A 57,671-nucleotide genomic window follows, 5' to 3' on the forward strand; every position below is an offset into this window, starting at 1 on the left:
CACCGAGAGGTGAGCGGCCGCTGTTGTGGTCGAAACAGAGGTCAGGACGATGCGGCGGCGGTCGACATGACCCGCAGCGCGGAGATGAGTCCGTCGATGAGATTGCCCTGCCGGATGCTGGTGATGGCAGCGGTGACGCCGAGCTGGGCAACCCGATCGTTGACGCGATCGGCGACCGCCACACCGGAGACCACCACGACATCGTGGGTGTTGGGTGACACCGCGATCAGTGACCCGTGAGCGGGTTCGGGGGCGCGCAGCAGTACCGCGCGGGCGTCCGCGACCGCGTCGGCGCCGAGATCGCCGATGAACACCGAGAACCGCACCTCGGCGCGCTCGCTGGCGTCCTTGAGGGCGTCGTCGAGGCCGATCAGTTCATCACGGGTGAACGGCGGCGTCGTGGGGGCGTCACCCGGGTATCGGGTCGCCGAGACACGTCCGCTGTTGGTGATGACGGTGCCCACGGGGAGGGCACTGGTCGAGACGAGATCCTGCTCGTGGCGTCCGTGGACGAGTTCACCATTTGCCACTTGCCGACGCTCCTTCCACATCGGTCGCTTCCACATGGTGGGCGAGCGCCATCGGTTCGATATCGGTTGCGCTGAACAGCAGCGGCTGGTGATCCCATTGCTGGTCGAGGGTGTAGTTCTGCACCTTCGGGTACTTCACGCCACCCGAGAACACCATCGCGACGATGCACAGGATCACGAACACGATAGTGATGATCGTGACGGGCACTCCGAGCGGGACGATCAGGCTTTCCATGTCACCCTTTCGAACGGTTTGTCGGGCCGACCACATGACGCCGACCCGACGGTCGGCGTGACACAGGTCGTGTGATCAATCTAGCCGACGGCAACGACATGCGGGCGGCGACCCCTACAGCGCGTCGTAGACCGGCGCGAGCCCGCGGAATCGGGCCTCAGGCCGCACCCGCATCGATGTATTGCGCCCATGCCGGATCGATCTCCTTGACCGTCGCGAGCAGCCGCCAATGGCGTCCCTTCGGTGCGGTCGGCGTGATTCGCAACGCCCAGCCGAGTTCGCTGAGCAGCCGATCGGCCTTGTGGTGATTACAGCTCGCGCAGCACGCGACGCAGTTCTCCCAGCTGTGCCCGCCGCCGCGGCTGCGCGGCACGATGTGATCGATGGTGGTCGCCTTGGCCGAGCAATATCCGCAGCGGAAACGGTCGCGGTGCATGAGCGCCGCGCGGGTCAACGGGATCACCGCGCGATAGGGCACCTTGACGAAGGTCCGCAACCGGATGACGGTCGGGATCGGCACCGCGAGGTCTGCCGAGTGCACGGCCATGCCGGCGGCGTCGGCGTGCACCACATCGGCGCGTTCCCGCAGGACCAGGACGATGGCGCGGCGAAGTGAAATGGCGGTGAGGGGCTCGTAGGTCGCGTTGAGCAACAGCACTCGTCGTCGACCCCAGAGGGATGCGGGACGTACGGGCGGATCGGGGGAATCGAGACGTCCACCGGGCACCGAACTGAGCCCGTGATGGCGCGACTGCCCGCCGCTGTGCGCCTTCGCAGCTTTCCTCACCGTCATACGCGTCTCCCGCCTGCACCGACGAGGTCAAGTGCATCACGGAACACCGACGATTGCACGACAATTCTGCGTGTCCGCGCAGGTCGACTGAGTGAACACCGTGTGACGCGACAGTCACCACGCGTGCGATGTTGAGCGATCGGCAAACGGTGGCGACAATGGGGAGCGTGAGCACCGAACTGCCCCGGACCCAACGCACCTTCTACGAAGAAGTCGGCGGTGCGGACACATTTCACACGCTCACCGCGCGGTTCTACGAGGAGGTCGCCGCCGACGACGTGCTGCGCCCGCTGTACCCGGAGGCCGACCTCGGACCCGCCGAACGTCGCCTGCGGATGTTCCTCGAGCAGTACTGGGGCGGTCCCCGCACCTACTCCGAAGAGCGCGGGCACCCGCGACTCCGGATGCGGCATCACCCCTTCAAGATCGGGCCGATCGAGCGGGACGCCTGGCTACGCTGCATGCACACCGCCATCGCCTCCATCGACGCCGACACCCTCGACGACGCGCATCGCAAGGCGCTGGTCGACTACATGGAGATGGCCGCCCAATCCATGGTGAACTCCCCGTTCTGATCGTCGGCGTGTCGCCCGATGGCACGCGATGCCACCTGTAGTTCTCACAGAAAACACAGGTAGGGCACAATGACGACGGTGAGCGACGAGACATCGAATGTTGTCCCCGCCGAACCGGATCCAGACAGCCCGTCTGACGAGGCAGTGACCGACGCCGAGCAGCACGAGCAGGACGTTTCCCCAGCGTCGGACGGGGCCGATAGCGCAGACACCGACGAGGCCGAGGTTGCCGTCGACGACGAACCGGTTGCTGTCGACGACGAACCGGTTGCCGTCGACGAAGGATCCACCCCGATCCCTGAGGAGCGAGGCGCCAGCCGAGCCACGAAGGGCGACGCAACCGAAGAACCCGACGAACCACCCGTGGTCCCGGCGTCGACCGAAACCCAACTCGACCCCACCGACACCGAGTGGTGGAAGAACGCGATCTTCTATCAGATCTATCCGCGGGCCTTCTCCGACCTCAACGGCGACGGCGTCGGCGACCTCGCCGGCGTGATCGACAAGCTCGGCTATCTCGAGCTGCTCGGCGTCGACGCGATCTGGCTGAGTCCGATCATGCGCTCCCCCATGGCCGATCACGGCTATGACGTGTCCGACCCGCGCGACATCGACCCGCTCTTCGGCGATCTCGCGCTGTTCGACACGCTGATGACCGAGGCCCACGACCGCGACATCCGCGTGACGATGGACCTCGTCCCCAACCACACCAGCGACCAGCACCGCTGGTTCGTCGAGGCGTTGGCCGCCGAACCGGGCAGCCCCGAACGTGCCCGCTACATCTTCCGCGACGGGGTCGGCGAGAACGGCGACGAACCACCCAACAACTGGCACAGCGTGTTCGGCGGCCCCGCCTGGACGCGGGTCACCGAGGCCGACGGCTCCCCGGGGCAGTGGTATCTGCACATCTTCGCCGCCGAGCAGCCGGACCTGAACTGGGAGAACCCGGAGGTCTTCGACGATCTCGAGACCACGCTGCGGTTCTGGCTCGACCGCGGTGTCGACGGTTTCCGGATCGACGTCGCGCACGGCATGGCCAAGCCCGAGGATCTGCCGGACATGGACCTCGAGAACGTCGGACTGTTGACCAACAGCGACGACGACCCGCGGTTCAACAACTATGCGGTGCACGAGATCCACCGCAAGATCCGCACGGTCATGGACGACTACCCGGGCGCGGCCAACGTCGGCGAGATCTGGGTCGAGGACAACGAACGCTTCGCCGAGTACCTGCGGCCCGACGAACTGCATCTCGGGTTCAATTTCCGGCTGGCCAAGACCCCGTTCGAGCCCGCCGAGATCCGTAGCGCGATCGAGAATTCACTGGCATCGGTGCTGTCGGTCGCCGGCACTCCCACATGGACGCTGTCCAATCACGACGTGGACCGCGAGGTGAGCCGGTACGGGCACGTCGACGGCAGCGACGAGATCGATATCGACCTCGGTATCCACCGCGCCCGTGCCATGCTGCTCGTCGAACTCGCCCTGCCCGGCTCCATCTTCATCTACAACGGTGCCGAGTTGGGTCTGCCCAACGCGGAACTGCCCGACGACGCGCTGCAGGATCCGGTGTGGGAACGCTCCGGACATACCGAGCGCGGCCGCGACGGCTGCCGGGTTCCGTTGCCGTGGGAGGGAACCGAGCCGCCGTACGGCTTCACCACCGCTTCCGACACGTGGCTGCCGATGCCCGACACGTGGGCCCGGTTCACCGTCGAAGCACAGCTCGAGGACCTCGACTCGACTCTCTCGCTCTACCGCGAGGCCATCGAATTGCGGTATCAACGGCCAGAATTCGCCGGTGACACGGTGGAATGGTATGGGGCGCCGGAAGGTTGCCTGGCATTCCGCCGATCGGCGGGACACCTGGTGTGCGCACTCAACACGAGCGACGTCCCGGTGGCACTGCCGCCGGGCGAGGTCCTGTTGTCGAGCTACCCGCTCATCGACGGGCAACTGCCCCCGAACTCGGCGGCCTGGCTGGTCTGATCCACCTCGATCTGATCCGTCACGGCCGGGGTCACACGGGGATCATGGCGATGCGCTCGCGACGCTGGTAGACCGAGCCGTACCGGGCGTCGATCCGAATCCACGTCGGCGACACCCGGATTCGGACCGGTTCGGTCTCGGCGATCAGCTCTGTCGACGATGTCTCGGTGATCTCGTGACCGTCGGCATCCCGGATGAATCCCATTGCGGTGAGCGCGAACAACGCGCGCATCGTGACCGCGGCCCGGACCTGCTCGTCGTCGGAGGACACCGCGAGCACATCCTGGTCCAGCAGACCGGTTGCAGGTCCATGCGCACTGCCCTCGGTGCGCGCGAGATGCGCTCCGCCGCGCGACAATTCGACGACAGTCCGGGCGGGAACGTCGTCGACGTGGGCGAATCCGGTGCTCGGCGGCAGCGCGCCGCGCCAGGCGCTGTCGAAGGAGAAACCGGGGTCGACGGCGGTATCCGGTTCAGCGCTCGACAGCACGCTGCGCAGCGCGGTCGCGTCGCAGACGAGATCGTCGGGCGCCACCGCACCGAATACCGAACGTCCGGCGAGGACGTCGAATCCGGTGTTCACCCAGAGTCCGAGGAGCCCATCGGGGCGCGCCTTGATGCGGACCACTGCGGTGGAGTCGCCGCGCAGCGCGCGCCCGAGGAAGGCAATGGCATCCGACCGATCGCCCGGCCCTGCGACGGTGACATGCCGTTCGGGAGCGGTCATCGGCCGGCGGGCGCGATGTGCACCGGTAATCCGTTGAGCACCACCGTGCCCGAGAGCGGATCGAGCACCGAGCCGTCATTGAGTTGATTGACGTTCACGCCGGGATGCTCGGCGGCGACGGTCAGCCGCGTGCCGTCGACGTCGTGGCCCCAACCGTGCGGCAGCGAGGCGACACCGGGCCGGATGTCGGCGGTCACCTCGATCGGCACGATCACCTCCCCCGCCGGACCTTTGACGATGGCGAGGTCGTCGAGGCCCAGTCGGGCGGCGTCGTCGGGGTGGATCTGCAGTGTGCAGCGGTTGGTGCCGCCGGACAGGGCGTTGAGGTTGTGCATCCAGCTGTTGTTGGAGCGCAGGTGCCGTCGCCCGATGAGGACCAGATCCGCAGGGCCCCGATCTAGCGAGGCACGCAACCGGTCGACGTCGGCGATGAGGTCGTCGGCCGCGAGTTCGACTGTGCCCGAGGCAGTTCGGAGCACCCCCGGGAGGCGGGGTTGCATCGGGCCGAGGTCGATGCCGTGCGGTGCGGCGAGCAGACGTGCGAGGGTCAATCCGTCGGGCTTGGCGCCGAACGCATCCCCGTATGGTCCGACCCGCAGCATCATGTCGAGGCGTCGTTCGTAGCCGGGGCCGTCGGCGAGCATACCGGTCAGTTCGTCGACGTCGCGTCCGGCGATCGGTGAGCGCGGGTCGGACACCTCCTTGGCCAGGGTCATGCTGATCACCTGGTCGTCGACCAGCGCGGGATCGGCGTGCACCCCGAATCCGTAGATGGCCAGGATGATTCGGGAGAGAATGGTCGCCTCGTCGGGACGGCCGTCACCGGCGAAGACCGGCGGCGAGTACCGGGCGGTGGCGTGCACGGCGAGTTTGTCGAGCGCGAAGTCGTGGTGCGGCGCCTGCGACGGCGGAGGCGGTGGCAGGATCACGTCGGCGTGCCGAGTGGTCTCGTTGAGATACGGGTCGACGCTGAGCATGAAGTCGAGGCCGTCGAGCGCGGCGGCGAGGCGGTGTCCGTCCGGCGCGGAGAGCACCGGGTTGCCGGCGACGGTGATCAGCGCCCGGATCTGCCCGTCCCCCGGTGTGTCGATCTCCTCGGCCAGCGCAACCGCCGGCAGTTCGGCGGCCGCCTCGGGGTAGCCCGACACCCGGCTACGCCACCGTCCGGTACGAAAACCCTTGCCCGGCCGGGCACCACGCGGTGCCTCGGAGGTCGCCGACAGCGGGAACATCACGCCGCCGGGCCGGTCCAGATTTCCGGAGAGGATGTTGATGGCGTCGATCAGCCAGCTACCGAGGGTGCCGAATTCGACTGTGGTGGTGCCCATTCGGCCGTACACGGCGGCCGATGGCGCCTCGGCGATGGCGTGCGCGAGATCACGGATCTGTCCGGGATCCAGATCACAGTGAGCGGCAACAACTTCCGGTGCGAAGTCCGCTGCGAGCCGGCGGAGTTCGTCGACGCCGGAGACGAACGCGCCGATGCCGCCGAGGTCGGGTGCGACGAGATCGTCGGCGAACAGCACGTTGACGATGGCGAACAGCAGTGCGGCGTCGCTACCCGGGCGCGGCGCGAGGTGGACGTCGGCGAGTTTCGCGGTGCGGGTGCGCGCGGGATCGATGACGGTCAGTCGGCCCCCGCGTTTGCGGAGCGCGGCCAGTTTCCCCGGGAAGTCCGCGGCCGTCGCCAGACTGCCGTTGGACACAACGGGATTGGCGCCGATGATGACCAGGTGGTCGGTGCGGTCGAGGTCGGGGACGGTGAACGTCGCGGCGTGACCGTACAGGTATCCCTGGGCCACCTGCTTGGGCATCTGGTCCAGGGTGCTGGCACTGAAGACGTTCTTGGTGCCGAGTGCGCGGGCCACCAGCGGGCCGTAGAGTGCGCCCGCGACGGTGTGCGCGTTCGGGTTGCCGAGGTAGAGCCCCACCGACGGCCCGCCGTACTCGTCGATCACGCCGCGTAGTCGTTGTTCGACGATGTCGAAGGCCTCGGCCCAGTCGACCTCGACGAGTCGGCCGTCGCGTCGCACGAGTGGTGCGGTCAACCGGTCCGGGTCGTTGTCGAGTTCGGGCAGGCTCGCGCCCTTCGGACACAGGTAGCCGTGGCTGAATACGTCGTCGTGATCGCCGCGCGCCGAGAGCACGCGGCCCCTCTCATCGTCGACCTGCAGGGTGAGTCCGCAGGTCGCCTCGCACAGTGGACAGATTCGCAGCGCGGTCCGGGCCATGGTTCACCATAGCCCGCCGCGACCGGTCAGCGGATCACGCTGCGCAACTGCCGTGCCGCCACCGACAGTGTGGCCAGGTCGAGCGTGCCCGATTCCTCGATCTCGGCGAGGGTCGACCGCACCCGCGACAGGCGCGACGCATGCGAGAACTCCCACTCCTCGATCTTCTCCGCCGGCGACTCCTCGGGCTCCCCCACCTCGAGCACCTTGAGCGTCAGTGCCCGCAGAGCGCCCTGCATGTCGTCACGAAGGGCCAAGCGCGCCAGCGCGTGCCAGCGATCGCCGTACTCCAGGTTGGACACCGCGGTGAGTAGTTCCTCGATCCCGAAATGCTCCATCACCCCGAAGTAGAGTTCGCCGACCTCCACCGGATCACGATCGGCGATCTCGGCGGCGTCGATGATGTCGAGCAGGCAGAAACGGTGCAGACTCACTGCGGCGTCGTGCGCGAGATCCTGCGGCACCCCGGCCTCCCGGAAGCGCCGCGTGCGAAGCTGGACATCACGTGCCGAACTCGCCCCGAACCAGCTGTCGATGAGTGCGGTCAGGGTTTTGGCCCGGTCGCGGTAGCGGGTGATCTCCGCGGCCATCGCGAGCGGTTGCGGCCGAAACGCGAGCAGCCAGCGCGAGGCCCGGAAGAGCAGTCGCCGCGAGTACATCATCATCTCGTCGACGGCGGCCACGTCCGCGGGTGCGTCTTGGATGCGGGCGAACAGGTCATCCATACCGAAGACGGCACTGGCCACCACGTAGGCGCGGACGCCCTCCTCGGTCGACGCGCTCGCCCCCTCCCCCAACCGGAACAGGTGGGTGGTGCCTGCCTTGTCGATGACATCGTTGACCAGCGTGGTGGTGACGATCTCCCGACGCAGGCGATGCGACCGGATACCGGTCACGAACCGCTCCCGCAACGGGATCGGGAAGTAGCCCGCAAGGCGGTCATCGAAGACCTCGTTGTCGGGCAGGTCGGTGGCGAGCAGTTCGGATTTACTCGCCAGCTTCACGTGCGCCATCAGGGTTGCCAGTTCCGGCGACGTCAGACCGCGGTGGAGCTCACCGTGGATTCGCTTGTGCAGCTGCGCGGGTTCGGGCAACGCCTCCAACCGCAGATCCACCCCGTGGTGGCGCGCCAGGTCGGCGAGCATGCGGGCATGAACGTCCACCCGCAACGTCGAATACTGTCGGCAGAAGCCCAATTCGGCATTCTGCGCGATGTTGTCGGTGAGCACCAGATCCGCGACTTCGTCGGTCATCGACTCCAGCAACGGATTACGGTCGGCTGCGGGGAGTTCACCACCCGAGACGGCCGAGTCGAGCAGGATCTTGATGTTCACCTCGTGATCCGAGCAGTCCACGCCGGCGGAGTTGTCCATGGCGTCGGTGTTGACGCGGCCACCGGCGAGATCGAACTCGATACGGCCGCGCTGGGTCACACCCAGATTGCCGCCCTCCCCGATCACCTTGGCCCGCACCTGGTTTCCGTCGACCCGGATGGCGTCATTGGCCTTGTCCCCGACGTCGGCATCGGACTCGGTCGACGCCTTCACATAGGTACCGATGCCGCCGTTCCACAGCAGGTCGACCGGTGCGAGCAACACCGCCCGGATCAGCTCGGGCGGCGAGAGTGCCGTCACGTCGTCGGCGAGCCCGAGGGCGGTGCGCATGTCGGCGCTGACCGGGATCGACTTCTGGTCGCGCGGCCACACCCCACCGCCGGCGCTGATCAGACCGGTATCGTAATCGGCCCACGACGAGCGCGGCAGTGCGAACAGTCGCGCGCGTTCGGCAAAAGAGGTGGCCGCGACGGGATTCGGGTCGATGAACACGTGCCGGTGATCGAAGACTGCCACCAGCCGGATGTGTTCGGAGAGCAGCATGCCGTTGCCGAAGACGTCACCGCTCATGTCGCCGACACCGACGACGGTGAAGTCCTCGGTCTGCGTATCGACGCCCATCTCCCGGAAGTGTCGTTTCACCGATTCCCACGCACCGCGGGCGGTGATACCCATCTCCTTGTGGTCATAGCCGGCCGAACCGCCCGAGGCGAACGCGTCGCCGAGCCAGAATCCATACTGTGCGGCAACGTCATTGGCGATGTCTGAGAAGGCAGCGGTGCCCTTGTCGGCGGCCACCACCAGGTACGGGTCGTCGCCGTCGCGACGCACCACCGAACGGGCCGGGATCACGCTACCGAGTTGCCGGTCGATGTTGTCGGTGACGTCGAGCAGTCCGGCGATGAACCGTCGATAGCAAGCGACGCCGGCGAGTCGCTGGGCGTCGCGGTCGGCGCCCGGATCACCGGTGACCGGCGGCGGCCGCTTGACGATGAAGCCACCCTTCGCCCCGAGCGGCACGATGACCGCGTTCTTCACCGCCTGCGCCTTCACCAGTCCGAGGATCTCGGTGCGGAAGTCCTCCCTCCGGTCCGACCAGCGCAGGCCGCCCCGGGCAACCATGCCGAATCGCAGGTGCACGCCCTCGACCTCCGGGGAGTACACAAAGATCTCGTGCAGCGGTTTGGGTTGCGGCGCTTGCGGAATCTCGCGGGGCCGCAGTTTGAAGGACATCACCGGCCGGTGTCCGGACTCGTCGGACACGTAGTAGTTGGTGCGGGAGGTCGCGGTCAGTACCGCGACGAACGCCGACAGGATGCGGTCGGCGTCGAGATTGATGACCGCACCGAGAGCCTCGCGCAGACGATCGAGCACCGCCGAACGACGGGCCTCGTCGGCGGTGTCGGGGTCGAAGGAGGCGGCGAACAGGTCGACGAGACCGCGGGTGACCGCGGGGTGCTCTCCCAGCACGGACGCGACATGGCTTGTGGTGTAGGAGAATCCGCACTGCCGCAGGTATCGGCCATAGGCCCGCAGCATCGCTGCCGACCGCCAATGCAGACCGCAACGCAGGACGAGTTCGTTGAAGGCGTCGACCTCGGCGTTGCGCCGCCACACCTGCCGGAAGGCGTCGGTGAACCGCTGTTCGAGGTCGGCGAGCGAATCGGGCGCCACCGACATGCCCGGCGCCAGCGTCACCCCGAACTCGTATGCCCAACAGGACAATCCGTCCGGCCTGACCAGATTGAAGGGATGCTCGTCGAGGACGTCGAGGCCGAGGCTGTGCAGCACCGGCAGCACATCGGTGAGGGTCGCCGAGTCACCGCCGAGATAGAGGGTGAAGACCCACCGGGCCCCGGCGAGATCGTCGGCTCCTTCGACGCCGTCGCCCTCGTCGACGAATCGGCTCAAGGCGACCGTCACCCCGCCGGGTTCGAGTCCGGCCACGTGGATCAGGTCGTCGAGCGCCGCCCGCGGCGATCGCAGATCCTTGTACTCCTCCGACAGCGCCGGCAGCATCCGGAGCAACGTGTCCAGTCCCCCGGCGGGCCACACCTCGACGATCTGCTCCGGCGTCATCTCCATCGCCGACGCCCGACCGAGTGCACGCACCCGTTCGTCCCAACTGCGGATCGCCTCGGACAGGGCGGTCTGCATCGCCTCGTGTCGCGGGCTGCCGGTGTCGAGGGACCCGAGCGAGCGGACGGTGTCGGTGTCCACCCGCATCAGTACCTGCAGCAGCGCCAACGGCATCTCACTGACCCGGGCGGTGTACTCCAGGTCGGATCCGCCGAGCAGTCGCAGCAACTCCGACTGCAGGGTCAGTCGTGAATGCGTGGTGTAGCGATCGCGCGGCAGATAAACCAGCGCCGAGGCCATCCGGCCGTCCGGGTTGGCGCGAACGAACAGTCGCAGCGAGCGGGTCGCGACCGCGTCGAGCATCTCCTCCACCCGCCGGCCCAGTTCCTCGTCGGTGGCGGCGAACATCTCGACGAGCGGATAGTTCTGCAGCAACTCGAGCATCGACTGGCCCGCGTACGAGTCGTCGTCCACACCGGCCAGTCCCAGAACCGACCCCACCTTGTGGCGCAGCACCGGGACGTCGAGCACCGTCTGATGCAGGCCGGAGGACGTGAACGACCCGAGGAATCGGTACTCGCCGTCGGGTGCACCCTCCGCGTTGAAGGCGGGCACCTGCAGCAGGCACGGGAAGTTCGATCGCTGAATCCCGGTCTCGAGGAACACCCGGGACACCCGCGGCAGCATCGGCTGCCCGGTGACCGACGGGAAGTCCGAAGGCACGGCGCCGGTGCGCCACAGCCCGAACCGCTCGTCAGCGGTACCGTCGGCGGTCACGTGGACATAGCCGAGCGGCACGAAATGATTGCCCGCGAACCACTCGAGCAATCGTCCGTACTCGATGCTGTCGGCCGGACTGATCCCGGTTGCGGCAGTCGCCGGAATGGCGGCACAGTGCGACGCCAAGCCCGTCATTCGATCACGCATCGCGGCCACGTCGGCCTCGACATCGGCGACTCGGCCGATGACCTCGGCGATGTCGGCGCGCAATGAGTCCAGATCCACGTCGGGCTGATGCGAGAGAGCGGTGACGAAGATCCACGACTCCACCGCGGTGGCCTCGTCGTCGCCGAAGTCGGCCAGCGTGCCATCGTCGGACCGGATCACCGGCAGCACCGGATGATCCATGCTGGTCACCGACAGATCGTGGGCCTCAACCGTGGCCAGGACCGCCTCCACCAGGTGCGGCATATCGTCGTTGACCGCGATGACCTCGATCCCACCGGAGCGGGTGGCGAGCACATCGACCAACCGCGCACCCGGATCCCGACGGTGCGCCACCTCCAGGTGTCGTCGCACACGGGCCAGATCGTCGGGGTCGAGTTCACCCGGGTCTGCCGGCTCCGCGTCACCCCCGGTGCTCGACGACGAACTGAAGTAGCGCGCAATCGCTTGCGGTAGAAGCGATGTCGAGTTCGACAACCGTATTCACCCCATCGGCAACGACGTTAGTGAGAGCCGGGACCTCCGGCCGTTCCTACGGCCGATACTAGTTCCTGGCACCATCGCACGAGTGAATGATGACGGGAAACCCGGCGAACTCGTCGACATCCCCGGCGGACGCTTTGTGATGGGCTCGGACCGGTTCTATGCCGAGGAACGCCCCGCCCACGAACGACAGATCGCAGGCTTCGCAATCGAGGCGCATCCGGTGACCAACGCCGCCTACCGGGAGTTCGTCGAGGCGACGGGGTATGTGACCGTCGCCGAACAGGAGATCGATCCGGCCGACTTCCCGGACGCCGAGCCGGCCGAGTTGGTGCCCGGCGCGCTGGTCTTCACTCCGACGTCCGGCCCGGTCGACCTCGCCGATTGGCGCGGGTGGTGGCGGTGGCAGCCGGGCGCGTCGTGGCGCCATCCGCTCGGACCCGACTCGGGCATCGACGACCGTCTCGATCACCCGGTGGTGCAGATCGCCTACGCCGACGCCGTCGCCTACGCCGAGTGGGCGCACCGCCGTCTGCCGACCGAAGCCGAATGGGAGTACGCCGCGCGTGGCGGTGTCGATGGTGCCGACTATGCGTGGGGCGCGGAACTGCACCCGGAGGGGCAGGTCATGGCCAACACCTGGATCGGCGAGTTCCCCTATCGGTCGCTGGGGTGGAGCGGTACGTCACCGGTCGGCAGCTACCCGGCCAACGGATGGGGGTTGGTCGACATGATCGGCAACGTCTGGGAGCGGACGTCGGACGTCTACACACCACGACATGTGCCGCCGGAGTTGAGCACGGTGACTCCCGACGGACGTCGGGATCTGTTGGCGCCGACCACTTCCCCACAGGTCAGTCGCGTGACGAAGGGTGGATCACACCTGTGCTCGCCGCAGTACTGCCGCCGCTACCGACCCGCTGCGAGGTCGCCGCAGTCCGACGACTCGGCGACCTCGCACCTCGGGTTCCGCTGCGCCCGTTGAGATTTGACCTCAACGAGGGCCGGACACCTCAGTCGCGGGTGAGCTTGCGGTGGGTCACCCGGTGCGGGCGAGCAGCATCGGCACCGAGGCGCTCGATCTTGTTGGCCTCGTAGGCCTCGAAGTTGCCCTCGAACCAGAACCACTGCCCCTCTTCGACATTGCCTTCCCACGCGAGGATGTGGGTACAGGTGCGGTCGAGGAACCAACGGTCGTGACTGATGACCACGGCGCAGCCGGGGAACTGCTCGAGTGCGTTCTCCAATGAGCTGAGGGTTTCGACGTCGAGGTCGTTGGTCGGCTCGTCGAGCAGGATCAGGTTGCCGCCCTCCTTAAGGGTCAGCGCGAGATTCAGACGGTTGCGCTCACCACCGGAGAGCACCTCGGAACGCTTCTGCTGATCCGGCCCCTTGAAGCCGAAGGCGCTGACGTAGGCCCGTGACGGCATCTCGTTCTGGCCGACCTCGATGTAGTCCAGGCCGTCGGAGACGACCTCCCATACCGACTTCTTGGGGTCGATGTCGGCGCGGTTCTGGTCGACGTAGCTGAGCTTGACCGTTTCGCCGACCTTCACATCGCCCGAATCGGGTGCCTCGAGGCCGACGATGGTCTTGAACAGCGTCGTCTTACCGACACCGTTCGGACCGATGACGCCGACGATGCCGTTGCGCGGCAGCGTGAACGAGAGGTCCTTGATCAGTACCCGACCCTCGAAGCCCTTGTCGAGGTGGGAGACCTCGACCACCACGTCGCCGAGGCGCGGCGGCGTCGGGATCTGGATCTCCTCGAAGTCGAGCTTGCGGGTCTTCTCGGCCTCGGCCGCCATCTCCTCGTAGCGCGCGAGGCGGGCCTTGTTCTTGGTCTGGCGGGCCTTGGCACCCGACCGGACCCAGGCGAGTTCTTCCTTGAGCCGCTTTTGCAGCTTCTGGTCCTTCTTGCCCTGGACCTCGAGCCGCTCGGCCTTCTTCTCCAGGTAGGTCGAGTAGTTGCCCTCGTAGGGAATCAGCTTGCCGCGGTCGACCTCGCAGATCCATTCCGCGACGTGATCGAGGAAGTAGCGGTCGTGGGTGACGGCCAGGACGGCACCCGGGTAGCTCGCGAGGAACTGCTCGAGCCACAACACGCTCTCGGCGTCGAGGTGGTTGGTCGGTTCGTCGAGCAGCAGCAGATCCGGCTTGGACAGCAGCAGCTTGCAGAGCGCCACACGGCGTCGCTCACCTCCGGAGAGGTGGGTGACCGGGGAATCTCCGGGCGGGCAGCGCAGGGCATCCATCGCCTGCTCGAGCTGCGAGTCCATGTCCCACGCGTCGGCGTGGTCGAGGTCCTCCTGCAGCTTGCCCATCTCCTCCATGAGCTCATCGGAGTAGTCGGTGGCCATCTGCTCGGCGATCTGGTTGAAGCGGTCGAGCTTCTCCTTGATCTCGCCCATGCCCTCTTCGACGTTCTCCTTGACCGTCTTCTCCTCGTTGAGCGGCGGCTCCTGCAGCAGGATGCCGACGGTCGCATCGGGATCGAGGAAGGCCTCGCCGTTGGACGGCTGGTCGATGCCGGCCATGATCTTGAGGATCGACGATTTACCGGCACCGTTCGGTCCGACGACGCCGATCTTGGCGCCGGGGAAGAACGACATGGTGACGTCGTCGAGGATGACCTTGTCGCCGTGCGCCTTGCGCACCTTCTTCATCGTGTATATAAATTCGCCAGCCACGCTTTAGCCTCTCTACCTGCAATATTGTCATCGTGTTCGCTGGTGGATCACCCATCCCCATCTGGTGAGGATTCTCGCCATCGACAGGGCGGTGGGCCACCTGAGCGTTTCGTCGCCAACCACTCTATCGACGCCCACCAGCGCGCACAGTCGTCAGGTCAATCGGTTCCTTACGTGGCGCAAGTACTCGACGGCCCGCGCCACCGCAACCGCACGATCGTCGGTGTACGTGTCGGGCCAGTCGATGTCGGATTGCAGACGCGCGAGGACCTCCCCCACATCGACCAACGGCACGGCGACAAGCGACGTCACAAACTCGAGATCCTTCGGCCGACCGGCGATCATCTTCGAAACACAAAGATCGACGGGGTCCAGGCAATGGCCGATCTCCCCATAAGTGGCGCCGTCGGGAAAACGCACGAGACGGCCAGTCCAGCCAACGGGCAGGGTCACCGTCCTCGGGCTGATGCCCTCGACATAGAAACCATTGGCCAGATGAAATTCGCTTTGCTCACCGAGGTAGGCGTCGATCCGAACCCGTTTCTCGGTGTCCTCGATGCCCAGCTCCACGGCGCTGGTCGGTGCCGCATCCATCTCTCGGGAACGAGTCGCCTCGTCCGGTAACAGACTCTCGTCAAAGCTCGCGAGAATCGCTTGCGACCCGAAAACGACTACCGAGGATTCCTGCACGACGTGACAGGCAGCAGCGATGCCGCGTGCGAGTTGGTCCCTGTTCACGCAGCTACAAGGACTGCTCTACGGCGACAGCGTCCTGCAACACAGACATGCGTTCATCCGGGGATAGGAGCATGGGTAGCGGCGACAGATTACGCATCTCACCCTCGATGTCGCCGTCGCCCGACACCATCATGTCGATGCGATCCAGATCGTTACCGCTGAGGAGCGAACGCCATATCTCGACGTACTCGTGATTGAGACCGGCCACCTGAGTGCCAGTCCATTCGAGATGTTCACGGAGTTCAGGGGTGTCGACTCGCAGGCCGTTTCGACGAATCTTCCGCATCACACGATCGTGCATGATCTGCTGCCGCAGGTACTTGTTGCTACGCATGCTCGACACCCTCCTTCCCAGATCTCTAACGCTAACACGGTCATCGACCCGATTTGCTAGCTATAACCGCAGGTCACATCCATTTTGTGCCTAGGCATTCAGTTCAATGAACGCATTCCGGACCTATCATCGTCGTATGCCTGTCGACCAGAGCGCGCTCGACGACATCATCGACGAGCTCTACGGTGCGCCGCCGGCCGAGTTCGTCGCCCGGCGCACCGAGTTCGTGAAAGCGGCCCGCGCTGATGGCAATCGCAGGCTCGCGCAGTCCGTTTCGAAATTGCGGCGGCCCACGCAGGTCGCCTCGGCCGTCAACCTCTGGGCACGCACCCAACCCGACGAGATCGAGGCCCTCACCGATCTCGCGCAGCAACTGACCGATGCCCAACGCAAGTCGGCAGCCGACCGCCTACGCGCCCTGTCCGCGCGCCGACAGGAACTGGTCGCCACCGCGACGTCCGCCGTCGCGGTGACCGCCGCCGATGCCGGCGCACGACTGTCCGACAACGCGCTCCGCGAGGTCGGCCAGACGCTGCGCGCCGCTCTTGCCGACGAGCAGGTGCTCGACGACGTCCGCCGCGGACGGCTGACCACTTCGGCCGAGTACAGCGGATTCGGGCCCAGCGGGTTGTTCGTCGTGCCCGACATCGACACCACGCCACCGGTCCCCGACCCCGACCCCGCACTGTCCGACGACGATGCGGCACAACGTCGAGCGGAGTTGCTCGCCGAAGCGCGTGACTTGTTGTCGGCGACCACCGCCGCCGAGGCCGAGGCCCGCGCGACCGAACAGCACCGTGCCGCCGCGGCCGCCGACCTCACTCGCCAGGTCGGCGATCTCGAAACACAGCTCGACGAGCTGCGTGCCGAACTGACCCGCCGCGAAGACGAGTTGCGCTTCGCGCGCCGTCAGGCCGAGGTCGCCGAACGTGACCACGAGCAGTCCCGCACCGCACTCGACGACGCCCAGCGACAGGTGACCCGGGCCCGCCACGTCGTCGACTCACTGAGCGACGAGGCGACCCCGTAGCGGCGACACGGCAAACCCCGTATCGCCGCCCCGGATCGGGTTACGCCGCCGCGGGTCGGGCCGCGACCTCCTCGACCGCCACCACTGCCGTGGCGCCAGGTTCCTCATATCGGGCAACGCACCGACTGAGATCCAATCCGACTGCGACCGCAGTCATTTCGAGATCGGACCGCTTCTCCCCGTCATTCGTCACATACTCGTTCGTTTTGATCTGGCCGTGCGCAATGATCGGGCGCCCCTTCGCGATCGCCACCCCGACGCCGGCGAGTAGGCGGCGCCAGCAACTCACGGTGAGATACAGGGTCGGGCCGTCGGTCCACTCCTGGGAGCGTTTGTCCAGCCGGCGGGAGTTGCACGCCACGCGGAAGGAGATCACCTCCTCGCCGGTCGTGGTCTGTCGGCGACGAGGCTCGCTCACGACGCTGCCGATCACAGTTGTGTACGTCTCAAACATGCTCCACTCCTTGGGTTCTCCCAGCGCCACCGATTGTCGTGGCTGGAGTCAGCATCGACCAGAAACCGGTCGGAAAACGTCCACCGAGGCGATCTGTGGATAACTCGGCGTTTCAGTGGCGCTTGTTGAGATCCTTGAGCATCTCGTTGTAACTCGAGAGATCGGCGTCATGGTCACGCACGGCTCGACGGTCGTAGCGGCGCGCCTGTTTCTCGTCCTGCCGCCGCCACTGCACCAACAGCGCCAGCATGACCACGACGAGCGGTATTTCGCCTGCCGCCCAAGCGATTCCGCCTCCGGTTCGCTGGTCGTCGAACAGGCTGTAGTTCCACGGCAGTTGCAGCCCCCGGTAGTACGACTCGGCGATGATCGCGCTCGTCATCATCAACGCCACGCCGAAGAAGGCGTGGAACGGCAAAGAGCCCCAGACGATTCCGAGTTTGGCCACCGGGGACACCTGTCGTGGTGCGGGGTCGATGCCGATCACGATCCAGTAGAACAGGTAGCCGCTGACCAGGAAGTGCAGGTTCATGACGATGTGCGCCGCGTGATACGGCACCACCGTCTCGAAGAGCCCACCGAGGTAGAGGGCATAGAAACTGCCGACGAACAGGATCGCGGCGACGACCGGCTGGGTCAGGAACCGCGAGAGCGGACTGTGGATCGCCGACTGGATCCACTCACGCGGACCCGGCGGATTGTGTCGCCCGGCCGGAGGCAACGCGCGCAACGCGAGGGTCACCGGGCCGCCGAGAACCAGCAGGACCGGGATCATCATCGACATCATCATGTGGGCGATCATGTGGATGCTGAACATGGCCGGCGAGTAGCGGCCGATGCCCGACGACGTCGCGAACAGCAGCAGTGCACAGCCGAGAATCCAGGCCACGGTGCGTCCGACGGGCCAGTCGTCGCCGCGTCTCCGCAGTCGCACGACGCCCCGCAGATAGACGACGGCGAGGATGATCGCGAGCGTGCCGAACAGCAGGTCGAAACGCCAGTCGAACAGGATGCGGCCCAGGGTCGGCGGCCCGTCGATGCGGTAACCGATCTGGCTTTCCGCGGCGCTCAGATCGGCGCTCTCGGTCGGCGGCGGGGGTGTCCGGGAGAGTCCGACCGCCAGACCGAAGGTCACCGCGAACACCAGCGATTCGATGAGCGCGAACCGCACGAACACCGATCGTCCGGCAGGCTCGGTCTCGAGTCGCTCGATGGTGACCCGACGATGCCAGGCGCCCAAGGTGCCGAGCACGATGAGGGCGATCAGTTTGGCGAGGACCACCCTGCCGTACGCGGTGGAGACGAGTTCGTCCAGCGGGACCCGGATGAGCGCGTTGATGACGCCGCTGATGCCGACGACGACGATGCACCAGAACGCGACCCGGGAGAAGCGACGCACGGCGAGTACTCGCCAGCGCCCGTCGGCAAGCGCATAGGTGACGACCGCGAACAGGCCACCCATCCACACCGTCGCGCCCAGGATATGCAGGATGAGACTGTTGGTGGCCAGGTCGTGGTTGCCGCCCACCGAGGAGTGCCCGGCCAACGCCGGCGGCATCAGACTGAGGACGACGAGGTACAGGGCCAGGAACGTCCAGCCCCATCGCATCACGATGCGGGCGCAGGCAGCTGCGGCGACCGCAAAGATCGCCGTCCACATCCATGTCCGCGCGTCCGCGACCTGTGAATAGGCGTTGATGAGGTTGGTCGGTTTGATCGATTCCGACAACGGTTGACCGCTGACGTTCGAGATCGACAACGGGATGAGCAAGGCCGCGCACACCGCCCACACCAGTGACGCGGTCGCCGCGATCCGGATTGCCCGAAATCCACCCACGTCGAGGAATCCGTCCTCCTGCGGGGGCACGAAGAACGCGGCAAAGATCGTCGATCCGATGGCGATGGCCGCGGAGACCTCGCCGATCGCGGTGACCGTCGGAAGTCCGTAGGTGGTCAGCAATCCCGGGTCTGGCACGCCGGCCAACTGCAACGCACTCGATGCGGTGGCCACGGTCACCAGGATCGCGACGATGGCGGCGAGCCAGGTCAGCGCCCACGAGAGGCCGGCCACGACGCCGGGTTGCTCGCGCATCGCGTCCCGTCGTGTCTCCTCCGGGGCTGTCGGCGAAGCGCTGGTCATGCACCCACTGTAGGGCGTGTCTCTCATTGCTTCTGCGAGGGATTGGCGGAGCCGATTGGTTCCTGGCAAGGCGGAGGAGGGAGCGATAGCGGCAGCTATCGTGACCGACGACAACGCAGCCAGGGAGCAATCGGGCCGCCAAGACCCGCAAAGGGCAATGAGAGACACGCCCTGTGACGGGATATACTCGCCCACGCTGCCGCCCCGAGCGGCATCAGCCTCCGTAGCTCAGGTGGATAGAGCAAGGGCCTTCTAATCCCTAGGTCGCAGGTTCGAGTCCTGCCGGGGGCACATAGTGAGCACTGATCGAGATGAGGTCGCGTGCGACCTCATCTCGAAAGAGCGACCTCAGCTGACGTCGATGTTCCGAGATGACGTCGCATGCGACCTCAATCCGACCTCACCGTCGGGGTCCGCGGCGTTCAGCGGAACGCGCTCACCCCTTCTCCACCCCGCCGGTCCCCCGCCACCCGCCGATGATCCGCATCGAGTGATAGATGATCAGCGCGGCCGCGGCACCGAGCGCGATGCCACCGAAGTTGAGGTCGCCGATGACCCACGTGAAGTTGGCGATCCCGATGACCAATGGGATCGCCGCGGTGAATTGGTTGATGGCCCTGCCGAAGTCGACCCGATTGCTCACCCAGATGTGCACACCGAGGACACCGACGAGGCCGTAGAGTGCGGTCGTGACACCGCCCAGCACGCCGGCCGGCACTGCAGCGATGACCGCACCGACCTTCGGCGAGAGGCCGAGCAGAATCGCGGTGACGCCCGCGATCCAGTACGCCGCGGTCGAGTACACCTTCGTCGCCGCCATCACCCCGATGTTCTCGGCATACGTCGTCGTGGCCGATCCGCCTCCACTGCCGGCGAGCACGGTCGCCACGCCGTCGGCGAACAACGCCCGGCCGATCCGACGGTCGTAGTTGACCCCGGTCATGGTGGCCACCGACTTCACGTGGCCGATGTTCTCGACCAGCAGCACCAGCACCACCGGCAGGAACATCGGAATGACCGACAAATGGAACGACGGCGCCTGGAACTCGGGGAACCCGATCCACGCGGCGTCGCCGATGCCGCTGGTGTCCACCTTGTCGAAGGCCAGCGAGATCAGATACCCGAGGATGACGCTGAGGAAAATCGCCAACCGACCCAGCAGTCCGCGGAACAGCACCACCGAGGCCACCAGCAGCACCAGCACGATGGTGGCGATGACCGGGTCCTTCTCGTAGTTGTCCTTCGCCGACGGCGCCAGGTTCAGTCCGATCAGCGCGACGATCGTTCCGGTCACCACCGGCGGCAGCAGAATGTCGATCCATCCCACCCCGGCGAAGTGCACGATCGCACCGATCACGATGAGCAGCGCGCCGACCACCACGATCCCGCCCAGCGCAGACGCCTGCCCGTGTGACGCGGTGGCCGCGGCTACCGGCGCGATGATCGCGAAACTCGATCCGAGGTAGCTGGGCAAGCGGTTTCGGGTGATCAGCAGAAAGAGCAGGGTGCCGATACCCGAGAACAACAGCGTCGTCGACGGCGGAAATCCGGTCAGCACCGGCACCAGAAACGTGGCACCGAACATGGCCACCACATGCTGCAATCCGATGCCGACCGTGCGCGGCCAGCTCAGCCGGTCGCCCGGCCCGATCACTTCTCCCCCGTCGACCCGATTCCAGGAGAAGAACCCACCCGTTTTGGTTTCCGGTGCCGTCATGCCTCTCAGTCTGCGACATCCGAACGTGAGGCGCCTCACAACGTTTAAATATTCATCTCAGATGCCAATTATGGTCTACTCGATGCATGCAACTGACCCGGTTCACCGACATCGGACTCCGGGTTGTCATGCGCCTGGCGGTCACCGACGAGCGCGACTCGACGACAACGTCTTTCACCACACGGCAGCTCGCCGACGAACTCGCGGTGCCCTATACGCACGTCGCCAAGGTGGTCGGGCGACTCTCCGAGATGGGCGTGGTGCACGCCCGACGTGGCCGCTCCGGCGGGCTGGGGATCACCGAGCTCGGCCGCGAAGCCCGGATCGGTTGGCTGGCCGGAACACTCGAGGGTGACGGCGAAGTCGTCGACTGCAACGGACCGCAACCGTGTCCCCTGCGGGGCGCGTGCCGCCTGCGCGGTGCCCTCGCGACCGCGCGAGCCGCCTTCTTCGCCAGCCTCGACGACCACACCGTCGGCGATCTCGTCAGTTCACCCACCGCGGGCGTGTTACTGAGCCTCGCGCCGCCGGTACGTACCGACGCAGCCCACAGACATGCCGAATAGATCTCGGCAGCAGGGTAATTCACAACAACTCAACGATCGGGGACACCATGCTCACTGATGCACAGCGCTCCACTCTGGCCGCCACGTTGCCCGCCGTCCACGGCGCACTCGACGACATCACGACGGGCTTCTACCGCCGGATGTTCGCCGCCCGACCCGAACTGCTCGACAATCTGTTCAACCGGTCCCACCAGAAATCGGGCGACCAACCGAAGGCGCTGGCCGGCTCGATCGCCGCGTTTGCCGCGCTGCAGCTGGAACCCGATGCACGCCAACAGAAGTTCATCCTCGATCACATCGCCCACAAGCACGCGTCTCTCGGCGTGACGCGCGACCAGTACGCGATCGTGCACGAGCACCTGTTCGCCTCCATCGTCGACGTACTCGGCGCGGCCGTCACGCCCGAGGTCGCCGACGCCTGGGACCAGGTGTACTGGGACATGGCCGATCTGCTCATCGAGTCCGAGTCCGACCTGTACGCCCGTGCCGGAGTGGCTCCCGGTGATGTGTGGCGTGATGTGCGGGTGGTCAAGCGGGTGCAGGTCTCCCCCGACACCATCTCGCTCACTCTCGCCGCCATGAATCCCGCCGAATCCCTACCCACATTCGCACCCGGACAATACATCTCGGTGCAAGTAGAACTGAGCGACGGTGCACAGCAGATCCGGCAATACAGCCTGACCGGTGCACCGGCCGACCCCACCTGGCAGTTCAGCGTCAAGTACGCGGGTGAGGTGTCGGCGCACCTGCACGAGCATTCCTTCGAGGGCGATCTGCTGCATGTGAGCACCCCCTTCGGCGATCTGGTGCTCCCCGACGACGACCTGCCGGTGGTCCTGGCATCGGCCGGCATCGGCTGCACGCCCGTCATCGGCCTGCTCACCGCGATGGCGCAATCGGGCGACGAGCGTCCGGTCACCGTGCTGCATGCCGATCGCTCCCGAAACCGGCAACCGCACCGCGGGCAACTGGCCGCGCTCGTCGAATCACTTCCGAATGGACAACTCTTCCAGTGGTACGAGGAGGCCTCGCCGCACATCGTCTCCGATCGGGTGCGGGTCGGTCAGATGTCGTTGTCCGACATCGAGATCGGCGACGACGCACGGGTGATGCTCTGCGGCCCGGGCGGTTTCCTCTCCGCCATTCGCAGTGAACTCACCGACCGCGAGGTCGACGACAGTCGCATTCACTTCGAGGCGTTCGGTCCCGAACTCCTGCGCACCGGCGCGCAATGAGCACCGCGGCGGCGGTGGCCGTCGCGGTGACCTTCGTGTGGCTGGGAATGGTGCTGGCGATCTCGTTTCTCGAGGCGCCGTTGAAGTTTCGTGCACCGGGGGTCACCCTGCCGATCGGGCTGGGCATCGGACGGCTGGTCTTCCGTGCCCTCAACGCGGCCGAGACACTGTGGGCGGCGATCATCGTGGTCGCCGTCGTGGCGGGTTCCTGGAGCGGTGCGATGATTCGGGTCGTCGCGGCGATCGCGGTCGTGGCACTTGTGGTCCAGCTCGTGGCCATTCGTCCGGCACTGACCCGTCGGTCGAACGCGGTGCTCGCCGGCCACGACGGACCACGCAGTCATGTCCACGTCGTGTATGTCGGACTCGAGGTGGTCAAGGTGATCGCGCTTGTGTGCCTTGGCATCACGTTGCTCGTGACCGCCTGACGCTGACAGCGATCTCCAAGGTGCACCGCAGCCCGCGCGCAGGATGGCGTCCTACCTTGATTCGTGTCGGCGACGGTGCCGGCCCCGAGACAAGGAGAACATCAATGCCCGGACCCAACGGTCAGCAGCCCGGTCCCGCCCCGAAGCCGAAGCAGCAGCACCCGGCCCCGCCGCGGCCGCGCCGCCGTCGCCGCGTCTGGAACCGTCGTCTCCATCGCTGGGATTGGGTCTGGTTCTGATCCTGCCCGGTTTCTGACCAGCACCCCGCACGCTCCGGGACCGCACCCCTTCCCGCGGTTCCGGAGCGTTGCCATATCACCGATCGGATGAGCATGACCGCGCGCGACGCCTTTCGCCGTTTCCTCCCTGCCCTGACGGGTGAGGGCCCCCGTTTCGCCCTGGCGGCCACATTGTTACTGGTCGCGGCGGGCTGCGAGATCGTCGCGATCTTCGTGCTCTCCGACGTCATCGACGGCGCACTCACCGCCGAGAGCGTCTTCTCCTTCGCCAAACTGGCGGTGTTGTGGCTGCTGATCACCGTGCTCTCCACCGCCGCCGACTACTACGGTCAGATCATCTCGATCGGTATCTCCGAACGGGTGGTGCTGCGACTGCGGGACCGGCTCTTCGGCCACGTCCAACGTCTCAATCCGGTGATCCATCGGCAGTTCGGCCTCGGCGATCTGGTCACCCGCCACTCCAGCGACCTCGAGGCGGTCGAGTATCTCGTCGGTTCCGGCGTCATGCAGTTCGTCGTCGCCATGGCCAACACCCTCGGGCTCGTTGTCGCCGCGTTCATCATGAGCTGGCAGGTCGCGCTGGTCGCACTCGCCGCGGTCCCGTTCCTGTGGGCGCTGTCGGCATTCTTCGGTCGCCGCCAGACCCTGGTCACCCGCGACGAACGTGTCGCCAACGCCGACATCGTCAGCGCCGTGCAGACCGCACTCGCGGGCCATGAGACCGCCGTCGCCTACAACCAGCAGGACCGCGAACAAAGCCGCCTGCACCGACACGGGGTCACCTGGCTGGGCACCCGCATGGCGCAGACCAGGATCGAAGCCGGCTTCGGCGCCGTCATGGGCTTCGGCCAGGTGATTGTCACCCTGGTCATCGCGGTCGCCGGTGTGTGGCAGGTCCGCCAGGGCGCGCTCAGCGTCGGCGAACTGCTCGCCCTGACCGGCTATCTCGGCATGCTCTACCCCAAAATGCAGGAACTCGCCGAGGTCCGGTTGTCTCTGGCGGCCGCGGTCGTGAGCGCCGATCGCCTCGCCCAACTCCTCGATCTCACCCCCACCGACCGGGATCGCCACCACGCCGCCGCACACACCGGGGACCACGACATCGCCGTCCGCAACGTCACCCTGCGCCGCGGGGACACCACGGTCCTCGACGACGTCTCACTGGATCTGCCGGCCGGCCGCATCGTCGCCCTGGTCGGGGCCAGCGGCTCCGGCAAGTCCACCCTCGCGTCTCTGCTGTGCCGGTTCGAAGAGCCAGATGCGGGTCGCATCACGCTGGGCGGCACCGACCTTCGAGACCTGACCGGCCACTCCATCCGCGAGTACATCACGCTGCTCCCCCAACAGCCGGTGATCAAGTCGGCGAGTATCGCCGAGAACATCGCCTACGGTCGCCCGGCCGCGAGTCGCGCGGAGATCATCGCCGCAGCGATCGCCGCCGACGCCGACTCGTTCATCAGTGCACTGCCCGACGGCTACGACTCGATGCTCAGCGAAGACGGCCTCACCCTGTCCGGCGGGCAACGCCAACGCATCGCCATGGCCCGCGCACTCCTGCGCAACACCCCGGTGATGATCCTCGACGAACCGACGACCGGCCTTGACGACGCGACCGCCCGCCGCATCCTCGAACCGCTGCGCGCCCTCGGCGAAGACCGATCCACGCTGCTCATCACGCACGACCCCCGGGCTATCGAGATCGCCGACGAGGTGATCGAAGTCCGCGCCGGCACCCTGGCGCATATGCACACAGTTGCATAGCAACGAAGTGCATTGTTAAAGTGGTGGCATGGCGCTCGAGCATGCGATTCTCGTGTCGCTGGCCGAACGACCCGGTACGGGGTATGAGATCGGCCAGCAGTTCGACCGATCCATCGGTTACTTCTGGTCGGCGACCCATCAGCAGATCTACCGCACCCTCAAGAAGCTGCACACCGACGGACTCGTCACCTTCGAGTCTGTCGCGCAAGAGGGCCGGCCGGACAAGAAGGTGTACACCATCTCCGCCGACGGCCGAAAGGTCCTGTCGGACTGGGCGATGAGTCCAACCCCCTACCAACCGCTGCGCAGCGACCTCGGGGTCAAACTCCGCGCCGCCGAATTCGGCGATCTCGCAACCATTCTCGGTGAGCTGAAGGCACACCGCGACGAGCACGTCGCCCAGCTGGCGATCTTCACCGGCTTCGAGCACGACTTCTACCCGGAGCCGGACAACCTGCGCGGCCGAAAGCTACACCAGTACTTGGTGTTACGCGGCGGCATCCTCTCCGAAGAGGCGTTCATCGCCTGGTGCGACGAGGTCATTTCCACCCTCGAACGCCAAACATCTTCCTGATCAACAGTTTTCCGCATCCACCACATCAGCAGAAAGGTCCGGCCATGTCAGCCCACACGGCAGAACCGCAGCAGTATCCGCACCTGTTCGAGCCATTGCAGCTCGGCGGCACCACCCTCAAGAACCGCCTCGTCATGGGATCGATGCACACCGGTCTCGAAGATCGCTTGTGGGACACCGACAAACTCGCCGCCTACTACGCCGAACGCGCCCGGGGCGGTGTCGGACTCATCATCACCGGCGGCTTCGGTATCTCGCGCACCGGCCTCCTGCTGCCGTTCGCCGGCAAGATGACCAACCGCGTCGACGTCGAACGGCATCGCCGCATCACCAAGGCCGTGCACAAGGCCGACGGCAAGATCGCCCTGCAACTCATCCATGCCGGACGCTACGGATACACGCCGTTCAAGGTTGCGCCGGGCAGCGAGCCGTCGCCGATCCACCCGTTCAAGCACCTCAAGATGACCGAGCCGATCATCCGGCACGTCATCAAATCCTTTGGGCAGTCGGCAAAGCTCGCCCACAAGGCCGGTTACGACGCCATCGAGATCATGGGTGGCGAGGGATATCTGATCAACCAGTTCCTCTGCCCGCACACCAACGACCGCACCGACAAGTGGGGCGGCTCCACTGAGAACCGGCAGCGCTTCCTGGTCGAGGTGATCAAAGAGATCCGCCGACAGACCCCACGCGAGTTCCCGGTCATCCTGCGCCAGTCGATCGCCGACTTCGTGCGCAAGGGTCAGACGTGGGACGAGATCGCGCTCATGGCCCGCAAGGCCGAGGAGTTGGGTGTCGATGCGATCAACACCGATATCGGCTGGCACGAGGCGCAGGTACCCACCATCGTCACCTCGGTGCCGCGCGGTGCGTTCGTGAAGTTCACCGAACGGCTGCGCGATGAGGTGTCGATCCCGCTGATCGCCAGCAACCGCATCAACACCCCCGACCTGGCCGAGGAGATCCTCGAACGTGGCAAGGTCGACGCCATCTCGATGGCCCGCCCACTGCTGGCCGACCCGGACTTCGCCAACAAGGCGAAAACCGGTCGCGCCGACGAGATCAACACCTGCATCGGCTGCAACCAGGCGTGCCTCGACCACGCCTTCGTCGGCAAGAAGGTGTCGTGCCTGCTGAATCCGCGCGCCGGTCGGGAGACGACACTGACCCTGGGCCCGACCCGACGCGCCAAGCGGGTCGCCGTGATCGGTGCCGGACCGGCCGGCCTGTCCGCCGCGGTCTCGGCCGCCCAACGCGGCCACAAGGTCGACCTGTACGAGGCCGGCGCCCACATCGGCGGCCAATTCTCCATCGCCGCACGGATTCCCGGCAAGGAGGAGTTCAACGAGACGATCCGCTACTACACCCGCCAGCTCGAGATCACCGGCGCCACCGTTCACCTGAACACCCGTGTGACCGCCGACGAACTGATCGCGGAGCGCTTCGACGAGGTCGTCGTCGCCACCGGCGTCACCCCACGCATCCCCGATATCGACGGTGTCGACCATCCGATGGTCATGTCCTACGCCGACGCGGTGCTCGGACATCGGGAGATCGGTAAGCGGGTCGCGGTGATCGGCGCCGGCGGCATCGGCTTCGACGTCACCGAGTTCCTCACCGTCGACGAGTCCCCCAGCCTCAATCTCAAAGAGTGGGAACAGGAATGGGGTGTCAGCGAGGATCTGTCCAAGCCCGGTTTCGTCACCAAGCCACGGCCACTGCCTGCGGTGCGCCAGGTGTTCCTGGTGCAGCGCAAACCCGGCGGACAGGGCAAGACATTGGGTAAGACCAGTGGATGGGTGCACCGCGCCACCGTCAAGATGAAAGGCGTGGAACAGATTTCGGGCGCGAGCTACGACAAGATCGACGACGCCGGACTGCACCTGAGCTTCCGCGACGAAGAAGGCAACGTCACCGAGACGCGGGTGCTCGAGGTCGACAACGTCGTGGTGTGTGCGGGCCAGGAATCGGTGCGGGAGTTGGTCGATCCGCTGACCGTCGCCGGTGTGCGCACCCACGTCATCGGTGGCGCCGACGTCGCCGCCGAACTCGACGCCAAGCGCGCCATCCAGCAGGGCACCGAGGTGGCCGCCGGGATCGCCTGATCCATCCCGAATTCGATATCGACGGCGCATACTTGTGTCGTCGATATCGGTGAGCGAGAGGGAAGGTCATGGCATCACAGCCGCACACCTTTCCCGACGATGCCTCGTGGGGCTCGAAGTCGGGACTTCTGCGCAAAGTACTGGTTCCGCTCGCAGCCACCTCGCCCGGATCGTGGCTGATCCGTACTTTGTCGCCCGTCGACAAGATGGTGATGCAGAAGTCGCACGGACGCTTCACATTGCTCGGACCGGTCGGCGCGTCGACAGTGCTCGTGACGACCATCGGGCGCAAGTCGGGACAGCGCCGCACCGTTCCGCTGCTCTATCGACGACAGGACGGGCACATCTATCTCGTCGGTTCCAACTTCGGGCAGGAGCATCATCCGGCCTGGGCGTTGAACCTGGGTTCCAATCCGCAGTGCTGGGTGGAGATCGGTGGAGTGAAAACGGAGGCGACCGCCACCCTCCTCGAGGGTGCCGAGAAAGACGACGCGTACGAAAAGTTCGCCGACGAGGTCGCCGCGTACCGCGCATACCGCAAGCGCACCGATCGGGACATTCGCGTCTTCCGTCTGACCGCAGTCTGACATCTCCCCGGAACGCCGCCGATCGGTCGTCGCCGTGTGCCGGCGCTGACCGAGGACACTGAGGCCGGTCGGGGTCGGGCTACGATACGGGACATGGGTATTCCCGCACCGAACGACTCGGCGCGCGCCGTCGTCACCGGCGCCTCCTCCGGCATCGGGATGGCGTTGGCGCGCACCCTCGCCCAGCGCGGGTATTCGACGATCCTGGTCGCCCGACGTGGCGACGTGCTCGAGGAACTCGCGACCGAGTTGCGCTCCGGCCACGACGTGGAGGCCGAGGTACGGCCGGTGGATCTGTCCGATCCGAAGTCGGTGGAGATCCTGTGCGCCGAGCTGGCCGGCCGCGAGATCTCGATCCTGTGCAACAACGCCGGTATCGCGACCTTCGGTCCGGTCAGCGACCTCGATCCGGAGTACGAACGCGCCCAGGTCCGACTGAATGTGAACGCCGTCCACGACCTGACCCTTGCGGTGCTGCCGCAGATGGTGCGACGCGGGTCCGGCGGCATCCTGATGGTGGGGTCGGCGGCCGGCAACATGCCGATCCCGAACAACGCCACGTATGCCGCGACCAAGGCCTTCGTCAACACCTTCAGCGAGTCGCTGCGCGGCGAGGTCGGCGGGCAGGGGGTGCACGTCACCCTGCTCGCGCCGGGACCGGTGCGGACCGAGACGCCGACCGACGAAGAGGCCTCCATCGTGGACCGCATGGTGCCCGGCTTCTTCTGGCACAACAGCGACAAGGTCGCCGAGATGAGCCTGGACGCGTTGGCGCACAACAAGATGCGTATCGTTCCCGGCACCCTGTCCAAGGCCATGTCGGTGGCCGGCGGCTACTCGCCGCGCGCCATCGTCGCACCGATCGTGGGCACCTTCTACCGCAAACTCGGCGACGGCGACTGAGCTACGGGATCAGCGTCGTCGACGACCTGTCCCGAAGATCGCGCGGCCGAACTCACGGCCCGCGGCACTGGCCGCCGAACGCAGGAAGCTCTGCATCGGTTTGCTGGTGAGAACATCGGCGAGGATGCCGGGCTCGTCGGACTCGGGTGTCGGAGCCGGCATCGGTGGCAGCGGAATGGTCTCCGGGGCCGGTGCGTCGGCCGGCTCCTCCGGCGCGAGTGTCGCCACCGCGAGCTTCTCGTAGGCAGATTCCCGATCGATGGTCGCACCGTACTTCGCGTACCGCGAACTGGCCTGTGCGATGGCGGTGATCCCTTCAGCGCCAATGGCTTCCATCGACGATCGCGGCGCCCGCAGCACCGTCCACGCGACCGGTGTGGGCGCACCCTTCTCCGAGAGCACGGTCACCACCGCCTCCCCGGTGCCCAACGAGGTGAGCACCTCGTCGAGCTTGTACACGTCGGACACCGGGTAGGTCTTGACGGTCTTGGTGAGTGCCTTCTGGTCGTCGGGGGTGAACGCGCGCAACGCGTGCTGGATGCGCGCACCGAGTTGGGAGAGCACCTCGTTGGGGATGTCGGTGGGCAGCTGCGAGCAGAAGAACACCCCGACTCCCTTGGAGCGGATGAGCTTCACCGTCTGCTCGACCTGCGCCTTGAACGCCTTCGACGCATCCTTGAACAGCAGATGCGACTCGTCGAAGATGAAGACCAGCTTCGGCTTCTCCACATCGCCGACCTCGGGTAGGAACTCGAAGAGTTGGGCCAGAATCCACATCAGGAAGGTGGAGAACAGCGTCGGCCGGGTGGCCTGATCACCGAGTTCGAACAGGGTGATGATGCCGCGGCCATCGGCTTCGACCCGGAGCAGGTCGCCGGGTTCGATCTCGGGTTCGCCGAAGAAGGTATCGCCGCCGTCGGCCTCCAGGTTGGTCAGCGCCCGCAGGATCACCCCGGCCGTCTGCGTGGACACCCCGCCGATCGCCTTGAGTTCCGGCTTGCCCTTGTCGCTGGTGAGGTAGGAGATGACCGATCGGAGGTCTTTGAGGTCGAGCAGCGGCAACGCCCGCTGATCCGCCCAGTGAAAGATCAGCCCCAGGGTCGACTCCTGGGTCTGGTTGAGCCCCAACACCTTACTGAGCAGGATCGGGCCAAAGGAGGTGATGGTGGCACGGATCGGGACCCCGATTCCCGACGATCCGAGCGAGACGAACTCGACCGGGTAGCCAGCAGGCTGCCAGGCGTCGCCGGTCTGTTGGGCCCGGTCGGTGATCTTGGCGTTCGCGGTGCCCGGATTACGCAGGCCGGACAAGTCACCTTTGATGTCGGCCATGATGACCGGTACCCCGTTCGCCGACAGTTGCTCGGCAATCAGCTGCAGCGACTTCGTCTTTCCCGTTCCGGTTGCGCCCGTGACGAGGCCGTGCCGGTTCATCATGGACAACGGGATGCGCACGGTTGCCGTCGAATCGACCTGTCCGTCAACCGAAATCGTGCCCAACTCGAGGGCGGTCGAGGTGAAGGCATAGCCGGCGGCGATCGTCTGCGCGGATGCGTGGGCGTCGGTCACGCCATCACCTTAGCGGTCCCCGCCGACCTGTCGGGGGCGACGACTACAGTTGATCGCGTGCAAGACAAACTGGTGTGGATCGACTGCGAGATGACCGGCCTGCAGCTCGAATCGGACAAATTGATCGAGATCGCCGCGCTGGTCACCGACAGCGACCTGAACATTCTCGGCGACGGGGTCGACATCGTGATCCACGCCGACGACGAGGCGTTGGCGGCGATGCCCGAGGTGGTCACCAAAATGCATGCGGCATCGGGGCTGACCGAGGAGGTGCGCGCATCGACGGTGACCCTCGCCGAGGCGCAGAAGCAGGTCCTCGACTACATCCGCTCTCAGGTGACCACGGCGGGCACGGTGCCGCTGGCCGGTAACTCGATCGCCACCGACCGCGGGTTCATTGCACGCGACATGCCGGAGCTCGACACGTACCTGCACTACCGGATGGTCGACGTCAGCTCGATCAAGGAGTTGTGCCGCCGTTGGTACCCGAAGGTCTACTTCGGCCAGCCGGAGAAGGGACTCGCTCACCGGGCGTTGGCCGACATCCGTGAGTCCATCCGCGAGCTGCGGTACTACCGCGCCGCGGCCTTCGTGGCCGATCCCGGACCCGACTCCGACGCGCTCGCGAAGATCGTGGAGGACCTGGGACCTGCGTGAACACGCCGGTCAGGAACCGATTGGAGTTCTGGCACCCCGACCCGCTAGAGTATGACCCTGGCTCGCCGAACCCGGTGATGTGAATCCCGGGTAGACGACGCCGATGGTGGATGTAGTTCAGTTGGTAGAGCACCAGGTTGTGATCCTGGCTGTCGCGGGTTCGAGTCCCGTCATCCACCCCGAGTGAGATCGAAGCCCCACCCGCCCAGCGGGAGGGGCTTCGGTCGTTTATGGGGCCATCACCGACCGACGCCGGGCGCCTCCAGCATGGCCACCGATGTATTCACGAGTTCGTCCTGGAGACTCTCGAGCGTCTGCGCAGGGGCCGGGTCGCGCTCCCAGGCCGCCAGCGCCGCGATGACGTGGCGGGACATCAGTCCGACGCGGCGCGTGCGCTGATCGACCGGCAAGTGTTCCAGTGACTCGGCGATCTCGGTGAACAGGTTGTGCAGCACGAGGATCGACCCCGAAGTCGGGTAGGTACCGCCTGGCTCGGAGTCGATGGCAAAGAACTCCATGGGCACGCTGGCCATCCACTGTTCGGAGAATCGCGCCCAATAGCTAGGGCTGTGCCGAGCAATATCGGCGACAAGCGGTTCGATGTAGGCCTGGACCAATGCGGCCAGGTCGATGACTCCTTTGTCTCGTGCTCGCGCGAGGAACGCGGTCCGCTCTTCATTGATCACGACGATGTGCGACTCCCACACCGCGACCAGCAAGTTCTCCCACGAGCCGAAGTGGTACGCGACAGCCGAATTGTTGCGCTGACCCGCAGCCTTGACCACCTCGCTGGCGCGAGCGCCGTGCACCCCTTTCTCCGCAACCAGACGCTCGGCCGCACGGACCAGGTCATCGCGCGCAGTTGACGAACGTCGCTGAGTCACGCTATTAAGATAGCATTCTTAATTCATCCGGATGGTGCGAATCACCCGGTTCCCGTTCGGAGGTTCCATGCGTTCTGGCCATACCGTTTCCATCCGGATCATCGGCGGACTGGCGGTAGCCGCAGCCGTTCTGTCCGCGTGTTCGTCGACCGACGACACGAATGCCGCGTCGCAACCAAAGGCCGGCGCCATCCTGTCCTCCGCGCCGCTGCAGAACGCCGCGGCTTTGCCCAGCGCAGCTCGTGACGAGCTGATCACCTATGCGACCGAGAACGCGAATCAGCAACGAATCGTTGTGTCCGGAACGGTCGCTGTTCCGCGCGGGCAGGCACCCGAGGGCGGTTGGCCGGTGATCAGTTGGGCGCACGGAACCACTGGCATCGCGGATACCTGCGCGCCGTCCGGCGACACGTCCGACGGCCCGGCGCACGACTACCTCGGCCCGGTGTCGAACACCCTGGACCAGTGGCTGCAGAAGGGTTATGCCGTCGTCGCGACCGATTACGAGGGCATGGGAACCCCGGGCGACCACACCTATCTGAATGCGGTCAGCGAAGCGAACGCGGTCACCGACATCGTCCGCGCAGCGCGGAACCTGGACCCCTCAGTCGGAACCAAGTGGTTCGCCATGGGCCACAGCCAGGGAGGCTCAGCCGCGATCACCACCTCTGATGTCGGCGTGGCACGCGCACCAGAATTGGATTTACTCGGTGCAGTGTCCATCGCACCCGGCAGCGGCCTGGCGCAATTGCCGCAGTTCATCGCGTCAGGCAACCCTGCGGCCACGACAGCCCTGGGCTTCTTTCCGCTCATGGTGCTGGGGGCCGCGGCCTCCGACCCGGCAGTGGTACCGAGCGACTTCGTCGGTCCTGGCGCGGCGCCATTGATGACCGCCGCGCGACGCGGCTGCATCGCCGATGTGCGAGCCGCCATCCCCCAGGCCTCGCTCACCTCAGTCATCAAGCCCGGAGCGGATGTCGCGCCTCTATCCAATTACCTTGCCGCGCAGGACCCATCGAACTCTCGACCAAAGGTTCCCGTGTTGCTTGCCCAGGGCACCGCGGACACGGTGATCGCCAAGCCGCTCACTGACACTCTGGCCACCACGATGTGTTCCCATGGCACCCAGATCGACTACCACACCTATCCGGGGGCTGATCATCGCGCGAGCGTGCAGGCATCCCTGGCAGACGCACAGACCTTCGCCCAGGCCCGCCTCGACGGTGAGAACGCATCAACCACCTGCTGAGATCCGTCACCGGCCAATTAGGCATATGTTGCAGCTCACAACCATCCGGGTAGGTCAGCTGACTGAAGTGGAATTATGATGAACCCCATGCACGGGGGAAATGAACAACAGCGGGTGGAGGCTGTTGTCAGCCGATTGATGACCTACTTTCCGGACCACGATCCGGCCGAGGTGAGCCGCGTCGTCGACGACGCGTACCGACAACTCGCCGGCCGACACGCCGACGACGTCGCAGCCCTGCTCGTCGAACACCGGGCAAGCAAGGCACTGCGCGCGCAGCATGCAGCTGCAGCATCGTGACCTATCTCAAGTCCGAAGCGGACACTGATGGCATCGTCCGTTTACTTGCGTACCGTACGATCCCCGTCATGCTCGAGGATCTCAACAAGGCCGCGAAGAAAGTCGACCTCCACGTCGCCGCCGCCAAGAAGGACGGTCTGTACTCCATCCGCAAGGCCAAGAACGGCAAATTGGTGGCCAAGAACGTCGACGACAAAGAAGCCGCGAAGATCATCAAGAAGTACAAGTAGCCACCCCGTCACTACGATGGGTGCATGACGGTCACCGAGCGACCCACGACAGAGATATCGTCATGGGTCGCGACAATTGCCGGCCGCATTCTGGACGACGCGGACGCGGTGGTCGATGGGATCAATGCGGCGGTCGCGCAGGGCGCACCCGCGATGATGAGCGATCCGGCGATCACCCACGACACGACGGCGAGCAATCGGGTCATCGTTCTGCATTTCCTGCACTCGGTCGCGGTGCACCCCGACTCCCCTGTCCCGGTCCAGACCCGCCCAGAAGGAATCGTCAAGGCGCGCAACCTGGTACGTCGCGGCATCGAACTCGAGGTACTGATCCAGGCCTACCGTTTCGGCCAGGAAGCATTGTGGCGCCGATGGATTCAGGTCGCATCCGACGTCGTCGAAGACCGCACCGAACTCGTGGAGGTGCTCAGTCGCAGCTCCGATCTCATCTTCAGCTACGTCAACGACTCGCTGGCGATGGAGGTCGCCGAGGTCCAGAACCAGCACGACGAGCTCAACCACGGCGGACTCACCCGCCGCGCAGAAACCATCCGGCTGCTCATCGACGGCGCGCCCATGGATACCGAGAGCGCCACCCGCCGACTCGGCTATCCGCTGATTGCACAGCACACCTTTGTCGCGATGTGGTCGCCGGACGCCGCACCCGAGGCGCTCGAACGCGCCGCGGGAGAACTCGCCGGCCTTCTCGACGCACGCTGGGTCAGCCACCCGGCCGGAGCCGGACAGATCTGGTTGTGGCTGACTGCAGGCTCCTCGGCGAATCGCGACGCACTACGTGCGGCCGCGGCCGGGCTCTCGACCGCCCCGCGCGTTCTCATCGGCCCCACGGCTTCCGGGCCCGAGGGGTTCCGACAGGCGCAGTCCCAGACGATCGCCGTCCAGCGTCTCGCCATGACCGGCGCCACCGGCGACGACCCACTGACCTACGACGAACTCGTCCCCGCAGCGCTGGCCACCGAAGACCCGGCTAAGGCGGCCCAATTCGTGCGCGATGTGCTGGGCGAACTGGCCGGGTCGGACCCCGCACTGGAGACACTCCGCACCACGGTGCGCATCCATCTGGAGGAGGGTGAGTCCGCACCACGCGCCGCCGCCCGGCTTTTCACCCACCGAAACACGGTGCTGCAGCGGCTGGCTCGCGCCGAGACCTTGATGGGACGACCGATCGCGCCTCGCCGACTGCAGGTCTTCCTCGCCCTCGACGTGGCGCACCGCGCACCGGAGGTGCTCGTCCCCGACTGAACGACGAAGTGGGACACGGCTACTGGAGCCGTATCCCACTTGTGCGAGCAATCGATCAGCCGGCCGCGAGGATCGCGTGCGCGGTGCGTCGTGCGAGCGTCATGGTGGTGACCATCGGGTTGACCGACGAGCAGGTCGGCATGCCACTGGCGTCGGCGATCCACACGCCGCGAGTGTCATGCAGCTGTCCGCTCGGATCGGCGACACTGGTCTCCGGATCGGAACCGAGTGCGGCACTGCCCATCTGGTGTGCGCTGAACGCGACCAGTCCGCCGGGGCCGATCGGCAGTGCATCGACGCGGGCGATGAACTCATCGACGTCGTCGCCGCGGCGCCACGGCGCAAACGGTTGTCCGCCAACCCAGATCGTGTCCGCACCGCGGGCCGCATGCATGCGGATGCAGGCACTGGCTGCGGTGTGGAAGGTGCGCTGGTCACCTTCGTCGTCGAACGGATAGCCGGCAACCGAGCGACCCTCGTCGTCGATCGAGATACGGCCACTGCCATGGTCTTCGGTGATGAAGACCCAGTCGGCGCGTGAGCGGTAGCGTCCGATGAGTTCCTTGTGCTCGGCGGCCGAGGTCCACGGCGTCACCGAGGCGAACAGACCCGGGAACTGCTGCACGCCCTCGACGAGGAATGCGTGGTGCTCGTCGCTGCCCGCGCCGAACTCGTCCATGATGCCGGCCTGCGCCGGACCGCTGAACGGAGCGAGGTCCTCGTCGCCGTAGAGTCCGCTGACCAGACCCGCCGGGTGCAGTCGCAGATTGGCACCGGCGGCCGGACCACCGATTCCGGAGCGCAGCAGCAACGCCGGGGTCTCCATGCTGCCGCCGGCCACCACGACGGTCGGCGCCATGACGCGAATCGAATAGGACACAACACCTTCGGCGTCGACGATGTCGACGAGGACACCGGATGCCTGTCCGTCGGTGTGCAGCACCTCGCGGGCCCGGGCACGGGCGATCAACTCGGCGCCGGCATCGCTCGCATCCTGCAGGTAGGTGCGCATGGTGCCCTGCTTGGCACCCGTTGCATCACCGAAACCGCTGAAACCGGAGAGCTTTTCGTCGAAGAGCTCAGGGTCGATGTTGAGGTTGGTGTGCTTGTAGCTCCAGCCGCAGGCCTGCGCACCTTCGGACAGCTTGGTGTGCGGACCGTTCTGGAAGGCGACCTTCTCGTTGGCGCTGATGCGGCTCATCACGGCCGAGATGTGTGCCTCGAACTCGTCGGTCGCAACGTCGGTCAGGCCGAACTCGTCGGCCCACCGCTGACGCAGACGCACGGGAAGCGGCACCGAGTTGGACCAGTTCAGGGTCGAGCCACCGCCGACGACGCCGCCGGCGAGGATGTTGACCATGCCGTCGACGGTCTGGAACGCGCCGCCGTTGAGGCACAGCTGCTGGTAGGCCGCGAGCTCGGTCAGGCCGAACTCGGCTTCACTGACGTAGTCACCGGCTTCGAGCACGATCACGCGCTTGCCGGCTCCGGCGAGCTCGGCTGCGGCGACCCCGCCGCCCGAACCGGAGCCGACGACCACGGCGTCGCACACGATGGTGTCGTCGGCGGCGGTGTCGCGCACGGTCAGGGTGCGGCCCCGGCGGCCCGCGATCTCCGGGATGCCGGGGAAGCCCATGCCGGTGACCAGCGGAGAGCGTCCCTGCTCGTCGGTGATCGCATAGGCGAAGTTGATGGAGAGCTGGCGCACGGCGCCGATGCCGACGGCCGCCTCCGGTGCGATGCGGGACACCACACCGATGCTTGTCTCCCGCACGTGCTGGGGTTGGTTCTTGAGGCCGGTCAACGCGAACGCGTCGAGCAGCTCGAGCAGTCCGGCGAGTTGCGCGGCCGGCAGCTTGGCGGTCAGGTACTGCTCGACGGCGAGGTGGGCGCCGACGGCGCTACCGGGGGTCGCGTAGAAGCCGTGCGGGTCCTCGCCCTCGTGCGGCACCGATGCGACGAAGGTGTCGACGAGCGCCTGGAGCGTTTCGCGGCGGAGTGGAGTGAAGGTGATCTCAGTCATGTGGTGATTCCTGGTGAGTTGGTTCGTGGAGGGTGATCAGGGCAGCTGCAGCGCCGTCGTCTCGAGGAAGTCCTCGAGACCGGCCACGCCGAGTTCACGTCCGTTGCCGGACTGCTTCACTCCACCGAACGGGGCGTGGATGTTGAAGGCACCGTCGTTGATCTGAACCTGGCCCGAGTCGAGACGCAGGCCGACCGCGATCGCGCGATCGACGTCGGCGGAGTAGACGCCGGCATTGAGCCCGTACACCGAATCGTTGGCCAACGCGATTGCCTCATCCTCGGTTTCGTAGGTCTGCAGGACGAGCACCGGCCCGAAGATCTCTTCTTTGACGATGCGCATGTCGGGGGTGGTGTCGGTGAAGACGGTCGGTCGGACGTAGTAGCCCGCATCGAGCCCGTCCGGTGCCTCCACACCACCGGTGAGCAGGGTCGCGCCCTCGTCGATACCGCTGGTGATCATCGCGCGCACCCGGTCACGCTGGACGTCGGAGACCAGCGGGCCGATGACCGACGTCGGGTCGAACGGATCGCCGACCACGACGCTCTCGGCGGCGGCCTTGGCGATCGCCTCGTACTCGGCCTTGCGAGCGGCCGGCACGATGAGACGGGTCAACGCAATACACGTCTGGCCCGAGTTGAGGTAGCAGGCGCCGGCGCTGGCGGTCGCGACGGCAACCGGGTCGGCGTCGTCGAGGGCGATCAGCGGCGACTTCCCGCCGAGTTCGAGGGCAACACGCTTGATGGTGTCGGCGGCAACGGCGCCGATCCGACGACCGGCTGCGGTCGACCCGGTGAAGGTGACCATGTCGACTCCCGCGTGGGCGACCATGGCCTCTCCGACGGTGGTGCCGTAACCGGTGACGAGGTTGAAGACGCCGCGGGGCAGGCCGATGGTCTCGAAGATCTCGGCGAGTGCGAACGCGTTGAGCGGTGCGACCTCGCTCGGCTTGGCGACGATGGTGCAGCCTGCGGCCAGTGCGGGCGCGACCTTCGCGACGAGTTGATGCAACGGGTAGTTCCACGGCGTGATGGCCGCGACGACGCCGATCGGCTTCTTGACGACGAGTGAGTTGTAGATCCGCTCGGTGTAGCGGTAGTCCAGTGCGATCTCCGCGGTCGCCGACAGGGTCATCTGTGGCAGGCCGACCTGCACCACATTGCTTGTCGCGTAAGGGGTTCCGACTTCGCGGCAGATCACCGCGGCGATCGCGTTCTGACGCCGCGCGAGTTCCTCGGCGGCGAGCTTCAGATACCCGACCCGCTCGGCAACGTCGAGACCGGCCCAGGCGTCGAAGGCCGCGCGGGCTGCGGCGACCGCTTTGTCGACGTCGGCGGTGGTACCCGACGGAACCGTGGCCATGACCTCGCCGCGACCGGCGTCGGTGACCTCGATGGTCTCGGTGGACTCGGACGGAACCCAGGTTCCGTCGATGAAATGATTTGCGCGCGTGAGCACACTCGCCTCCTTGCTTGCGTTGTTGCTGATGACACCCATCATCTCGCTGCGTGATTGCTATCACCATGTGCACGTGCCCGGATTCGCCGTAGCAAATAGTGCCTTGGCACATGATCCGCCCGCGCTCCGCCCAACTCGCATCCTCCTGCGATCCAGATCACAGCCCTCTGTTACCATGCCGTTACTTCAGGTCATTTGACCTGAACATGTCGGTACTAGCGTTTCGTTCCATCCACCCGACGACCTCCGCGGTCCCGCACCAGAATCGGAAACCCTGATGAGCCAAGACATCTCACGCCGCGCCCTCCTCTCCGGCGCGGCAGTCACCGTGAGCGCGGTGGCCGGCGCCGGCATCCTCGGCGCGGGCCGGGCGGGCGCCGCACCTCGCGGTGGCACAGTCGACGCGATCGTTGTCGGTGGTGGGCTGAGCGGTCTGGCGGCCGCCAAGTCGCTGGTGGCGTCCGGAGCGTCGGTGCTCGTCCTCGAAGCCCGCAACCGCGCAGGTGGGCGGGTGCACAACATCAAGTCACCGAAGGTCGGTGCCACGCTGGACGCGGGAGCCGAGTTCATCGGACCGACCCAGGATCACATCGCCGCACTGGCCCGCGAGTACGGTGTGTCGACCATCCCGACCTACAACCAGGGCGATAGCATCTTCTGGAACTCCGGGACCGCGACCCGGATGTCGGCCGCCCTGCCCCTGCCGATCATTCCTGCCGCGCCACAAGCGCTCGGGGGGCTGACCAAGGCGCAGGTCGAGGCGCTCGCAGGCTTCCCGGTCGGCCAGCCCTGGAAGCACCCCAACGCCCGGTACCTGGACTCCATCACCTGGCAGCGCTACATCGACACGACGGTCACCGATCCGACCGCGAAGATGTTGATGACCGTGGCGATGTCGGCCGCGCTGTCGGTGCGGGCCGATGAGGTGTCGGCGCTCTACTTCCTCAACTACATCGCTGCCGCCGGTGACGAGCAGAATCCGGGCACGCTCATCCGCCTGCTCAGCACCGACGGCGGCGCCCAGGAACGCATCTTCGTCGGCGGCGCCGCGCAGGTGCCGCTGCGCATGGCGCGCGCCCTGGGCAACCGGATCGTCTACAACGCACCGGTCCGCTCGATCGGATGGAGCGGCACGCGCGCCACGGTGCGCAGCGACGCGGGCACGTTCACCGCACGCAAGGTCATCGTCGCGATGTCGCCGGCCATCAGCGACCAGATCCGTTATCTCCCTGGGCTTCCGGCACCCCGAGTCGGTCTGACCCGCGGCTATCAGATGGGATCGATCAGCAAGTTCTCCGCCCTGTACAAGCGACCGTTCTGGCGGGAGAAGGGACTGTCCGGTCAGGTCTACGGCAACGGCCGGCCGATCGACGTCACGTTCGAGAGCTACACCGAGGGACAGCATATCCTGATGGGCTTCATCTCCGCCGACGCGATGCGCCGCCTCGACCACGCGCCGGAATCGCAACTGGTGCGCGAGTGCATCGAGAACTTCGTCGAGTACTTCGGCCCCGAAGCCCGTGACTACATCGACTACGCGAACTTCAAGTGGGACCTCGAGCCGTGGTCGCGCGGTGGCCCGGTCGCTGTCAGCGCACCCGGCACGCTCACCAGATTCGGTCCGGCGCTGCGGGATCCGGTGGGTCCGATCCACTGGGCCGGCACCGAGACGGCAGACTTCTGGACCGGCTACATGGACGGCGCGGTGCGCTCAGGGCAACGCGCCGCTCGCGAAGTCCTCGGCGGGCTGCGCTGAGTACACGACTGACATGGCCCGTATGCCGGTCGCGAAACGACGAGAACTGCTGCTGGAAGCCGCATTCCGGGTGATCTCCCGGCACGGGGTCGACGGTGCGACCACCCGCGCGATCTGCGCCGAGGCGCAGATGACCTTGTCGACGTTCCACTATGTGTTCGACTCGCGCGACGACCTGCTGGCCGCGCTGGTCCAACGCGGCACCGACAGTGAGCTCGCCGTCATCGCCGCGTCCCTCACCGACGCGACCGCCGATCGGCCCAGTGGCGCCGACGGATTGCGGAACATCCTGCGCGAGAGCCTCTTCGGCTACCTCGACGGAGTCATCGCCGACCCGGAGCGTGAGCAGGCGATGATCTCGCTCAACCAGTACGCACGTCAGGCCAAGGGGCTGACGCAATCCGGCGGCGAGATGTACCTCCGCTACTACGAGGCGATCGCCTACGGCTTGGCCCTGGCCGCGCAGATGACCGCCGTCGAGTGGGACGAACCGGTCGACGACCTCGCACCGCTGGTGGTCGCGGCCACCGACGGAATCACGTTGGCGTATCTGAACACCCGCGACGAGAAGGTCTGTCGCCGGATCGCCGAGGCGGCCGTGCTCATGCTGCTCACCCACGTGCGTGAACCACTGGGAAGCCACACGACGACACACAGGGACGACAACACAAGGGGGACGTAGATGGACGTGAACCGACGACAACTATTGGTCGGTGCCGCCGTCACCGCCGTGGGGGGTGGTGCCGCTGTGATTGCCGGACAACCGGTTGCCACAGCGGCGCCGGCAGCGGCAGGCTATCTGGTGGGCTGCGGCAAGGCGGATGTCACCGGCGCGATCGCCGGTCAGGGCATGATGGGCTACTCCGAGGCCGACCAGGTCGCCGAGGGACTACTGCAGCGGTGCTGGGCGCGGGCGTTCATCGTCGTCGACCAGGCCAGCGGTCAGCGCGTCGTTTTTGTCACCACCGACCTGGCCTGCCTGTTCCAGTCACATCACATGGGGCTGATGCCCAAATTGGCCAAGCGATTCGGCTCGCTGTACACCGAACGCAATGTCAATCTCAATGCCACGCACACCCATGCGTCCTGCGGTGGCACCGCCTGGGATTTCGCCTACTCGTTGGCCGCGTACGGATTCAAACGCAACTCCTATGAGGCCGAACTGAACGGGATCTACACCGCCATCGTGCGCGCCCATGAATCACTGGCGCCGGGCACCATCAGCATCGGGCACGAGGAACTGCATGACGCGAGCCGCAACCGCTCACGTATCGCGTTCGAACTGAACCCCGCCTCGGAACGACGACAGTTCCCCGACGCCATCGACCCGAAGGTCACGGTGCTGCGATTCCGTCAGGGCGACAAGGACATCGGTGCCATCACCTGGTTCCCCACGCACGGCACGTCGCTGACCGACAAGAACCGGCTGATCGCCGGCGACAACAAAGGGTATGCCAGCTACCGCTGGGAACACACCGAACCGGGTTTCGTCGCGGCGTTCCCGCAAACGAACTCGGGTGACATGACCCCCAATCTCGACCTGGTCAAGATGCACCCGAGCGGACCCACGCACGACAACAAACACAACTGCGAGATCATCGGCGAACGCCAGTATCATTCGGGGCGCACCGCTTTCGACTCGGCGCGGCCGATGAGTCGCGGTGGCGTCGCCTCCATCGTGCGCTACGTCGACATGTCGTCGGTGTCCATCGATCCCGCATTCACCCCGGAGCATCGACCCGCACGCACCACGCCGGCGATGATGGGCGCGGGTGCGGTCGCCACGAGCACCGAGGACAACTACTACTCGCAGTTGGGTTTCCTCCAGGAGGGCACCACCAATCCCCTGCTGTCGGCCTTCGGCGGCGGCACCCGGCCGCGGGTACCCGGCTGGATGCAGGACATGCAGGCCCCCAAGCTGATCATGTTCCCGCTCGGCATCATGCCGCCGGCGCCGTGGATTCCGCAGATCGTGCCGCTGCAGATCCTGCGGATCGGTGAACTGGTCCTCGCGGCCATTCCCGCCGAGGTGACCATCGTCGCCGGTCTCCGATTGCGGCAGGTGGTGGGTGACGCGCTGCGCACCAGCCCGGACAATGTTGTGGTGCAGGGCTATTCGAACGCCTACACGCAGTACGTCACCACCCCGGAGGAGTACGACTCGCAGCAGTATGAGGGTGGCGAGACGCAATTCGGCCGGTGGACGCTCTCGGCGTATCTGCAGGAGTTCCATTCGCTCGCGGGCGCGATGGCCACCGGCCGCGCGGTGCCGCGCGGGCCGGCGCCGCTCGACAAATCGGGATTCCAGCCGGACCTCCTACCGCCGGTACCGCCAGATCAACCGATTCCCGGCCGCACCTTCGGCGATGTCCTCACCCCTGCCAGAGCCCGATACCGCCCCGGCCAGACCGTGGTCGTCGAGTTCGTCGGCGCCCATCCGAACAACGACTTCCACACCGACGGAACATATCTCGAGGTACAGCGTCGATCGGGCGGGACCTGGACGACCGTCGCCACCGACCATGACTGGGAAACCGAGCTACGGTGGCGCCGACCGGCGAACAGTACCGATCAGTCGATCATCCGGATTGCATGGACGGTCCCACGACGCGGCATCGGCCGGTTCCGGATTCGGTACCACGGCGATCGACGAACAGCGGACGGACGAGTGCACGGCTTCACCGGAGCGTCGCCGGCGTTCGTCGTCGAATGATTGACCGAATCGGGCATTGCCGACAGCCCGAACGATATCTGCGCGGGTTAGGGTGAGCGGGGGTCAGAACCACGTCGCCGAACGCACAGAGGACCGCAACAGCCATGAAGCTGCTCAGACTCGCACTCTTCACCGTCGCATCGATCGCCATGCTCATCGTCGCCGCGGGCACCGCGCACGGAGCACCCACGCCGGGCGCACCCACCCAGCGCACCACGGCGTCGGCGGACGGAACATCGATCACCACCGTCCTGCAGCACGCGACCTTCGTCGCCGCGGCCGACGGCGGACTGTCGGTGGTCGACCACTCGGGTCGGCTCGTCGACCGGGTGGCCCCCTGGGTTCCGCTGAACGGGGCTCGAATCCCGTTGCGCGCAACTGTCAGTGCCGATCGAACCAGCGCCACGTTCCACCCGCTGATCACCCCCGGGGCCCGGGACCTGATTGCGCGCGGCATGCACCCGGCCGCGACGAAGAAAGACCGCGCCTATCAGAAGATGATCTGGCACATCAACAACGGCTGGAATCGTGGCGGCGGCGTGGCGACCGCGGTCGGCGCCATCGCCGGATTGATCGTCGGCTGTCTCGTCATCGTCGGATGCATCTGGGGTGCCGGAGTGGGTGCCGCGATCGGCGCCGCCGTCGGTATCAACTCGGGCGACCCACAGGCCGGACAGGCGATCCTCACCTGGATCAACACGCCGTAGGTAGCTCTCAGTACACGTGCGCCCGCATCAACGTCACGTTGTAGGCGGCCCAGGTGGACATCGTGAAGTACAGGTCGCGGCCGCTCGACCACGGATGCAGGAAGCCGCCGTAGAGCTGAGCAAAGCGCGACGAGTGCACCAGATCCGCCGGCTCCGACCACAGTCCCTGCGGTGAGCGGGCGGTGCGCAGCACGATCGACTGGCGAAGTCCATCAAGGTAACTCAGTTGCCACCGCTGTGACGCGGCGTCGTAGCGCGCGGAGAGTTCGCCGGTGGGGCCACCGAACAGGACCGATGCGATATTGCCGTCGCGGGCCGGGACCCAGCGTCCGTCGCGCCAATACTGGTACGCGGTCTTGTTGAGCACGTGGTCCTTCGGGACCCGGGCCAACCCGATCGATCCCAGCCGCGAGTTGGGGGTACCGAACATGTAGACGTAGTCGCCCTGGGGCACCATCGACGAGACCTGGAACTGACTGGTCCCGAAGATGTTGTCCCACCGGGCATACGCGTCCTTCGTCCACGTCGAGCCGCCGTCGTCGGAGTACGCCAGTCCGCCGTAGTTGGTCAGCCACACCCCGGGGATCTCGCCCCAGGTGCGCACCGACATGTAGCTCATGTACTGCCGGTCACCGATCGCGAACCCCGACGTGGGGATCGTCGTCATCTCGATGTGATTGATGTGTCGCGCGGAGATGATTTGCGCGGCATGGCATCTGCTGTCTTGCACCATGGTGTCGATGGACAGACCGTCGGCCAGTTTACGGTCCGAGCTGAAGCCGAGCACGTTGCTGCGCCAGTCGCGCCCGTTGGCGCCCGGCGGGGTGAATCCCTTGCCGAAGGTGTCACCGAAGGCGATGGCGATCCGGCCGGGTGCCGCCTCCCACATGATGCCGAGGTCGGTGCCGTGGATCTGCCATCGCTTGTCGGTGCGGCTGGTCGATCCCTTGCCGGTCACCGTCGACACGTAGTCGACGCGGCCGACCCGCGGGGGTGCGGGCTTGGCGGCGACCGGCGCCGTGGCGACACCGGGACGCTGGGCCGGCGGTGGCGGCGGTAGTGGCGCCGGATTGGGATTGGGCACCGGGATCGGGATGTCTTTGGGCGCCGGGTCCAGGGTGATCTTGGGGAACTGGATGGATAGCGCGGGCGTGTCGGACGGCTTGGGTTTCGGCGGGTCGGTGAGGTCCGGGCACGGGTCGGTACACGGGTTCTTCGGCGGCTGCTGCGAGGGAATCCGCACCGGCGTCGGCGGTGCGGACTCGGGCATGGGTACCGGCAGAATCCGCGGATACGGCAGCGGAATCCCGATGTGGTCGGGCAGCTTCGGGATCAGATCCCGGGGGTCGAATGGCCGTGGTTTCGGCGGCGCGTCGGCGACACAGCCGGAACTCGGCAGCCAGGTCGGCTGCGCGTGACCGACCGCGGGTGTGGTCATCGAGAGCACACCCGCGGCCACGGCGGTGCTGATCAGGAGCCGTGTGGCGGTGCGCAGCAGCATAATCGTCGGAGTCCTCGCGGTCGTGGATCACGAGGAATCTATCACCGACGACGGTCCTCACAGGGTGCGCGCGATGATCTCCTTCATGATCTCGTTGGTGCCGGCGTAGATCTTCTGCACGCGGTTGTCGGCCCACATCCGTGCGATCGGGTACTCGTTCATGTAGCCGTAGCCGCCGAAGAGCTGCAGGCACTCGTCGGCCACCACCATGGCCCGATCGCTGGTCCACCACTTGGCCATGGCCACCGTGGGGATGTCGAGTGCGCCGTCGAGGTGCTTGGTGATGCAGTCGTCGACGAAGACTCGCGCGATCCGGGTTTCGGTGGCGGCCTCGGCGAGTTTGAACTTGGTGTTCTGGAACCCGAAGATCGGCCGCCCGAAGGCGGTGCGTTCCTTGGTGTAGGTGATGGTCTGGGCCACGGCGCTCTCCATGCCGGCCACCGAGGCCACTGCGATGATCAGCCGTTCCTGCGGCAGCTGCTGCATGAGCTGGACGAAGCCCTGCCCCTCCTCGGCGCCGAGCAGGTTCGACGTCGGCACCCGCACGCTGTCGAAGAACAGCTCGGAGGTGTCCTGACCGCGTTGACCGACCTTGTCGAGGACCCGTCCCCGCCGGAACCCCTCGCGTTCGGCGTCGACGAGGATCAGCGAGATGCCCTTGGCGCCCTCTGCGGTGTCCGTCTTGGCGACGACGATGATCAGGTCGGCCTGCCCGCCGTTGGTGATGAATGTTTTTGATCCGTCGATGACGTAGTCGTCGCCGTCGCGGACCGCCTTGGTCGCGACGTTCTGCAGATCCGACCCGGTGCCGGGTTCGGTCATCGCGATCGCCCCGACGACCTCGCCACTGGCCATCTTCGGCAGCCACGTCTGCTTCTGCTCTTCGGAGCCGTAGGCGAGCAGGTAGTGCGCGACGATGCCGTTGTGCAGGCTCACCCCCCACGACGAGTCGGCGATGCGGGCCTGTTCCTCGATGAGCACCGCTTCGTGCGCGAACGTGCCGCCACCTCCCCCGTACTCCTCGGGGATCGACATGCACAACAGACCGAGTTCGCCGGCCTTGGTCCACAGATCACGGTCGACGTGATGCTGCTCGATGAACTTCTCGGTGTTGGGTTTGATCTCCTTCTCACAGAAACTGCGAGCGAGATCGCGCAGTGCGGTCAGGTCATCGGTTTCCCAGGTGGAACGGTCGGCCATGCGGACACCTCGATCGTCGGGCGAATATTGTCAGCCGCGATCGTAACAGTCTTCGATGTCAAGGTTGGGCGCTGCCCGTCAGGCGTTGCCCTTCGACCACTGGCTCCACGGGATGTTCCAGTCGCCGAGGCCGTCGACGCCCGACAGCGTGGCGCCCGCCGTGTTCTTCACGACGACCGGGTCGCCGCGCAGCGTGTTACGCATGACCCAGAGCGCGTCGTCGGGGCTCAGGTTGAGGCAGCCGTGGCTGGTGTTGGTGTTGCCCTGCGCCCACACCGACCACGGCGCGGAATGGAAGAAGATGCCGCTGTAGGACATTCGCGTCGCATAGTCGACCGGGGTGCGGTAGCCGTCGGCCGAGCCGACCGGCACACCATAGGTCGACGAGTCCATGATGATGTGGTCGTGCTTGTCGGAGACCAGGTAGATCCCGTTGTCGGTCTCGGTGCCCGGCTTGCCCATCGACGTCGGCATGGACCGGATGACCTGTCCCCCGCGGTCGAACGTGACCTGCTTGGTCCGGTCGTCGGCGGTGATGATCATCGACCGGCCGATGGTGAAGTCGGTGGCGACGTTCTCCTGCCCGAACAGTCCGTCGCCGAGGTCGATCCCGTAGGTGTTGACGGCGACGTTGACCTTGGTGCCCGGCGTCCACCACTTCTCCGGACGCCACCGCACCTCGGAGTCACTGATCCAGTAGAACGCGCCCTGGACCGGCGGGTTGGTGGTGATCCGGATGGCGTCCTGGGCGGCCTGGCGATTCGGGATCGGCTCGTCGAACTTGACCGCGACCGGTTGACCGATGCCGACCGTCTCGCGCGGCGACGGCGTCAGATACGCCTGGGTGAGGTTGTTCGGTGCGCGGGTGGTGAAGGAGACCCGCTTGGTGCTCGTGCCGCCGATGCCGACCGCGTCGGCCTCGAGCGTGTAGGTGCGGTTGTAGCCGAGCGGTTCGGCGCTCGTCCACGTCGTACCGTCGTCGGAGAGCTCACCCTTGATGGGGGTGCCATCGATCTTGCCGATGCGGACCGCGGTGATCGAGCCCTCGCTGGAGCGGACGGTGATCGGGGCGCCCGGCTGGATGCCGACGGCCTTGTCGGCGAGCGGCCGATTCGCCCACTCGGTGATCGCCACACCCGGCTTGAGCATGTCGTCGAACAGGTTGGAGCTACCGACATTCTCGGAATAACTGGGTTCCTGGGAGCATGCCGTGACCATCGAGACGAGGGCGATCAGGATCGTGATGATCGCCAGCGGGGTGCGCCGCATGTTCCTCCAACCAACCAGGTGCCGCTGTGTCGCAGCCAAGTGTACGAGAAATACCGTTGGACGGGATTGTCCGACTCCGGTGTCGAGAGAGAAGAAAAGACGCTCCGCAGTGCTGCGAAGCGTCTATTCCTGCTGTGCGCCATCAGGGACTCGAACCCCGAACCCGCTGATTAAGAGTCAGCTGCTCTGCCAATTGAGCTAATGGCGCTTGGCGAACCGAGAGGAAACATTACATGACGCGTGGCCTGGAAGTGAAATCGCCTGGTCAGTGGGTGTTTTCAGCTCGGTGCGCGAGCCGAGGTCAGGCGTTGCCCTTCTTCCAGACCGCCCACGGCACGTTCCAATCGCCCAGGCCGTCGTCACCCGGAAGCGGCGGGCCCACAGTGTTTTTCGCGATCACGATGTCGCCACGCAGCGAGTGGTTGAGGAACCACTCCGCGTTCTCCGGGCTGACGTTGAGGCAACCGTTGCTCACGTCGTCGACGCCCTGATCCCCCAGGGACCACGGAGCCGAGTGGACATAGATGCCGCTGAACGAGATTCGCGTCGCATCGTCGACGACCTCGCGGTAGCCGCCGGGTGAGCCGACCGGCACACCGTAGGTCGACGAGTCCATGATCACACTCGGCTCGCGTTCGGCGACGACGTACACGCCGTTGTTGGTCGGCGTCGAATCCTTGCCCATCGACGTCGGCATGGTCTTGACCACCTTGCCGTTGACCGAGACCGTGATCTGCTTGGTCTTGTCGTCGGCGACCGACACCATGCTGCGGCCGACGGTGAAGTTGGTCGACAAGTTGTTGTCGCCGTAGACACCGTCGCCGAGATCGATGCCCTTGAGGTTGGCCTTGACGTGCACCTTGGTGCCCGGCGCCCAGAAGTGTTCGGGCCGCCACCGGACCATCGAGTCGCTGATCCAGTAGAACGCACCCGCGACCGGCGGGTCGGTGACGACGCTGATCGCGTTCTGCGCGTTGAGTTTGTTGGTGATCGGCGTGTCGAAGTTGATCGCCACCGGCTGACCGACGCCGACGGTCTCGCCATCCTCGGTGATCGTCGACGCATCGGCGAGCGAGTCCGCAAAGGCGGTGGTGAAGCCGATCTTGCTGGCACCGTTGCCATCCACACCCTTGGCCGCGGCGGTCAGGGTGTAATCCGCCCCGAAGGACAGCGACTGCTTGGACACCCAGGTGGCACCGTCGGGTGAGGTGGTGCCGGGGACGGGGCCGTCCGGGCCGGACACGACGACCGACGACAGGCTGCCGTCCTGGGCGCGGACGGTGATCGGCGCGCCGGGCATGACACCCACCGCCTTGTCCGTCATCGGCTTGTCGCGCCACCCGGTGACCGAGATGGTCGGCTGCGCGAGCGAATCGAGGCTCGGCGCATCGGTCACCTGGTCGGAGTAGCTGGGTGCCGCCGAGCAGCCGGCGATCGCACTCACCGTCACGCCCAGCATGGCAACGGCGACGGCACTGCGCCGCCGCCGGGTCTTGCGCACAACGTCTTTCACACTCACCGCACGATCTTTCGCACCACCAGGAACACCACGATCACACCGACACCGGTCAGGGCGTACTTGACCGCAGGCTTGTTCAGAGTGGCCAGAGCCCTGCTCTTGGCATCGTCGGCCAGCCGCTGCGGGTTGGCGCGATCGGCCAGTTGATCGAGAGTCTTTGCCAGGTCTTCACGCGCCCGCGCGATCTCCTGCTCGATACGCTCGGTATCGTCGGCCACAGCATTCCTCCCGGGGTAATTCGACGGCGGTCAGATGACCCCCGTTTTCGACGTTTCGAGACTACGGCATTGTAGGCCGCACCCCGACTGTGCTGGACATTCGGCACGCGGTATGACCGCAGGACAATTCGGCCGAAGCGGACAATACGTCCGCCGCGGCGACGACAACGGCGTCCGGTCATCGACTAGCCTGGCTGCTATGCCAAGCACCAAGCGATTGTCAGCCGGAGATCGTGCCCCCGCCTTCACCCTTCCCGATGCGCAGGGCAACGAGGTTTCGCTCGCCGATTACGCGGGTCGCAAGGTGATCGTGTACTTCTACCCCGCCGCGTCGACACCGGGATGCACCAAGCAGGCCTGTGATTTCCGTGACAATCTCGCCGAACTCAACGACGCCGGCCTCGATGTCATCGGGATCTCCCCCGACAAGCAGGCCAAGCTGCAGAAGTTCATCGACGCCGAGGAACTCACCTTCCCGCTCCTGAGCGATCCGGAGAAGAAGGTCCTCACCGAGTGGGGTGCGTTCGGCGAGAAGACGATGTACGGCAAGACCGTCACCGGGGTCATCCGCTCGACGTTCCTGGTCGACGCCGACGGCCTGATCGAGGTCGCGCAGTACAACGTGCGGGCGACCGGACACGTGGCCAAGCTGCGGCGCGACCTGTCGGTCTGACGTCGGCCGGAGATGACCAGGCCGATGTCGACCGAGCTCGCCGAGCCGCTGCTGCCGCGCAAGCGCCCCACGCAGGAACGGAGCAAGAAGAAGTTCTCCGCGATGCTGACCGCTGCCCGCGAGTTGCTCATCGAGGTCGGCTTCGAGTCCCTCACCTGTGAGGAAATCGCTTCGCGCGCAGAGGTTCCCATCGGCACGCTCTATCAGTACTTCGCCAACAAGTATGTGATCGTGTGCGAGCTCGACCGGCAGGACACGACCGGGGTGCGCGAAGAACTCGCCGCGTTCTCCTCCGAGATCCCGTCGCTGGAGTGGCCGCATCTGCTCGAGAAGTTCCTCGACCACCTGGCCGCACTCTGGCACGACGATCCGTCCCGGCGCGCGGTCTGGCTGGCCGTGCAGTCCACTCCCGCCACCCGCGCGACCGCGTCACAGAACGAACGTCTGCTCGCCGATCAGGTCGCGCGCATCCTGGCCCCGCTCACCGCCACGCAGCGCACGCGCCGCGAGATGATGTCGCAGGTGCTCGTGCACACCGTGTACTCGGTGCTGAGCTTCTCCGTGCAGGACAGCCACGATCACGAACTGACCGTCGCCGAACTCAAGCGGATGCTGGCCGGCTATCTCCTGCTCGAAGAGACCACCGCCGAGGGCTGACCCACCGCTCCCTGAGGAGCCCGCGAGGAACGAGCGAGCGTCACCCGCTCCCTGAGGAGCCCGCGAGGAACGAGCGAGCGTCACGAAGGGCCCGTCACCAGGCCCTTCGTGGCTCGGCTGGCGCCTAGCTTCCTTCGAGGATCGCCACCGCGGCGGCGCTGTCGCCGTCGTGGGTCAGCGAGATGTGCAGCTTGGTGTCGGCGAGGATCTCGCCGATCTCACCGGCCAACCGGATGGCCGGACGGCCCCAGTTGTCGGTGACGACCTCGATGTCGCTGTGCCGGATCAGCGGCAGCAGTGGCGATCGCGAGAACCGGCTCACCGACCACGCCTTCACCACGGCTTCCTTGGCGGCCCACCGCGCGGCCAGGTGACGGGCCTCGTCACCGGTACCGGCAGCGGCGTCGCGACGCTCACGCGTGGTGAAGCGATCACCGAACGTGGTGCCCGGCTGCTTCAACTGATCGGCGAACTCCGGGATCGACACGATATCGATCCCCACACCCAACACACTCATCTGATTATTAGACCCTGACTCCGTTGAACTCTGCTCGGCTATCCCGTGACTCATTGCGCCGCACCGGCACTGTCGTAACTACCCTCGGCACCCAGACGCACCGCCGGATCAAGCAGCAGCCCGGCCTCGGCGTCGTGCTCGTCGACCGCTTCGTCGAAGCGACGGTTCGGCGGGCGCTTGTAGGCCGGCTCGACTCCGCACATGGCCTCCAGCAGACGCTGGCTGCCCGTGCGGGCCCGCTCCGCCGACGCGACGCGGTATGCGTCGGCCTCCGCCGAATCCAGGGTCGCGACAAACGCTTCCGGATGGACGACGGCGATGAGGCCGGACACGTGACCGAAGCCGAGGCTGGTCAGCAGACCCGCCTTGAGCGGGAACCGCCCACCGAGTTGCAGCGTCTCACGCGCCCACACCAGGTGCGGGTACTCGGCCATCTTCTCGTCGACGCAGTCCAGGCTCCGGTTCGGCGGAATGACGCCGTCGCGCAACACCTGGCACAGTCCGATCAGCTGGAAGGCCGCGGCACCGCCCTTGGCGTGACCGGTCAGCGACTTCTGGCTCACCACGAACATCGGTGCACCGTCGCCGCGGCCGATCGCCGTCGCGAGCCGCTCGTGCAGCTCGGACTCGTTCGGGTCGTTGGCCTTGGTCGAGGTGTCGTGCTTGGAGATCACCGCGACGTCGTCGGCGCTGACACCGAGCGCGTTGAGAGCCAACGCCATCGGCGAGTCCTGCGCGCCGCGGGCGGCACCCAGGGCACCCAGGCCGGGGGCCGGGATGGAGGTGTGCACACCGTCGCCGAAGCTCTGCGCCCAGGCGACCACGCCGAGAACCGGCAGGCCCATCTGCGCGGCCACGTCACCACGGGCGAGCAGAATCGTTCCGCCACCGGCGGATTCGACGAAGCCACCGCGTCGGCGATCGTTGGCCCGCGAGAAGCGGCGTTCGTCGATGCCGCGTGCGGTCATCTTCGCCGACTCCGCGGTCGCGGACATGTCACCGAATCCGACGATGCCCTCGATGCCGAGATCGTCGAAGCCGCCGGCCACCGCGAACAGCGCCTTGCCGAGACGGATCTTGTCGACCCCCTCCTCGACCGAGACCGCCGCCGTGGCGCAGGCCGCGACCGGGTGGATCATCGCACCATAGCTACCGACGTAGGACTGGACGACGTGTGCCGCAACAACGTTCGGCAACGCCTCCTGCAGGATGTCGTTCGCCTTGGACTCACCGAGCAGCGTGTTGATGTAGAGCTCTCGCATCGACGTCATGCCACCCATACCGGTGCCCTGGGTGTTGGCCACCAGGCCGGGGTGCACCCACCGCATCAGTTCGCTCGGGGTGAAGCCCGAGGTGAGGAACGCGTCGACAGTCGCGACCAGGTTCCACAGGGCGACCCGGTCGATCGACTCGGCCATGTCGGGCGAGACGCCCCAACGGGTCGGGTCGAAGCCGGTCGGGATCTGACCGCCGACCGTGCGCGACATCGAGAACTGTCGGGGAACCCGGATTTCCGTGCCGGCCAGGCGGGTGACCTGCCAGTCGCCGGTCTCCGTGTTCTCCACCACGCGCGTCTTCTCCGGATTCGCCGCGGCGAAGGCCCGGGCCTCGGCCTCGGAACTCACGGTGAAGGTGAGCTCGTCGTCGAGGAAGACCGAGGTGAGCAGCGGCGCAGTGTTGTCCACCATCGCGCCCTCGTCGGCGTAGCGACGGATACCGCAGCGCGACACGACCTCGTCGTGGTAGCGCTCGGCGATCTCGCTCTCCGGCACCGGGTCACCGGATTCGGTGTCATACCAACCGGCCTTGGGCGCAGTGTCCCAGTGGATCAGTCCGGTGTTCCAGGCCAGCTCTACAACGCCTGCGGCCGAGAGCTTTTCGTCGACCTCCATCTCGAAGCGGGTGCGCGACGAACCGTACGGTCCGAGCTCACCGGCACCGACGATGACCACCAGATCCTCCGGGCGAGCGTCGAGCGACGGCCACGCCGGGGTGTTGACGGCCTTCGGTGCACGCGCCGGCGGCGGCAGTGCCGCAACGGTTTCCGCTGCTTGCGCGGCCTCCTCGGACTCGGCCTCGGCAGCCTCGGCCGCCGCAGCGCCCAGCGCCTTGAGGTCGATGGACGGATCGAGACCACCGGTGAAGTCGGCGACGAGCGGCTTGGTCCGCGCCTGCGCCCGCTGTTCGGGGGTGCACAGGCCCAGCAGGTTCGCCGCCATCTCCTCGGTGCTCCAGGTCCGGACACCGGCCGCCTCGACCGCGTCGACCATGCCGTCGTTGTGGCCCATCAGACCGGTACCGCGCACCCAACCGATGAGGCCGTGGGCGAGGGTGGTCTTGGTGTTCCAGGAGTCCTCGGCGCCCCATCGGGTGACGAGCGCGTCCAGCGACGCCTTCGACTCACCGTAGGCACCGTCGCCGCCGAACATGCCGCGGTTCGGTGAACCGGGCAGCACGACGTGCATACGGGCCGCGATGTCGTGATCGGAGTGCAGCTCGCCGAGACCGGCGATCAGCCGCTCGACCGACCACAGCAAGACCTTCATCTCCATCTCGGCGCGCGCGCCGGCGTCGGTGAGGTCACCCGCGACACGCGGTGCCGCGAACGGGAACAACATGGTGGGCTTCATCGCCGGCTTGGTGACCGCCGTGGTGCCACCGAGGTTCTCGGTCTGCTCGGCACCGATCCACTCGACCAGTTCGTCGACGTCGGCGTAGGCCGCCATGTTGGCCGGCGCGACCCAGAGGGCCGCGTCGAAGCGTGCACTCTCGCGGTACAGCTTCTTGTACATCGCCAACTTGGCCGAGTCCAGCTTGGAGGTGGTCGCGACGACGGTCGCGCCGCCGGCCAGCAGTCCGGCGATGATGCCCGAGGCGATCGAGCCCTTACCGGCACCGGTGACGACGGCGATCTCGTCGGCCCACTGTCCGGCCCCGGGAACCTCGGCCGCAGCCGCGATACCACCGAAAAGCCTTGCGTGGACGGCATTTCCGGCTGCGAGCGCCTTGCCCTGCCACCAGGTGGCGTGCTCGGCGACGGTCTTACCGGCACCTTCGAAGCGGGCGACGAGCTTGTCGTGATCGGTGTCGAGGTCGGACTCATCGGACAGCCAGATGCGGACCAGGTCCTCACGTGCGGTGGCCCAGCGATCGTCGACGAGCACCACCTTGTTGGCGTCGAAGGCCGGTGCGACGGTCCGCGCCCAGTCCGATCCGAGTTCGGCGCTGACCAGTTCCGCGAGTGCGGCATTCGGGTCGTCGGCGAGCTCCGCGGTCTGCGCGGCCTCGGCGAGGCCGAGCTTCTCCAGCACGGTGTAGGCGGCCGACGCGAGGGCGCCGGAGCGACCGGTGATCGCCTCGGTGAACTCGCCGAGCGCGGCGGCGTCGACGGTTCCGCCGGCACCACCCTCGGCGGCCGGCTTGGCCACCGAGATGCCGCGCGCGGCACCGACGGAGGCGACCGCGCGGTCGATCAGCGCGTCGAGGGCATCCGCGTTGGCCAGCGGGCCGTCGAGCAGGTTGCCCAGATCCTCGCCGCGGACGCTGGCACCGTCGCGGGTGCCGAGAGCGAGTGCGACGACGGTGTGCAGGCCCCACCCGGCACCGAGCTGCCACACGCCGGTGACGCGATCGGTGATGTAGGACTGACGCTTGCCGACCGGGCCCAGGATCTTGCGGACCTGGTCGCCGACGGCGTCGGTGAGCACCGGGCCGAGCGGCTTGTAGCCGCGGGCCAGGGTGGAGACCGTCGACGACAGGGCATTCATGTCGGCTTCGGCGGCACCGTCGATGGCGCCGAGGCCGAGCTCGCCGCCGATGTCGAGGAGCAGCTGATTGCGTCGCGAGGACACGCCGTCGCACAGGGCCTCGATGGTGTCGGCCGAACCGATCTGGTCGGTCCGCATCTTGGTCCACAGTGCGATCACGGACTTGACCGCGTCGGCCGGGCCGAACGCGATGTCGTCCGGGCGCGGTCCGGCAGCGGCTGCGGGAGCCGGGGCCGGTGCGGCGGCCGGAGCCGCTGCGGCAGCCGCCGGAGCCGCGGCCTCGGCAGCGGGTGCCTCGGCGGCGTCGTCGGCCTCGTCCTCGGGTTCGGGACCGGAGTCCTTGGCCAGGATGGCGTCGGTGTCGCGCTCCACGTTGAGGACCTCGGTGGTGGCCGAGGCGTAGTCGTCGAGCTTGAGCGTGTTGGACGCCAGACCCGACAGCGTCGGCGCACCCTTCAGACCGATCTCGACGAACCGCTGGATGCCCAGCCCGTCACGCTCGGTGCCCGCGAAGAGCAGTTCCTGGGTCTCGATCCAGCGGACCGGGCTGGCGAACTGCCAGGCCAGGAGCTCGATGAGAATCACCCGGAGCAGCTCGCTCGGCTTGGCCGCCCAGGAATCCCAGTCGGCCAGAACCGCATTCAGCGGATCCGAGGGGACGAGTGCGGCGATCTCCTCGACGAACTGGCGCTCGAGGTTGAACAGCTGCGGCACCAGGTTCGGGATGTAGCGACCGACGAGGATGTCCGGATCGATGTGCTCGGGCAGCAGATCCTCGAGCTTGGAGCGGAACTCCGGCACGCCGGCGCGCAGCACGGTGGAGTGGAACGGCACGTCGATACCCGGGACGATGATGAACGACCGCTTGCCGCCGAACTCCAGACGACGACGCTCGATCTCCTCTTCGAGGTGCTCGAGGCCGCGGACGGTGCCGGCGATGGCGTACTGCGAACCCAGGAGGTTGAGGTTGACGACTTCTAGAAACTCATCGCACGAGGCGCCAATATTCTTGACGAAGTCGGTGACCTCGTCGTCGGCCAGACCGAACTGGCTGGGGCGGATGGCGGCCATCCGATAGTCGCTGCGGCCCTTGGCATCTCGCGGCACGAGGTGGTGCATGGCCGATCCGCGCTGGAAGACGACCTCGAGGACGGCCTCGAGCGGCAGCACCCCGGCGCACGCGGCGAGCGCGTTGTACTCACCGACGGAGTGACCACACGTGATCGCACCCTCGACGAAGCCACCGGACTCCTTGAGCTCGGCGATCTGCGCGACGCCCAGGGTCGCCATCGCGACCTGGGTGAACTGCGTCAGGTAGAGCACGCCGTCCGGGTGGTGGTAGGTCTCACCGTTGGCGACCAGGGTGGTCGGGTTGTCGCGGACCACGGCCAGGATCGAGAAGCCCAGCGCGGCACGGGTGTGCTTGTCGGCACGGTCCCAGATCTCGCGTGCGGCCTTGGACCGCGAGCGGGCGTCGAGGCCCATGCCCTTGCTCTGGATGCCCTGGCCGGGGAAGGCGTAGACGGTGCGGGGGGCGGCCAGCAGACCGGTCGCGGCCATCACCAGGTTGTCGCCGACCTTGGCGGTGACCTCGACGACCTCACGGCCTGCGTCGAGACCGACGCGGTCGACCCGCACGGTGATCGAGTCGCCGGTGCGGACCATGCCCAGGTAGCGGGCGGTCCAGCCGAGCAGCGGGCGCGGCGACGGGATCGGGCGCTTGCTGTCGGTGGCGGTGGCGACCTGCTGCGCGGCGGCCGAGAGCCACATGCCGTGCACGATCGGATCACCGAGGCCGGCCAGTTTGGCGGCGTTGGCGTCGACGTGGATCGGGTTGCGGTCACCGGACACCGCGGCGAAGCCGGTCATCCGGCTCGGGGCGGTGATGGTGGCCTGGCGCACCAGCTTCCGGGTGGCGGACTGCTCGTCGGCGGCTGCGCCACCGGCACGCACCGGGTCGGTCAGTTCGGCCGAGCCGAGTCGACCGCGGATCGCGAAACGCTCGTCGAGCGTGGCGATCGGGCCGTGGGGTCCGGCCACCTCGACGGTGACCTCGACAACGCGGCCCACATCGGCGTCGTGGACGCCGCCGTTCTTCGCGGCAACAGTGAGTTCGGTT

The 57,671-nt window shown here is 66.5% G+C and carries 47 protein-coding genes and 3 tRNA genes (1 of these 50 running past the window's edge); 26 read left to right on the forward strand and 24 right to left on the reverse strand.

Going from position 1 to position 57,671, the window contains the following annotated elements; genetic code table 11:
- Positions 1-41 precede the first annotated feature (41 nt).
- The 3 genes from AAFP30_RS21630 to AAFP30_RS21640 all read right to left on the reverse strand — a co-directional run bounded on the left by AAFP30_RS21630 (position 42) and on the right by AAFP30_RS21640 (position 1,558).
- A complete protein-coding gene (locus AAFP30_RS21630) occupies positions 42-530 on the reverse strand; it encodes a DUF5130 family protein (RefSeq protein WP_419232082.1) in 489 nt (162 codons plus the stop codon).
- Positions 517-765 carry a hypothetical protein gene (locus AAFP30_RS21635; protein ID WP_419232083.1) on the reverse strand — a complete coding sequence of 83 codons (249 nt, stop codon included), beginning with the start codon at positions 763-765 and terminating at the stop codon, positions 517-519. Before AAFP30_RS21635 ends, AAFP30_RS21630 begins: the two co-directional genes overlap by 14 nt.
- A 157-nt stretch (positions 766-922) precedes the next feature.
- Entirely contained in the window at positions 923-1,558 is a 636-nt protein-coding gene (locus AAFP30_RS21640) for an HNH endonuclease (RefSeq protein WP_419232084.1), read from the reverse strand.
- 158 nt (positions 1,559-1,716) lie between these two features.
- Here AAFP30_RS21640 and AAFP30_RS21645 point away from each other — a divergent pair, with 158 nt between their 5' ends.
- Together AAFP30_RS21645 and AAFP30_RS21650 are read left to right on the forward strand one after the other, a co-directional pair.
- Positions 1,717-2,133, forward strand: coding sequence for a globin (locus AAFP30_RS21645; RefSeq protein ID WP_419232085.1), 417 nt, complete (start codon positions 1,717-1,719; stop codon positions 2,131-2,133).
- Between the two features lie 69 nt (positions 2,134-2,202).
- On the forward strand, positions 2,203-4,122 hold the full coding sequence (locus AAFP30_RS21650) for an alpha-amylase family glycosyl hydrolase (RefSeq protein WP_419232086.1): 1,920 nt from the start codon (positions 2,203-2,205) through the stop codon (positions 4,120-4,122).
- Positions 4,123-4,153: 31 nt separating this feature from the next.
- On the opposite strand, the gene AAFP30_RS21655 is transcribed toward AAFP30_RS21650, so the two are convergent.
- Genes AAFP30_RS21655 through AAFP30_RS21665 form a run of 3 tightly spaced genes read right to left on the reverse strand, consistent with a single transcriptional unit; the run spans position 4,154 to position 11,915 of the window.
- Complete coding sequence (locus AAFP30_RS21655; protein WP_419232087.1) at positions 4,154-4,849, reverse strand: hypothetical protein; 696 nt, start codon at positions 4,847-4,849, stop codon at positions 4,154-4,156.
- Positions 4,846-7,080 carry a molybdopterin-dependent oxidoreductase gene (locus AAFP30_RS21660; protein WP_419232088.1) on the reverse strand — a complete coding sequence of 745 codons (2,235 nt, stop codon included), beginning with the start codon at positions 7,078-7,080 and terminating at the stop codon, positions 4,846-4,848. Before AAFP30_RS21660 ends, AAFP30_RS21655 begins: the two co-directional genes overlap by 4 nt.
- Before the next feature lie 26 nt (positions 7,081-7,106).
- Positions 7,107-11,915, reverse strand: a complete 4,809-nt coding sequence (locus AAFP30_RS21665; protein ID WP_419232089.1) for an NAD-glutamate dehydrogenase — start codon at positions 11,913-11,915, stop codon at positions 7,107-7,109.
- Between the two features lie 148 nt (positions 11,916-12,063).
- Here AAFP30_RS21665 and AAFP30_RS21670 point away from each other — a divergent pair, with 148 nt between their 5' ends.
- A complete protein-coding gene (locus tag AAFP30_RS21670; protein ID WP_419232175.1) occupies positions 12,064-12,906 on the forward strand; it encodes a formylglycine-generating enzyme family protein in 843 nt (280 codons plus the stop codon).
- Positions 12,907-12,934: 28 nt separating this feature from the next.
- Here the strand turns inward: AAFP30_RS21670 and ettA are convergent, their stop codons facing one another.
- The 3 genes from ettA to AAFP30_RS21685 all read right to left on the reverse strand — a co-directional run bounded on the left by ettA (position 12,935) and on the right by AAFP30_RS21685 (position 15,683).
- Positions 12,935-14,611 carry an energy-dependent translational throttle protein EttA gene (ettA, locus tag AAFP30_RS21675; RefSeq protein WP_419232090.1) on the reverse strand — a complete coding sequence of 559 codons (1,677 nt, stop codon included), beginning with the start codon at positions 14,609-14,611 and terminating at the stop codon, positions 12,935-12,937.
- A gap of 153 nt (positions 14,612-14,764) precedes the next feature.
- Positions 14,765-15,301, reverse strand: a complete 537-nt coding sequence (locus AAFP30_RS21680; protein WP_419232091.1) for a DUF6036 family nucleotidyltransferase — start codon at positions 15,299-15,301, stop codon at positions 14,765-14,767.
- Between the two features lie 52 nt (positions 15,302-15,353).
- Positions 15,354-15,683, reverse strand: coding sequence for a hypothetical protein (locus tag AAFP30_RS21685; RefSeq protein ID WP_419232092.1), 330 nt, complete (start codon positions 15,681-15,683; stop codon positions 15,354-15,356).
- A gap of 136 nt (positions 15,684-15,819) precedes the next feature.
- On the opposite strand from AAFP30_RS21685, the gene AAFP30_RS21690 reads away from it, so the two are divergent.
- A complete protein-coding gene (locus AAFP30_RS21690; protein WP_419232093.1) occupies positions 15,820-16,713 on the forward strand; it encodes a hypothetical protein in 894 nt (297 codons plus the stop codon).
- A 40-nt stretch (positions 16,714-16,753) separates the two neighbouring features.
- On the opposite strand, the gene AAFP30_RS21695 is transcribed toward AAFP30_RS21690, so the two are convergent.
- Together AAFP30_RS21695 and AAFP30_RS21700 are read right to left on the reverse strand one after the other, a co-directional pair.
- Complete coding sequence (locus tag AAFP30_RS21695; protein ID WP_419232094.1) at positions 16,754-17,167, reverse strand: single-stranded DNA-binding protein; 414 nt, start codon at positions 17,165-17,167, stop codon at positions 16,754-16,756.
- 112 nt (positions 17,168-17,279) lie between these two features.
- Positions 17,280-19,307 carry a cytochrome c oxidase assembly protein gene (locus tag AAFP30_RS21700; RefSeq protein WP_419232095.1) on the reverse strand — a complete coding sequence of 676 codons (2,028 nt, stop codon included), beginning with the start codon at positions 19,305-19,307 and terminating at the stop codon, positions 17,280-17,282.
- A 217-nt stretch (positions 19,308-19,524) separates the two neighbouring features.
- Between AAFP30_RS21700 and AAFP30_RS21705 the strand changes: the two genes are divergently transcribed.
- Positions 19,525-19,598 (forward strand) — tRNA-Arg (locus AAFP30_RS21705).
- Positions 19,599-19,743: 145 nt separating this feature from the next.
- Here AAFP30_RS21705 and AAFP30_RS21710 read toward each other — a convergent pair.
- Positions 19,744-21,024 carry a uracil-xanthine permease family protein gene (locus AAFP30_RS21710; RefSeq protein WP_419232096.1) on the reverse strand — a complete coding sequence of 427 codons (1,281 nt, stop codon included), beginning with the start codon at positions 21,022-21,024 and terminating at the stop codon, positions 19,744-19,746.
- Positions 21,025-21,110: 86 nt separating this feature from the next.
- On the opposite strand from AAFP30_RS21710, the gene AAFP30_RS21715 reads away from it, so the two are divergent.
- The 9 genes from AAFP30_RS21715 (at position 21,111) to cmrA (ending at position 29,422) form a co-directional block, all read left to right on the forward strand.
- A complete protein-coding gene (locus AAFP30_RS21715) occupies positions 21,111-21,590 on the forward strand; it encodes an RrF2 family transcriptional regulator (protein ID WP_419232097.1) in 480 nt (159 codons plus the stop codon).
- Between the two features lie 47 nt (positions 21,591-21,637).
- On the forward strand, positions 21,638-22,825 hold the full coding sequence (locus tag AAFP30_RS21720; protein ID WP_419232098.1) for a globin domain-containing protein: 1,188 nt from the start codon (positions 21,638-21,640) through the stop codon (positions 22,823-22,825).
- Positions 22,822-23,253, forward strand: coding sequence for a hypothetical protein (locus AAFP30_RS21725; protein WP_419232099.1), 432 nt, complete (start codon positions 22,822-22,824; stop codon positions 23,251-23,253). The genes AAFP30_RS21720 and AAFP30_RS21725 overlap by 4 nt, the downstream gene beginning before the upstream one ends.
- A 104-nt stretch (positions 23,254-23,357) precedes the next feature.
- The gene (locus AAFP30_RS21730; protein ID WP_419232100.1) at positions 23,358-23,492 is read left to right on the forward strand and encodes a hypothetical protein; all 135 of its coding nucleotides are present in this window, start codon (positions 23,358-23,360) and stop codon (positions 23,490-23,492) included.
- Between the two features lie 93 nt (positions 23,493-23,585).
- On the forward strand, positions 23,586-25,253 hold the full coding sequence (locus AAFP30_RS21735; protein ID WP_419232176.1) for an ABC transporter ATP-binding protein: 1,668 nt from the start codon (positions 23,586-23,588) through the stop codon (positions 25,251-25,253).
- Positions 25,254-25,281: 28 nt separating this feature from the next.
- Complete coding sequence (locus AAFP30_RS21740) at positions 25,282-25,827, forward strand: PadR family transcriptional regulator (RefSeq protein ID WP_419232101.1); 546 nt, start codon at positions 25,282-25,284, stop codon at positions 25,825-25,827.
- Positions 25,828-25,871: 44 nt separating this feature from the next.
- On the forward strand, positions 25,872-27,932 hold the full coding sequence (locus tag AAFP30_RS21745; RefSeq protein WP_419232102.1) for an FAD-dependent oxidoreductase: 2,061 nt from the start codon (positions 25,872-25,874) through the stop codon (positions 27,930-27,932).
- 68 nt (positions 27,933-28,000) lie between these two features.
- Positions 28,001-28,519: a nitroreductase family deazaflavin-dependent oxidoreductase gene (locus tag AAFP30_RS21750; RefSeq protein ID WP_419232103.1), complete on the forward strand. Its 519-nt coding sequence runs from the start codon at positions 28,001-28,003 to the stop codon at positions 28,517-28,519.
- Positions 28,520-28,612: 93 nt separating this feature from the next.
- Positions 28,613-29,422: a mycolate reductase gene (gene cmrA / locus AAFP30_RS21755; protein WP_419232104.1), complete on the forward strand. Its 810-nt coding sequence runs from the start codon at positions 28,613-28,615 to the stop codon at positions 29,420-29,422.
- A gap of 9 nt (positions 29,423-29,431) precedes the next feature.
- Here the strand turns inward: cmrA and AAFP30_RS21760 are convergent, their stop codons facing one another.
- A complete protein-coding gene (locus AAFP30_RS21760) occupies positions 29,432-30,991 on the reverse strand; it encodes a helicase HerA-like domain-containing protein (protein WP_419232105.1) in 1,560 nt (519 codons plus the stop codon).
- Between the two features lie 57 nt (positions 30,992-31,048).
- Between AAFP30_RS21760 and orn the strand changes: the two genes are divergently transcribed.
- Together orn and AAFP30_RS21770 are read left to right on the forward strand one after the other, a co-directional pair.
- A complete protein-coding gene (gene orn / locus AAFP30_RS21765) occupies positions 31,049-31,648 on the forward strand; it encodes an oligoribonuclease (protein ID WP_419232106.1) in 600 nt (199 codons plus the stop codon).
- A 106-nt stretch (positions 31,649-31,754) separates the two neighbouring features.
- Positions 31,755-31,827 (forward strand) — tRNA-His (locus AAFP30_RS21770).
- A gap of 60 nt (positions 31,828-31,887) precedes the next feature.
- On the opposite strand, the gene AAFP30_RS21775 is transcribed toward AAFP30_RS21770, so the two are convergent.
- Positions 31,888-32,532 (reverse strand): TetR/AcrR family transcriptional regulator, encoded by a 645-nt coding sequence (locus AAFP30_RS21775; protein WP_419232107.1) that lies wholly within the window; start codon positions 32,530-32,532, stop codon positions 31,888-31,890.
- Between the two features lie 67 nt (positions 32,533-32,599).
- Here AAFP30_RS21775 and AAFP30_RS21780 point away from each other — a divergent pair, with 67 nt between their 5' ends.
- The 4 genes from AAFP30_RS21780 (at position 32,600) to AAFP30_RS21795 (ending at position 35,574) form a co-directional block, all read left to right on the forward strand.
- Positions 32,600-33,781, forward strand: coding sequence for a lipase family protein (locus AAFP30_RS21780; protein WP_419232108.1), 1,182 nt, complete (start codon positions 32,600-32,602; stop codon positions 33,779-33,781).
- 87 nt (positions 33,782-33,868) lie between these two features.
- Positions 33,869-34,081 carry a three-helix bundle dimerization domain-containing protein gene (locus tag AAFP30_RS21785; protein WP_419232109.1) on the forward strand — a complete coding sequence of 71 codons (213 nt, stop codon included), beginning with the start codon at positions 33,869-33,871 and terminating at the stop codon, positions 34,079-34,081.
- Between the two features lie 68 nt (positions 34,082-34,149).
- Entirely contained in the window at positions 34,150-34,311 is a 162-nt protein-coding gene (locus AAFP30_RS21790) for a hypothetical protein (RefSeq protein WP_419232110.1), read from the forward strand.
- Positions 34,312-34,335: 24 nt separating this feature from the next.
- Entirely contained in the window at positions 34,336-35,574 is a 1,239-nt protein-coding gene (locus tag AAFP30_RS21795; RefSeq protein ID WP_419232111.1) for a PucR family transcriptional regulator, read from the forward strand.
- 55 nt (positions 35,575-35,629) lie between these two features.
- Here the strand turns inward: AAFP30_RS21795 and AAFP30_RS21800 are convergent, their stop codons facing one another.
- Together AAFP30_RS21800 and AAFP30_RS21805 are read right to left on the reverse strand one after the other, a co-directional pair.
- On the reverse strand, positions 35,630-37,597 hold the full coding sequence (locus AAFP30_RS21800; RefSeq protein WP_419232112.1) for a GMC family oxidoreductase N-terminal domain-containing protein: 1,968 nt from the start codon (positions 37,595-37,597) through the stop codon (positions 35,630-35,632).
- Positions 37,598-37,633: 36 nt separating this feature from the next.
- A complete protein-coding gene (locus AAFP30_RS21805) occupies positions 37,634-39,094 on the reverse strand; it encodes an aldehyde dehydrogenase family protein (protein ID WP_419232177.1) in 1,461 nt (486 codons plus the stop codon).
- A 238-nt stretch (positions 39,095-39,332) separates the two neighbouring features.
- Between AAFP30_RS21805 and AAFP30_RS21810 the strand changes: the two genes are divergently transcribed.
- The 4 genes from AAFP30_RS21810 (at position 39,333) to AAFP30_RS21825 (ending at position 44,231) form a co-directional block, all read left to right on the forward strand.
- Positions 39,333-40,811: a flavin monoamine oxidase family protein gene (locus AAFP30_RS21810; RefSeq protein WP_419232113.1), complete on the forward strand. Its 1,479-nt coding sequence runs from the start codon at positions 39,333-39,335 to the stop codon at positions 40,809-40,811.
- Between the two features lie 13 nt (positions 40,812-40,824).
- Entirely contained in the window at positions 40,825-41,493 is a 669-nt protein-coding gene (locus AAFP30_RS21815; RefSeq protein ID WP_419232114.1) for a TetR/AcrR family transcriptional regulator, read from the forward strand.
- A complete protein-coding gene (locus AAFP30_RS21820) occupies positions 41,494-43,524 on the forward strand; it encodes a neutral/alkaline non-lysosomal ceramidase N-terminal domain-containing protein (protein ID WP_419232115.1) in 2,031 nt (676 codons plus the stop codon).
- Positions 43,525-43,628: 104 nt separating this feature from the next.
- The gene (locus tag AAFP30_RS21825; RefSeq protein WP_419232116.1) at positions 43,629-44,231 is read left to right on the forward strand and encodes a hypothetical protein; all 603 of its coding nucleotides are present in this window, start codon (positions 43,629-43,631) and stop codon (positions 44,229-44,231) included.
- A 7-nt stretch (positions 44,232-44,238) separates the two neighbouring features.
- Here the strand turns inward: AAFP30_RS21825 and AAFP30_RS21830 are convergent, their stop codons facing one another.
- The 6 genes from AAFP30_RS21830 to AAFP30_RS21855 all read right to left on the reverse strand — a co-directional run bounded on the left by AAFP30_RS21830 (position 44,239) and on the right by AAFP30_RS21855 (position 49,938).
- Positions 44,239-45,669, reverse strand: a complete 1,431-nt coding sequence (locus AAFP30_RS21830) for a DUF4185 domain-containing protein (protein ID WP_419232178.1) — start codon at positions 45,667-45,669, stop codon at positions 44,239-44,241.
- Positions 45,670-45,789: 120 nt separating this feature from the next.
- Complete coding sequence (locus AAFP30_RS21835; RefSeq protein WP_419232117.1) at positions 45,790-46,932, reverse strand: acyl-CoA dehydrogenase family protein; 1,143 nt, start codon at positions 46,930-46,932, stop codon at positions 45,790-45,792.
- Positions 46,933-47,010: 78 nt separating this feature from the next.
- A complete protein-coding gene (locus AAFP30_RS21840; RefSeq protein ID WP_419232118.1) occupies positions 47,011-48,201 on the reverse strand; it encodes a L,D-transpeptidase in 1,191 nt (396 codons plus the stop codon).
- A gap of 135 nt (positions 48,202-48,336) precedes the next feature.
- Positions 48,337-48,409: transfer RNA gene (locus AAFP30_RS21845), tRNA-Lys, on the reverse strand.
- A gap of 93 nt (positions 48,410-48,502) precedes the next feature.
- A complete protein-coding gene (locus tag AAFP30_RS21850; protein WP_419232179.1) occupies positions 48,503-49,660 on the reverse strand; it encodes a L,D-transpeptidase in 1,158 nt (385 codons plus the stop codon).
- Between the two features lie 56 nt (positions 49,661-49,716).
- Positions 49,717-49,938 carry a DUF3618 domain-containing protein gene (locus tag AAFP30_RS21855; protein ID WP_419232119.1) on the reverse strand — a complete coding sequence of 74 codons (222 nt, stop codon included), beginning with the start codon at positions 49,936-49,938 and terminating at the stop codon, positions 49,717-49,719.
- A gap of 199 nt (positions 49,939-50,137) precedes the next feature.
- Between AAFP30_RS21855 and bcp the strand changes: the two genes are divergently transcribed.
- Both bcp and AAFP30_RS21865 read left to right on the forward strand, forming a co-directional pair.
- Positions 50,138-50,611, forward strand: coding sequence for a thioredoxin-dependent thiol peroxidase (gene bcp, locus AAFP30_RS21860; RefSeq protein WP_419232120.1), 474 nt, complete (start codon positions 50,138-50,140; stop codon positions 50,609-50,611).
- A 24-nt stretch (positions 50,612-50,635) separates the two neighbouring features.
- Positions 50,636-51,268: a TetR/AcrR family transcriptional regulator gene (locus AAFP30_RS21865; RefSeq protein ID WP_419232121.1), complete on the forward strand. Its 633-nt coding sequence runs from the start codon at positions 50,636-50,638 to the stop codon at positions 51,266-51,268.
- 124 nt (positions 51,269-51,392) lie between these two features.
- Here the strand turns inward: AAFP30_RS21865 and AAFP30_RS21870 are convergent, their stop codons facing one another.
- On the reverse strand, positions 51,393-51,785 hold the full coding sequence (locus tag AAFP30_RS21870) for a holo-ACP synthase (RefSeq protein ID WP_419232122.1): 393 nt from the start codon (positions 51,783-51,785) through the stop codon (positions 51,393-51,395).
- 50 nt (positions 51,786-51,835) lie between these two features.
- On the reverse strand, positions 51,836-57,671 hold the 3' portion of the coding sequence (locus tag AAFP30_RS21875) for a fatty acid synthase subunit beta domain-containing protein (protein ID WP_419232123.1). Its footprint extends 3,401 nt past the window's final position; 5,836 of the gene's 9,237 nt are visible here — the last part of the coding sequence; its start codon lies off the right edge, out of view — the gene reads right to left on this strand; it ends in the stop codon at positions 51,836-51,838.

Source organism: Gordonia sp. CPCC 205515, assembly GCF_048537925.1.
GTDB lineage: Bacteria > Actinomycetota > Actinomycetes > Mycobacteriales > Mycobacteriaceae > Gordonia.

Excerpts from the sequence above, each read along its gene's own strand:
- AAFP30_RS21635 (WP_419232083.1), bottom strand. The coding sequence starts at position 765 with ATGGAAAGCCTGATCGTCCCGCTCGGAGTGCCCGTCACGATCATCACT.
- AAFP30_RS21640 (WP_419232084.1), bottom strand. The coding sequence starts at position 1,558 with ATGACGGTGAGGAAAGCTGCGAAGGCGCACAGCGGCGGGCAGTCGCGC.
- AAFP30_RS21645 (WP_419232085.1), top strand. The coding sequence starts at position 1,717 with ATGGGGAGCGTGAGCACCGAACTGCCCCGGACCCAACGCACCTTCTAC.
- AAFP30_RS21650 (WP_419232086.1), top strand. The coding sequence starts at position 2,203 with ATGACGACGGTGAGCGACGAGACATCGAATGTTGTCCCCGCCGAACCG.
- AAFP30_RS21655 (WP_419232087.1), bottom strand. The coding sequence starts at position 4,849 with ATGACCGCTCCCGAACGGCATGTCACCGTCGCAGGGCCGGGCGATCGG.
- AAFP30_RS21660 (WP_419232088.1), bottom strand. The coding sequence starts at position 7,080 with ATGGCCCGGACCGCGCTGCGAATCTGTCCACTGTGCGAGGCGACCTGC.
- AAFP30_RS21670 (WP_419232175.1), top strand. The coding sequence starts at position 12,064 with ATGGGCTCGGACCGGTTCTATGCCGAGGAACGCCCCGCCCACGAACGA.
- AAFP30_RS21685 (WP_419232092.1), bottom strand. The coding sequence starts at position 15,683 with ATGCGTAGCAACAAGTACCTGCGGCAGCAGATCATGCACGATCGTGTG.
- AAFP30_RS21690 (WP_419232093.1), top strand. The coding sequence starts at position 15,820 with ATGCCTGTCGACCAGAGCGCGCTCGACGACATCATCGACGAGCTCTAC.
- AAFP30_RS21695 (WP_419232094.1), bottom strand. The coding sequence starts at position 17,167 with ATGTTTGAGACGTACACAACTGTGATCGGCAGCGTCGTGAGCGAGCCT.
- AAFP30_RS21700 (WP_419232095.1), bottom strand. The coding sequence starts at position 19,307 with ATGACCAGCGCTTCGCCGACAGCCCCGGAGGAGACACGACGGGACGCG.
- AAFP30_RS21710 (WP_419232096.1), bottom strand. The coding sequence starts at position 21,024 with ATGACGGCACCGGAAACCAAAACGGGTGGGTTCTTCTCCTGGAATCGG.
- AAFP30_RS21715 (WP_419232097.1), top strand. The coding sequence starts at position 21,111 with ATGCAACTGACCCGGTTCACCGACATCGGACTCCGGGTTGTCATGCGC.
- AAFP30_RS21720 (WP_419232098.1), top strand. The coding sequence starts at position 21,638 with ATGCTCACTGATGCACAGCGCTCCACTCTGGCCGCCACGTTGCCCGCC.
- AAFP30_RS21725 (WP_419232099.1), top strand. The coding sequence starts at position 22,822 with ATGAGCACCGCGGCGGCGGTGGCCGTCGCGGTGACCTTCGTGTGGCTG.
- AAFP30_RS21730 (WP_419232100.1), top strand. The coding sequence starts at position 23,358 with ATGCCCGGACCCAACGGTCAGCAGCCCGGTCCCGCCCCGAAGCCGAAG.
- AAFP30_RS21735 (WP_419232176.1), top strand. The coding sequence starts at position 23,586 with ATGACCGCGCGCGACGCCTTTCGCCGTTTCCTCCCTGCCCTGACGGGT.
- AAFP30_RS21740 (WP_419232101.1), top strand. The coding sequence starts at position 25,282 with ATGGCGCTCGAGCATGCGATTCTCGTGTCGCTGGCCGAACGACCCGGT.
- AAFP30_RS21745 (WP_419232102.1), top strand. The coding sequence starts at position 25,872 with ATGTCAGCCCACACGGCAGAACCGCAGCAGTATCCGCACCTGTTCGAG.
- AAFP30_RS21750 (WP_419232103.1), top strand. The coding sequence starts at position 28,001 with ATGGCATCACAGCCGCACACCTTTCCCGACGATGCCTCGTGGGGCTCG.
- cmrA (WP_419232104.1), top strand. The coding sequence starts at position 28,613 with ATGGGTATTCCCGCACCGAACGACTCGGCGCGCGCCGTCGTCACCGGC.
- AAFP30_RS21780 (WP_419232108.1), top strand. The coding sequence starts at position 32,600 with ATGCGTTCTGGCCATACCGTTTCCATCCGGATCATCGGCGGACTGGCG.
- AAFP30_RS21785 (WP_419232109.1), top strand. The coding sequence starts at position 33,869 with ATGCACGGGGGAAATGAACAACAGCGGGTGGAGGCTGTTGTCAGCCGA.
- AAFP30_RS21790 (WP_419232110.1), top strand. The coding sequence starts at position 34,150 with ATGCTCGAGGATCTCAACAAGGCCGCGAAGAAAGTCGACCTCCACGTC.
- AAFP30_RS21795 (WP_419232111.1), top strand. The coding sequence starts at position 34,336 with ATGACGGTCACCGAGCGACCCACGACAGAGATATCGTCATGGGTCGCG.
- AAFP30_RS21800 (WP_419232112.1), bottom strand. The coding sequence starts at position 37,597 with ATGACTGAGATCACCTTCACTCCACTCCGCCGCGAAACGCTCCAGGCG.
- AAFP30_RS21805 (WP_419232177.1), bottom strand. The coding sequence starts at position 39,094 with ATGGGTGTCATCAGCAACAACGCAAGCAAGGAGGCGAGTGTGCTCACG.
- AAFP30_RS21810 (WP_419232113.1), top strand. The coding sequence starts at position 39,333 with ATGAGCCAAGACATCTCACGCCGCGCCCTCCTCTCCGGCGCGGCAGTC.
- AAFP30_RS21815 (WP_419232114.1), top strand. The coding sequence starts at position 40,825 with ATGGCCCGTATGCCGGTCGCGAAACGACGAGAACTGCTGCTGGAAGCC.
- AAFP30_RS21820 (WP_419232115.1), top strand. The coding sequence starts at position 41,494 with ATGGACGTGAACCGACGACAACTATTGGTCGGTGCCGCCGTCACCGCC.
- AAFP30_RS21825 (WP_419232116.1), top strand. The coding sequence starts at position 43,629 with ATGAAGCTGCTCAGACTCGCACTCTTCACCGTCGCATCGATCGCCATG.
- AAFP30_RS21830 (WP_419232178.1), bottom strand. The coding sequence starts at position 45,669 with ATGACCACACCCGCGGTCGGTCACGCGCAGCCGACCTGGCTGCCGAGT.
- AAFP30_RS21835 (WP_419232117.1), bottom strand. The coding sequence starts at position 46,932 with ATGGCCGACCGTTCCACCTGGGAAACCGATGACCTGACCGCACTGCGC.
- AAFP30_RS21840 (WP_419232118.1), bottom strand. The coding sequence starts at position 48,201 with ATGCGGCGCACCCCGCTGGCGATCATCACGATCCTGATCGCCCTCGTC.
- AAFP30_RS21850 (WP_419232179.1), bottom strand. The coding sequence starts at position 49,660 with ATGCTGGGCGTGACGGTGAGTGCGATCGCCGGCTGCTCGGCGGCACCC.
- bcp (WP_419232120.1), top strand. The coding sequence starts at position 50,138 with ATGCCAAGCACCAAGCGATTGTCAGCCGGAGATCGTGCCCCCGCCTTC.
- AAFP30_RS21865 (WP_419232121.1), top strand. The coding sequence starts at position 50,636 with ATGTCGACCGAGCTCGCCGAGCCGCTGCTGCCGCGCAAGCGCCCCACG.
- AAFP30_RS21870 (WP_419232122.1), bottom strand. The coding sequence starts at position 51,785 with ATGAGTGTGTTGGGTGTGGGGATCGATATCGTGTCGATCCCGGAGTTC.